The sequence below is a fragment of the Bradyrhizobium sp. LB14.3 genome, assembly GCF_040547985.1.
GTDB lineage: Bacteria > Pseudomonadota > Alphaproteobacteria > Rhizobiales > Xanthobacteraceae > Bradyrhizobium.
The window spans coordinates 1-57,671 of sequence record NZ_JBEPQT010000012.1 but is presented as its reverse complement, the minus strand read 5'-3'; the positions used below and the strand labels follow the sequence as shown (position 1 = coordinate 57,671).

The window sequence follows — 57,671 nt, the reverse complement described above, 5'->3', positions numbered from 1 at the left end:
CCGCCCGCGAAGAAGCTGGCCGTGGCCAGGCTGGCAGTGTCGTTGGTGTTCAGCGTGTTGTAGGCCTCGATGTTGATTACCGCCGCCGAGGTCCGCGGATCGCCGTTGAGGCTCAGGACCGTGCCGGAGCCGATGTTGGTGGTGACGGTCTGGGTGACATGGGAGTCGCTGAGTGCGGCAGCGCCCGAGAACGTGCCGCCAGAGCCCGAACGCGCGCCGCCACCGGCCTGGTTGACGATGTCGTTGGAGATGACGACCATGTTGCCGCCGGCCGAATTGATGATCAGGTGGTTTCCGATCTCGGCAGTGGTGGTCGAGTTGACGTCGTTCTGCGCCTTGCCGGCGGAGACACCGGCCGTGGACGCCTGATAGGCGTCACCGCTGGCGGCATAATTCGTGGTGTGCTTGGCGTTGATGCTGAGGCCGCCGAAATAGACCGTGTCATCCGTCGTGCCACCGTCGAACCGCGCATCGGTCACGGCGGTCGAACTCGTGGTTGCGACCGCAGCGGCGCCGGCGTAAGTGCCGCCCGCGCCGACCGTCGCGTTGGAGACGTTGGTATCCTTGCCGGTGGCCGTGATCTGGAGGATGCCGGTGTAGTCAGTGTGATTCAGATGAGCCGTGTCCATATCCACCGGCGCGCCCAGATAGGCGTAAGTGTGCGCGCTCGACGACGTCTGGGCGACGGTCGCACCCAGCGCCAGGAACCCAGTCGAAAGGCCGGTCGCCTGGGCGTATTGGCTGCTGTCATTTTCGGCCGCAATGACCACGTCGCCGTTGGGAAGCGTAATCCCCGTTCCGCCGTACGCGCTGACCGTCGCGTTCTCGGAAGCCATGGCCAAGCTGCCCTGCGCGCCGATCAGCGAGCCGCCGCCACCTGCGAGCGCCCAGGCATAGGTCGTCGTGCCACTGGTCGGGACCAGCGCCATGGCGGTCACGGCGAGCGCACCGCCCGAGAAGACGGCGTTGTCGCCGACATCGGCCGTGACCGTGGCTCCGACCGTGGACTTGGCGACGGCGACGCCGACCGCGCCGCCGCCGACCGAGACGCCGATCGCGGTGCTCGACAGATTGGGCGTGATCGACGCCGTCACGAGCGTGCCGACGCCGGTCGCGGAGGTCGTGATCGAGGAGCCCGAACCGATCTCCGCAAGCACCGTCGAATTTTCGTGAGCCTCGGCGTCCGCACCGACGCCGGCGACGATACCGCCACCAAGCGCCGTCGACGTCGTGGTCAATTGGCCGGCGCCGGACGCGCCAACCGCTAGGGTCGAGCTATTGACGACGGCGTCGTCAAGAACCTTCGCCGCGACCGAGCTCGATCGTCCCGCGGTGGCGATCGAAGCGCCGACCGCCACGGCACCGCCGGTGACGCCGCCCGTGAAGACGACCTGGGTCGACGAGTCCAGCGCCATGACGGCGACGCCGTCGCCGCCCGTGCCGGTGATTTGGCCGCCGAGCTGCGCGGTCACGGTGTTGGCAACATTGCCGACCGCCACGGCTGCGTCGGCGCCGAAGTAAAGCGCGGCACCGCCGGCGATCGCCTCGGTGTCGATGGTCTTGCCGGCATAAGGTCCGGTGCTGGCGTCCTTGACAACCGCAGCAACAGCCACGGAAGGCGCGGACACGACCGCGCTCAGATTGGCGAGCACGCTGCTGCTGACGCTGGTGTAGCCGATGCCGGCACCGATACCGACGTTCTTCGCAAAGCCGGCGCCGAGCAGATACATCTTGGCCGCGTTGGCGCTGGTGGCGGCGACATTGACCTGCGTGCCCGTGACGTTGCCGCCCGCGATCTGCGCCGTGACGCCGTCATTGCCGCCGGTCAGCACGCTGCTGACGTCGTAGGTCGAGGTCACGTTGGCATTGTTCGGATTCCCGGCGGTGCCGCTCGCGACCGCGTTGCTGCCATGCGAAGAATTCGTGCCGGCGTTCACCGACGCGATGGTACCGTTGCCGCCCTGATTGAGCTGGCCGGTCTGCTCGCCCTGCGTATCCGGATCGGCGGTATTGGTGCCGATGATGATGACGCCGACGGTCGCACCGATGCCGACGCTTCCGCCGATGCCGGCGGTGACCGCGTAGGACAGCACTTCCTTGGTGCTGAGCGCCCCGACATTGATCGCGCCGGACGAATTCAAATTGCTGTTGCGGCTTTCCGCAATGGTCTGGCTCTTGAAGACGATGACGTTCGCCGCGGCACCAACGCCGACGCCGCCTCCGCTGGCCCCGATCGCGAGTGCACCCGCGATCTCCTTGATCGCCACGTCCTCGTTCGCGTTGATGGTGACCGCGCCGGCCGCGCCTCCCGTGGGCGATTGCAGCGTGGTGTCGTAGACGCCGGCGATGGTGGTGTTGTTTGCGATCTCGACGTTCGCCATGCCGGCGATCGCCGCCGTCCCTGTCGAAAGCGCGCCGCCGACTGCATAGGCCTCGAAGCGGTTCTTCGTTTTGGCCTCGACATCGAGCGCGCCGGTCAGATTGACCGCGGTCGTATGCGCCGCGCCGTTGCCCTGGTAGTGGAATTCGTCGCCGACATAGGCCTCGGTCCGGTTCGCCGAGACCTGGACCAGAAACGCCGCGCCGATCGCGGCCTGGCTGCCATAGGCGCCGGAGCCGTTCGCGGAAAAGATGCCGGTGTTGTTGTTGGCGTTCACCGTCAGTGACGCGGCCGTCAGCGCGCCGCCGTCGACATAGGCTTCCGTCGTGGCCTGGAACACGTTCAGCCCGACCGAGCCGGTGTTGAACCCGATCGCGATCGAGGACGCGTCCTGCTCGGCGTTGGCCTTCACGGTGACGGCGCCGACCGTCGGGCTCGGCGACTGGACGCCGCCGACGGTGGCATTGGTGATATAGGCGCGCGTGTCGCGCGACATCGTCGTGCTGATGATCGTGGCGCCGCCGCCGCCGTTGCCGGTGGGCGGAATGATGCCGGCGCCGAGCGTGCCGGAATAGGAGAAGCTCGACGCGGCCACCTCGATCTGCGGCGCCAATGTCGAGGAGGTCAGGCGCGTGTCGATGGCTGCGCTGTCGATATAGGCCCTGGTCGCCCCGCTCATCACATTGGTGATCGGGTTGATCATGATGGCGATGCCGCTGCTCGCGGCGAGCGACGCAACGTTGGCCACGACCGCCTGGTGCGAGCTTGCCACGACGGCGAGGCCGCGCAAAGCGTCCTGGTTTTCAGAGAGGTCGGGCGTGCTGTCGCTCGGCGCATGGGCGGCGCCGAGATCGAAGGCATGGACGAGCGTGCCGTTGTTGACCGACAGCGCATCGGTCGCGCTGGTTCCGCGCGCATCGACCTTGGTATTCGCCCCGCTGATATAGGCCGCGGTGGCCCCGGTGATCTTGTTGGTCACCAGCGAACCGGCGCCGCCGCCCGCGCCCTTGCTGATCGACACGGCGCCCGCGAACACCGCCGCCTTGTCGTTGTTGCCGGCGATCACGGCAACGTTGTTGGCGGCGATCACGTCGGCGCCGTTGATACCGTTGGTGCCGGCAGCGGTGATGTTGGCGGTGACGTTGGTCCCCATCAGATTGGTGGCGACCGAACCGGCCAGGCCGACCTGCGAGGACATCGCGATACCAACGGCGATGGTCGAGATACTGGCGTTCGAGTTCGCGCTGACGGCGACGCTGCCGGAGGCGGTCAGCTTGGAGCCGGTGACGCCGGCGCTGACATTGTTGGCAATGCTGCTGTAGACAAGCGCCAGGCCCGCGGCGCTGCCTTGCGTCGAGGCGCCAGCGATAGCGGCGGCTCCGGTGATGCTGGAATTGTCGCTCGCGCTGACGGAGATGTTGGAGGCCGTCACGGTCGATTGCGTCGGGTCGGACTGGTTGTTGCCGATAGCCGCCGTAACGGTATTGGCGATCGAGCTGATCGTCATGCCGCCGACGCCGGCAAACTGGCTGGTCGCCAGGCCGAATCCGATCGTGACCGACTGGATCTTCGTGGTGTCGAGCGCACTCACACTGACACTGCCGAGGGTCGACATCCGGACGTTGGCGATATAGGCCGAATGCGTCGTCGCGATGGTATCGTACACCATCGAGGCGCCGACATTGTTCTTGCCGGCCTGGATGGTGCCCGCAACGGAGACGATGCTGGCGCCCGGACCGTTACCCGTGCCACCGTTGAGCGCCGCCGCGCTGAAATCGATGCAGTTCTGCGTGCCATTGCCGGCGGCAGCCGTGCACGTGTCCGATGCGAGATGATTGTTGTTCGACTTCTTGACGAGATTTCCGAGCGCCGTATCGAGGTCCGACACAGCGCCGCTGTCCGCCAGCACCGTCACGCGCCCGACGTTGATGTTCACCGTCGAGCTGCTGCTGATATAGGCCGTCGTCGTGGGCGTAATCTCGTCGACGACGATCGCACCGGCAAGCCCGTTGCCCCCTGCCCCGCCCGTGGCCGCGCCGGCGGCAATGACGCTGGCGCTGTCGGCCAGCACCAGCAGACTGTCATAATTCGAGATCGACGTGCTGCGGATATGCGCGTCGGTGGCATTGCCGCCCGCGGGATCGGCAATCGACGCGTAAGTCAGCCCGATGCCGACACCGGCCTTGCCGCCGGACACGTAGAGCGAGCCGCCGCCGATTGCGATGTTCGTGGTCTGGTAGGCATCGACCTCGATCGCGCGATTGGTCCCCGTCGCGTAGCCCGTGATGGTCGAGCTCTCGATATAGGCGTTGGCGCTGTCCGTCATGATGCCGACCGACCCCGACAGCGCGGCCGCATTGGCTGACGTTCCGCCCGCCACGCCGATGGCGACGACGGTTTCCGACCCGCCATTGAGCGCCTGCACCGTCACAGACATCTGGTTCTGCATCGTGGTGCCGTAGATATAGGCGACCGTGGCATTGTTGGACATCGTAGCCGCGATGGCGGCGCCGATCGCGGCTCCCTGAGACGACGACCCGGACATGTTGGCCGCGGCGGAGCCGGAGCCGTTGCTGAGGATCGTGTCGTTGAGTGCCTGCACGATCGTATTCGTGTTCACCGCGGTCGCCGTGGTGAATTTGTTGACCGACGTATTCCTTATATAGGCACTGGTTCCGAGCGAGACGTCGCTCACGGACGAGCTGCCCGCAAGGTCCATGGTGAAGCCGCTCGTGCTCGATCCCGAGCCCGAGCTGATCTTGTTTGCAGCCAGTGCAATCCCCGCCGGCCCGCCGGTCGCGGCGGCACCAGCGGCGCCCGCCTTGTCGGCGAAGCTGGACAATGACGGCTCGGAAATCGAAGCCGCGACGGCCGCTGCCGTGATCCGGCCTGAGGTGGTGGCGCTGATGGTGAGGTTGTCGGCGTTGACCGAGCCGCTTCCGCCGCTGTTGCCGGCAAACGGATCGTCGGTGCTGAACGGCCCGGGCCGGATGTCGGAATGATTGTCGCCGATATAGGCGGACGTATCCATATTCGCGCCCAGATAGGCAACGGACAATCCAACCGCCGAACCGCCGCCGACATTGACCGCGCCGGCGATCGTCACGACCGACAGATCCTGCTGCGCCAGGATGTTGAGGGTCGGAGAAAAGACGCTGGCCTGGCTTGAGATCGAGGCGTGCGTCGTGTTGTTGAGGAAGCCGAGCGAGGTGATGCCGTTCAGCGCCAGCGCGCCGGCGGCCTTTCCGGACGACGGCGCGACCGCAATGAACTGATCCGAGGTGATCGCGTTGATGGCGATGTCGTCCGCCGCCCGCAGCGACGCACCGTCCGAAACGCCGGCGATCGTGCTGGTGTTGAACTGGACGAAATTGAGCGAGCCGCCCACCGAGGAGCCGCCGGACGTGTTGCCGGGCAGGAAGCCGAGTGTACCGACATTGCCGGCGGCGTCGATCGACGCCGTCGTCGTCGTCGCCGCGATCTGGATGCTGGCGTCGTAGGTGTGGACGTCGCCGTTGTTCACCGTCGCGGACCAGCTGCTGCCGCAAGCCGTCGTGCATGTCGCGGTCAGGCTGGCGCTGCTGGCCACCCACGCCGTGGTGTCGTTGTTCACGACGAAATGGTTCATCGAGCCGGCGACGGCGGCAGTGTCGCCCGCGTCGGCCGTGGCGTTGGCATAGCTGGTCAGAATGTTGCCGCCGACGCCGAGATTGCCGTTGAGGTGACTGAGAACCTCGGTCAATCCGTCCCACTTCAGCCAGGTATTGGTGATCGGCATCCACGTGCTGGCGTCGACGGCGATGTTGGCCGCATTGATCACGGTGCCGCCGCCGATATAGGCGTTCGAATTGTGGTTGAAATTGCCCCATGCGACCGCGGCGCTGATCGCGACTCCCTCGCCGCTCGTGGGGTCCGAGGCGATCGCAGAAGCCGTGGCGTTGCTGCGCACGCCGCGGTCGATGAGAGTGCTGACGACTGCGACATTGCCGCTGACATAGAGGCTGGGCGCGCCGCCGCTCGGATTCTGCCCGATCGACGCGGTGGCGTTTTCGGTGCTGTTGGCCAGCGACAGCGCGGCGGCGGCCTTCAGATCGAAATTCACCGGCATCAGCGGGATCATATGCTGGGCGATGATCGAACCCGGGCTGGCCGTGGAGACCATGAAATCCTGGATCGCGCCGATCACGGCCGGCGTACCGACGATGGTCGAGGCCATGGTCGAGTTGCTCGTGGTATTCGACGTCGCCTCGACCATCACGGAGCCGTTCATCCGGGACGACGCGCTGGTGCCCAGTGACGAGCCGAGCTTTGCGGTGGCGGACGTGGTGACGTCGCTGATGGCGAGCGCCCCGCCGATGCCGCCGCTCGCGTTCGGCGTGCTTAGCGCGACCGCCGTGGCACTGGTCGAGAACGAGTTGTTGTTGATCGCACGTACCGTCAGCGAGTTGCCTGATGCAATCACGTTGCCGACGGAAAGGTTCGCACCGGTCGCGACATTGGCCGAGGTCGAGACCGAGCCGGTGGAATAGGCAACGGTCGCGACGAATTGCGCGCTGGACGTCGCCGCGACCGCAGTCACGTTCAGCGTGGCGTCATTGATGGCGTGGATGTTGAGGTTGCCGCCCGCGCTGATCGTGGCGCCGGAGGCCACGTTGGTGGTGACGTTGCCGTCGAGCTTGCCGACGACAGCGGCGGCGCCGATCGGCGAGCCGCCGAGCAAGGTGCTCGCCAGCGCCGGATCCTGCGCCGTTTCCGAGCCGTGCGACGTGATGTCGACGTTGCCGGCGCCGTTGATGTTGGCGTTGCCATTGATGTTGACCACCGCCGTGGCGCTCGCGGCCACATAGCCGCCGTTGAGGCCGAGCAGCGAGGCCGCAAGCGTGGTGCCGACCAGCGTGAAGAGGCCGGGGACCGAGCTCGTGAAGCTCGATGTCGCCGTCGAGGTCGCGCCGATCGAGATGTCGCCGCCAGTGATCTGGCCATCGATCGTGATTCCAGTGGTCGCGGTGGCTTGGCCCGACAGCTTGGTGTCGTTCGCCGTCGCCGTCAGCGTGACACTGCCGCTGGTGTAGGTCGTTCCACCAATATTGATCGCCTGGGCGAGAATCTTCGCTCCGTTGACGATGCTGATGGTCGGCGCGTCGATCTCGACATTGATGGCGTTGCCGACGGAATGAGTCTTGGCGGCGTCGAGGTTGCGGGCATCGATCACCGCATGCGCGGCCAGCGTGACCGAATGGTCGGCCTGAACCAGATAGGTGCCGCCGGCGCTGAGCGCCGCGATGGCGTTGGCGACGGACGTGTTCCCAAGGGTTACGCCAACGTCGCCCTGGCTCATGTCGCCGATCACCACATCGGTCGGGTCGATCAGCAGCGTGCCGGCCTGACCGTTGGGCGCGGCAAGGTTGATGGTAACACCGCTGCCCACGTCGATGACGCCGTTTCCGCTCAGCTCGACCAGACCCGCGTTGCCCGTCTTCGAGCTGGCACTGATCTTGGCGCCGCTCTTGACGGTCACGTCATTGCCGGCCTTGACGAGAACGCCGCCGGCATCCGCAGTCTTGCTCGCCGTGCTCAACCGCGCATTCTTGCCCAGCTCGGCCTTGTTGCCGGCCACAACGGTGACGTTGCTCGGCGTCGCGCTCTTGCTGCGTGCCGTCAACCGCCCGTTCACGGTGGCGTTGTTGACGGCGCCGATGTGAATCGAGCCATTGCGCACGGTAATCGCCGCGGCGCTGCGCAGCCCCTTCGAATTGACCGAGGCGGAAAATTTGGCAGCGTGATCGAGATTGGCGATGTCGCGCTGGCTTGCACCGCCGCCGACGAAGATGTTCTGCCCTGTCAGGCGGACACCGTCCTGGGCGTTGATCCGGCCGTAAATACGGATATTGCCGTCAGGCGAGACCGGGAACGACCCCGCCATCAGATTGCCGACCGCCGAGCCGTTGATCTGGCCTCCCGCGCCGATCAGGCTGTCGGTGAACTCGCGCGTCGGCGTCGAGACGCTGAGGCTGCCGACATTGACCGTGCCGCTGCGGCCGACCACGAAACCCTTGGGATCGGCGAAATAGACGTTACCGCCGATCGCACCGTTCATGTAGGAGTTCAGTGTGCCGTTGACGTAGACCGGAGCGTCGCGAACGATATTGACGAGATTTTGCGTTCCGGTCGGCAGCTGCAAATTGACGGTGTTGCCCTGCCCGACGCTGAACTGCGAGAACGAGTTGAAGGCGTTGTTGCCGGACACTGTCGACGTCGTGACGTTGGTTACGCTGCCGGAGGTTTGAAGGCTGGTCCCGGTGCGGCCGTCCGGCGTGATCACGTTCGCCGGCTGCGCCTGAAGGCGGACGCTGAACACCGGCAGGAAGACCATCTGCATCGCACAGAGCAGTGACATCGAACGGAAACGCGCAAGTCGGCGCAGCGTCAGCTCGTCATTGTCTCGCTTTGCAGATGGTCGGCGCATTTCAGATCCTCTTCATCGGCATTGGCGCCGATCCACAACCGTGTGGGAGAATGTCGTGGAAACGTTCCGGCATCAGAACTGGCCGGGCGGCAGCTTGAAGATGTCAGGGCTCTTGGCATCGGCGACGTAGAACAGCAGCAGGCTGGTCGGCGTCAGCACACGCTGGTTGTTCTCCTTGTTCTCGAACGTGCCCTGGAGAAGCAGGATGACCGAACGATCCTTGGCGTCGCTGCCGCGGAACATCACGATGCCGCCGCTGACGGGCATGTTGACCGCGATGGAGTCGGGCTTGAAGCCCTCGCTGAGGAAATGGGCGCGCAGGATGTTGGCATTGGAGAACAGCTTCTCCGCCGTGATCGCCGCGTCGGTGCCCTTCGACCAGACCGCGCCGATCTGGATCAGCGACTTGGACTTGTAGCCGAACACGTAAGACAGCTCGGCGGTGCCGCCGTTCGGCAGAAGCTCCGGAACGGAGAGCAGGACGCTCCGCGTCAATTCGGACGCGTTGTCCTGAACCTTGATCGCGTCGGACTTGGCATTGAAGTCCTTCGTCATCGCCGCGCGCACGTCGGCCTCGTTCATGCCGAACTTGGCGGAGCGGAAGCCGTCGATCGCCTTGATCTTGTCGTCTGGGGTTGGCGTCTCGGCGGCGGCGGCCGACGTCGCGCCGGCAGCGACCGGCGTACCGGCAGCGGCCCTCGGTGCCGGCGCAGCTTTCTGCTTCGGCACGGCGCCCTGGGCCGCAAGGGGCCCGGTTGCAACAGAGGTGAGCAGGCCAACGAGGGCCGGAACGAGATAGATTTTGCGCATCGAAAACCTTCGAAAAAACTTGAAACAACGCTTTAAAAATCGGCAGCTACGAATCGGCTTCCCCGAACCGTCATCGCAACCGAGACGGAAAATGTTGCAACGCCGCAATGCGTTACAAGGTGTCACGGAGTAGACAGGGTTCGAAACAGCGACTCTTTGGCGGCGTAGGAATACGGTATCGGGCTGCCAAACGCTGCGAATGAACAGTCACAAACGCATTTTTTCATCAATTGTGGATGCCGGCCGTTCGCGCTAAGCATCGGCTTGGGGCAAACCATCATGCAAAGACTTTCATGACCGAACGGCCTTCCGCTCTCGCGGTCGATCGCCGCGGGTTCATTCGCCTTGCGGGCACAACCGCTGCGGGATGGCTGGCGCTCGGCGCAACATCTGATCGCATGCGGGTGGTCGCATCGCTGACCGCATTGCGGCTCGACGACGAATTGACCAGAAGAAGCATGATCGACAGCCCGACCTCTCGCCTGGGTGGCCTCATCGTGGGCTTGAGGCAGCGAGGTTGGGTCGAAGGCGTCAATTTCCGCTTCGAGCTCCGTTCGACTTTCGGCGCACCGGATAGACTGAAGACCGCGGTCCAGGAGTTGCTCGAGCTTAAGCCGGACGTGATCCTGACCGGCTCGACAGTCGAAACCGGGGCCGTCCTCGCAGTCACCAAAACCATCCCGATCGTCTTCGCGACCTCGAATGACCCTGTCGGCAATGGCTTCGTCCAAAGCCTCGCACATCCCGGCGGCAACGTCACAGGCTTCACCAGCAGCACCGCCGAGATGGGCGGCAAATGGCTTCAGCTCGTCCGGGAGGCCGTGCCGGATATCGCGCGCGTTGGTGTCCTGTTCAATCCGGCGACCACGCCCGGCGCCGGACGATTCTACCTCGACTCCCTCGAGCAAGAAGCCGCGGCGTCCGGAGTGGCGGTGGTGCTCGCGCCCGTCAGCACGGCAGCGGACATTGACGGGGCGATCAGCCGCTTTTCCGAACCGCCAAGGGCGGCGATGATCGCGCTCGTCGACAGCTTCCTGGTGGTCAACCGGCAGGCGATCGTCGCGGCAACCGCGAAATACCGCGTGCCCACGATTTACCCGTTCCATTATTTCATGGATGCGGGCGGGCTGATGAGCTATGGGCCGACGCTTGAAGTGCGCTCAGCCGACTATGTCGATCTCATCCTGCGCGGCACCAAGGCCGGCGATCTTCCGGTGCAATCGCCGCGGAAATACGAGCTCCTGATCAACCGCACGGTCGCCCGCGCGCTGGATTTGACGATCCCATTCACGCTGCTCGCACGCGCCGACGAGATCCGCGAGTGAACGAGACGATCGACCACGGACATTTGCGGACAGCTCCCGGCCGGCTGTTCCGAAAATACCTCTACTCGATCGCCGCCCTCGCCTTCGCCGCGCTTGCCATCAACACCGGCTTGGACGTCTGGTTCTCATATCGCGAGCAGAAGCAGCTTCTGGCGGCGACCCAGCGCGAGCAGGCAGCGTCCGCGGCCATTCAGATCGGCCAGTTCATCGGCCAGATCGAAAGCCAGATCAGATGGCTCTCCCGCCTGCCCCCCGAGCTGTCCACGAACGAGGACGATCGTCTGAACGCCATCCGCCTCCTGCGTCTCTCGCCCGCGATCGCGGAAATCGCCGAGCTCGACGCGCAGGGCCGCGAGCAGGTGCGCGTGTCGCGCCGTGTCGCGGACAGGATCGGCAGCAAGGCCGATCTCTCCACCTTGCCCGCCTTTCGCGGCGCCAACGAAAGCCGCGCCTATTACGGACCGGTCTACTTCCTCGGTGACACCGAGCCGTTCATGACGCTTGCCACACGCGGAACGGGCCTCGCGCCGAATGTGATTGTCGCCGAGGTCAATCTTCGCTTCATCTGGGACCTCGTCGCCGGAATCAGGGTGGGCAACACCGGCAAGGCCTACGTGGTCGATCGGATGGGGGTGTTGATCGCACATCCCGATTTGTGGCCGGCACTGCGTCGCAGCGACCTCTCCAGCCATGCGGACGTCCGCGCCGCACTCGATGGCGTGGGGCCGCCCTCGGGCGGCCTGGTCAAGGAGGATCTGTCCGGTCAACGCGTGCTGTCGACCTATGCGACGGTCCCTTCACTGGGCTGGCTGGTGTTCGTCGAGCTCCCGCTCAGCGAAGCCTACGAGCCGATCTATGCATCGATCGGACGTTCGACATTTCTTCTGGTCATTCTGCTGGCCTGTGCGGTGCTCGTCTCTTTGTTTCTCAGCCGGCGCATGACCGTGCCGATCCAGATCCTGACGCAGGGCGCGCGGCGGATCGAGAGCGGCGACCTCGGCCTGCGGCTCGCGATCAAGACCGGCGACGAGCTGGAGGCGCTCGGCGATCAGTTCAACCGGATGGCCGCTCACTTGCGCGAATCCTATGCGACACTCGAACGCAAGGTGATCGAGCGCACCTCGGAGCTGGAGAAGACCCGAGACCAGGCGCTTGCCGAGCACGACGCCGCCGAGCGCGCGCGCAGCGCGGCGGTGGCGGCCAACGAGACAAAATCGCGCTTTCTCGCGGTCGTCAGCCACGAGCTGCGCACGCCGTTGAACGGCGTCATGGGCGTGCTGCAACTGCTCGACGACGGCAGCCTCGGTGAAGCGCAGCGGCGCGGCCTCACGACCGCGGCTGCGTCGGGGGAAACGCTGATCGCGCTGGTCGATGCCATCCTGGAATATGCACGCCTGGAGGCCAGCGCCGAAACTCTGGAAACGCGTGATTTCCGGCTCGACCAGCTCATCGAAACGGCCGTCGATCTGATGCGGCCGCAGGCCTTCGGCAAGGGACTGACCTTCGACCTCGCCTGCGATGCGACAGTCAATACCTCGGTGCACGGCGATCCCGTGCGGCTCAATCGCATCCTGCTCAATTTGATCGGAAACGCGATCAAGTTCACCCCGCGCGGCGGCATCGGCCTGAACGCCGCCGCCGAGCATCATGACGATCGTGCCCTGCTGCGCATCACCGTTCGCGATACCGGCATCGGCATCGCGCCCGACATGCACGAGCGGATTTTCGAGGATTTCGTCCAGGCCGACGACAGCATCGCGCGGCGGTTCGGCGGCACCGGCCTGGGGCTCGCAATCGCACGCCGCCTTACCCGCCTGATGCGCGGCGAGTTGACGGTGGCGAGCACGCCGGGTGCAGGCAGCTCATTCATGCTTGAAGTGCCGCTCGGTATTGCCGCGAGCGGCATCGCACAAGGCGCGGTTCAGCCATCATCGCGGCAGCTTCGCGTGCTGCTGGTCGACGACGATCCCGTCAATTGCGAGGTCGGCGAAGCCATGCTGAAGAGGCTCGGCCATCACCCCACGATCGCCACGAACGGCGCGTCGGCTATCGCACTCGCCCGCGACCGGGCGTTCGACATCATCCTGATGGATCTGCACATGCCCGACATGGACGGCGTGGAGGCGGCGTCACGGATCGGCAGGCTTGGTCTGCCGAGAATGCCGCGCATCATCGCCGTGACGGCCGACGTGTCGCGCCGCGCCCGCGAACGGCTTGCAGGGGCAGGCATCGCCAAGATCGTCAGCAAGCCTATCCTGATCAACGCGCTGCGCGAGGCGATCGAGGACGAACCGCAGGACGAGCCGGCAGCAGTGCGACTTGCCGCGGGCGCGTTGATCGACCGGCATTTCCTCGACGAGCAGAAAGAGCTGCTGGGCGCGACGCAAATCGAAAAGCTCCGCCGGCTTCTGCATCAAACGAGCGAGCAACTGATCGGCGACATCGCCAAGGCCGCCGAGATTGGCGAACACACGCAGTTCGCGCGTTGCGCGCATCAACTCGGCAGCGCCGCGAGCGCGCTCGGCCTCGTCCGCCTGTTCGAGCGCTGCCGCGAGATCGAGCTGGCAGCAGCCACGATGTCACCGTTCGAATGCCAGAGTGCCGCCAGCGAGCTGGTCGCGCTTCGGCAGGCCTCGATGAGCGCGCTGGACGAATTGCTCCGGCCGGCCTAACAGCGTCCGGTCAACTGGCCGCGGCGGGTTTGCGCTCGCCTGCTTCGTCGTCCTCTCGCCCAAAACGTTCGACCAGAAAGTCGATGAACAACCGCACCTTCACCGACAGGTGCCGGGTCGGCGGATACACCGCATAGAGCGCGAGCGGCGGCGCTGAATAGTCGTCCAGCACCGTCCGCAGCTGGCCTTTTCGCAACGCATCGGCGGCGATGAATTCGGGGAGCAGTGCGAGCCCCCTGCCCTTGATCGCGACATCGCGCAGCACTTCGGCATTATTGACGCAGAGCGACCAGGCCGGCTGGATCCAGTGATCGCCATCGGCGCCGGTCAGCTTCCACTGATTGCCGGTGAGCAGGAAGCCGTAGGTCAGCGACGCATGCTCGCGCAGATCCTGCGGATGTTTTGGCGTGCCGTGACGTGCGAGATAATCGGGCGAAGCGCAGATCATGCGCGCCACTGGCATGATTTTTCGCGCGATCAGGCTCGAGGACTCCAATTCCGCGATCCGCAACGTCACGTCGAAGCCGTCCTGGACGGGATCGAGCAGGTCGTCGCTGAGGACCAGTTGGAGCTGCAGCTCCGGATACCGCGCCATGAAATCGGCAAGCACCGGCCCGAGCCGCATCGTGCCGAACGACATCGGCGCGTTGACGCGCAACATGCCGCGCGGCGCCGACTGGGCTTGCGTCACCGCCTGATCGGCGGCCTCGATTTCCGAGAGGATCACGACCGCGCGCTCGAAATAGCGCTGGCCGTTCTCGGTCGGGCTCGCATGCCGCGTGGTCCGATTCAGGAGCTGGACGCCGAGGCTCTCCTCGAGGTCGGCGATGTATTTGCTGATCGCCGAGCGCGACAGCCGCAACTGGCGGCCGGCCTCGGCAAAGCTGCCGCTTTCGACAACTTTCACGAAGGCCCGGAGGCTGACCACCTTATCCAAGGGCAGGCCCCCGGGATTGTTTCCAAATTGTAGACATAGACGTCATATTTGCATGGATTGTCTCCAATCCAAAGCGGCACGATATTGACAGCCAGAGCAAGACCGCTCCCCGAGTTTTGGAGGACGACAATGTCTGGACTGCACCACGTCACCGCGATTGCCGGCGATCCCATCAGGAATTTCGGGTTTTACACCAGGGATCTGGGCCTGCGCTTCGTCAAGAAGACGGTCAATTTCGACGATCCCGGCACCTACCACTTCTATTATGGTGACGAGACCGGCCGCCCCGGCACCATCCTGACCTTCTTCCCGTGGGCCGGCGTGCCGGCCGGGCGCCGCGGCGTCGGCGAAACGCACCAGACCGCCTTCCGGGTGCCGCAACGCTCGCTCGGCTATTGGACGCAGCGCTTCACCGAGAAGGGCGTTGCTTACGAGGCGCTGGAGAAGCGCTTTGGCGAGTCCGTGCTGCCGTTCACCGACCCTGACGGCATGGCACTCGCGCTTGTCGGCGTTCCCGGTGCCGAGAACGAGCCCGGCTGGAGCAACGGCGACGTGCCGGCCGAGCACGCGATCCGCGGCTTCCACGGCGTGACGTTGCTGCTCGACAGCGCGGCGAAGACGGCCGCCGTCCTCACCGACGTGTTCGACTTCAAGGAGACCGGCCGCGAAGGCTCCGTGATCCGCTTCAAGGCGCCAGGTGCTGTCGAAGGCAGCGTCGTCGACATCTACGAGGCCAAGGGATTTTTGCGTGGGCATCAGGGTGGCGGCTCCGTGCACCACATCGCCTTCCGCGCTGTCGACGACGCCGAGCAGGGCAAGATGGCGCAAAAGCTCGTGAGCAATCACGGCCTGCATCCGACCGAGCAGAGGGACCGCAACTACTTCCGCTCGATCTACTTCCGCGAACCCGGCGGCGTGCTGTTCGAGATCGCGACCGATATTCCCGGTTTTGCCGTCGACGAGCCCGTCGCGACGCTGGGCCGTGACCTGAAGCTGCCGAGCTTCCTCGAAGCGCAACGCAAGCAGATCGAGGGTGTCCTGCCGAATTTGGAAGAGAGGGTGTCGTGACCGGGAATTCATTCATCCATCGCTTCGAGCCCGCGACCAGCGCGGGCTCGCCTCCTCTCCTGCTGCTGCACGGCACCGGCGGCGACGAGAACGATCTGCTCGGGCTTGGCAAAATGATCTCGCCCGGCTCGGCCCTGCTCTCGCCGCGCGGACGCGTGCTCGAGCACGGCATGCCGCGCTTCTTCCGCCGCCTCGGCGAAGGTGTATTCGACGAGGAGGACGTCCGCCGCCGCGCGCTCGAACTCGGCGACTTCGTCGCGGATGCACGGCAGCGCCACGGCCTCGCCGCGCCTGTCGCGGTCGGCTTTTCCAACGGTGCCAACATCGCCGCCGCTCTGTTGCTGCTGAAGCCGGATGTGCTGGCAGGAGCGATCCTGCTGCGCGCGATGGTGCCGCTATCCGCGCCGCCGAAGACCGAGCTTGCGGGCAAGCCAGTCCTACTGTTGTCAGGGCAAGGCGACCCGATCGTGCCGGCGAGCAATTCGGCACGGCTCGCCGAGTTGCTGCTGCAAGCTGGCGCGGGCGTGACACACAAGATCCTGCCGGCGGGCCATCAATTGTCGCAAGCCGACGTGACGCTCGCCCGCGACTGGATCGGCAAGTTCGCCGCCGAAGTCGCCTGATCCCGAGAAGCGGCGCATCGTTTTCGAACGGTGCGCCGCTGCTTCACTCGAACCAGCCGCGCCGCTTGAACCAGATCAGCGGCAGCACGCCGCTGGCAATGATGGCGAGCCACGCCAACAGATAGCCGAACGTCCAGTCCAGCTCCGGCATGTGCTTGAAGTTCATGCCCCAGATGCCGACCAGGATCGTGGGCGGCACACCGACGACGGAGACGATCGTCAAAATCTTGAACAGCTCGTTCTGCTGGATGTTGATGAACCCGAGCACGGCATCGAGCAGAAGCTGGATCTTGTCGGTCAGCCGCGTCTCGTAGTCGCCGAGCGAAACGACGTCCTTCGATACGGCGTGAAGCCGCTTCTTCGATGCCTCCGTGATCCATTCGCTTCCGACGTCGCCGGCAAACGACGCAATTCGCCCGACGCCTAGCAGGACGTCGCGCGTCTTGGCGAGACGGTCGGCCAGTTCACCGATGTTTTCCAGCGCCTCGCGCATCCTGCGGCTGGACCGGATCGGCCGCTTGGTGCGAACCAGTCCGCCCCTGAAGACGCTCCGTGACAGCGTATCGACTCTCACGGCGAGATGCTCCAGAGCATCGGCGCCGCGGTCGATCATGGCCTCGAGCAGGCTGGTGAACACGCACATGCCGTTCTCGAGGGTATCATCGGAGCCGACGCGCTTGCTGACCTGGTCGAAGATGGGCAGCTCCGCAAAGCGCACCGTCACCAGCACATGCGGGCCAATGATAAAACCCACCGGCGTAATCTCGGCCTCGTTGTCCTCGTTGAGCCGGACCGCGGGCGAGCCGAGATAGAGCGTGCCGTGATCGAAGATCAGGCGACTCGACGCCTCGATCTCGCTGAGCGACTCCGCGGACGGAATGCGTATCTTCAGCAATCGCTCGACGAATTGCTTTTCCTCCGCGGTCGCGTCCAAAAGATCAGCCCAGATGATCTCGGACGGCATTTCCGCGCCAATGTTCTGCCACTCGTCGGATGGCCACCTGTACAGTTTGAGCAAGAACCGAACTCCGCATACCCTAGCGCCGGATCGCACGGCATGCGGCCATCCTGCGCTGAGCTAACGCATGAGGGTTCCGATCGTTCAAAGCCGGGGGAGCATCAGAGGCGGCGTAATCCAACCAAGAGAGCGCGGCCTCCTCCGACGATGCCATCATGCCGGTGTTTTGCCCGATGGGTCAATGGCATCGCGGAACGCGCAGCGCGCAAACCGGTGAATCACGCAGCGCGCAAGCCATTGAAATGATTATCCCCGGCTACTGTGCATGGGGTTGTTTTTCAGGTTTTTGTTTGGACCGGGTCGTGACGATCTCTTCCGTTGGGAGAGATCGTCACCGAAATCACGCAATCGACCTGCGCGACCTACTCCCACGCCCACGTCGAGAAATCGTTCTCGTACTGCGGCACGTCCTTCCAGACGCCCTTCAGCTTCTTGTTGGTGATGGTGATCAGCTGCGGCTGGTACAAATAGCCGGAGACTGCGTCCGTTGCCAGCATGCGCTGCGCATCGCCGAGAAGCTTTGCGCGGGCGGCTTCATCCGGCGTCGACACGATCTGCTTGTAAAGCGCGTTGAACGCCTCGTTGTTGTAGCCGAGGTAGTAGTCCGGCTCGGTGATCTTGACGAGGTCGATCGGCTCGACATGGCTGACGATGGTGAGATCGAAATTGTGCGGCCCGTTGCCCGCGAACACCTGCGACAGCCACTGCGCCCATTCAACGTTTTCGATCTTGGCGATGATACCGACCTTCGCGAGCTGAGCCGCCAGGATCTCGCCGCCCTGCCGCGCATAGGACGGCGGCGGAAGTTTCAGCGACAGCTCGAGCGGCGTGGTGATGCCGGCTTCCGCCAGCAGCTTCTTCGCCTTCTCGGGGTCGTAGGGGTTGATGCCGGTGGTGTCAACGAAGCCGAGCGCGCCCGGCACGTAGAAGCTGCCGATCGGCGTGCCGAAACCGTCAACCGCACCGTCGATCATCGCCTTGCGGTCGATCGCGGCGACGATGGCACGGCGCACGCGGACGTCGTCGAGTGGTTTCTTGCGCTCGTTGATGCCGACGATGGTCTTGGCGCGGGAGCCGCCGACCATGACGTTGAAGCGCGGATCGGCCTTGAACTGGGCGATGGTGCGCTGGGCCGACACGCGCGGGAACGCATCGACGTCGCCGGAGAGCAGCGCCGCGGTCTGCGCCGCCGGATCGGAAATGAAGCGGATCGTCACCTTCGACAGCTTGATCGCGGCGGCGTTGCGATAATCGGCCCACTTGTTCAGTGTGATCGAAGAGCCCTTGGCCCAGGCCCCGAGCTGATAAGGCCCGGTGCCGACCGGCTGCGTACCGTTGGTGGGTGCGCTCTTCGGCTCGACGATCGAGCCGCTCGCCTGCCCCAGCAGGAACGGCAAGTTCGGCTCGGAATATTTCACCGAGATCACGACCGTATCGGCGTCGGGCGCATCGACCTTCTCGAAGGCCTGGAACAGGCTCTTGTCCTTGTTGGTGCTGGTGGCGACAGCGTTGCGCTCGAACGAGAACTTGACCGCCGCGGAATCGAACGCCTCGCCGTTGTGGAATTTGACGCCCTTGCGCAGCTTGAACGTATAGGTCTTCAGGTCGGGCGAGGCGGTCCAGCTCTCCGCCAGCAACGGCGCGACGGTGCCGTCCTCGTTGATCTTGGTCAGCGTCTCGTAGATGTTGTAGAGCGTGACTTCGGCGATCGCGGCAGCGGCGGCGTTGGTGGGATCGAGGCCGGGTGGCTCCAGCGCCATCGCCATGACGATGCTGTCCTTCTTGCTCTGCGCCAGCACCGGCAAAGGGGCCGCGGCAAGCGCGGCGGCGAATGCGACGATCGATAATTTCCTCAACATGCGTAACTCCCGGCCTTCTCTATTCCCAGCCTACGCTAATCCCGCCGCGGACGCTAACCTTCCACGGGCAATGGCGGCAACGCCATCACGGCCTCCGCCTTGTGGCAGGCGGCGAGATGCGTCTCGCCCACCTTGCGTAGCTCAGGCAGAACCTCGCGGCAATGCTGGTCGGCGAGCGCGCAACGGGTGACATAGGGACATCCGCTCGCGGCCGCCGATTGCGAGGCGATCGCCTGGGCTCCGCGCCGGCGCCGGCCGCCGCCGGCGCGCGCCCGAGGCACGGCATCCAGCAATGCTCGTGTATAGGGATGGGCACAGCGCTCGAACAAATCCTCGGGACGGCCCTGCTCGACGATCCGGCCGAGATACATCACCGCGACCTCGTCGCAGAGATAGTCGACGACGGCAAGGTCGTGGCTGATCAGGACGTAGCTCAGGCCGAACTGCTCCTGGAGATCCTGCATCAGGTTCAAGACCTGCGCCTGCACGGAGACGTCGAGCGCGGAGACCGGCTCGTCGGCGACGATCAGCTTCGGTTGGGTGATCAGCGCGCGCGCAATGGCGATGCGCTGGCGCTGGCCGCCGGAGAACTCGTGCGGATATTTCTCCATGTCGGCGTCGCGTAAACCCACCTGCCGCAGCACCGCAGCGACGCGCGCGCGAAAAGTCCTACGATCGGCGTCTTCCAGCATGGTGAGCGGTTCGGCAACGATGCGCGCGATGGTCTGGCGCGGGTCGAGCGATCCGTAAGGGTCCTGGAACACCATCTGGAAATCGCGGCGGGCGCGGCGCAATTCGTCGGCGGAGATGCGGTTGAGGTCGCGGCCAAGCAGCGCGACCTGGCCCGATGTCGGCCGCTCCAGCGCCATCACCATCCGCGCGAAGGTCGACTTGCCGGAGCCCGACTCGCCGACGATTCCAAGGCTCTTGCCGGCATCGACCCGCACACTGACACCATTGAGCGCGCGCACCTGCCCCGGCGGACGGAACAGGCTCTCGCGCGGCAACGTGTAGCGCTGCTCGAGATCCTTCACGTCGAGAAGAGGCGCCGTGCTCATGCGGACAGCGCTCCGACATTCGCGGCCATGGACACGTCCGTCCGGATGCAGCGCACGAAGTGGCCAGGTCTGACGTCCACCATCGGTGGAAGCGCGGTCCGACACGGCTCGATCACCAGCGGACACCGATCGGCGAAGGTACAGCCGGAAGGCAGATCCGCGAGTTCCGGCACCGTGCCCGAGATCGTCGTCAGCCGCGTCCCCTTGCGTGCGCCGAGCTTCGGCCGGGCGCGGAACAGGCCCTGCGTGTAGGGATGTCCCATCCGCCGGAACACCTCGTCGGTCGGCCCGCTTTCGACGACCGTGCCGCCATACATCACCATCATCCGCTGCACGTTCTCGGCGATGACGCCGAGATCGTGCGAGATCAGGATCATCGACATGCCGCGTTCATCGACGAGGTCGGCGATGAGGTCGAGGATCTGGCCCTGGATGGTGACGTCGAGCGCCGTGGTCGGCTCGTCCGCGATCAGAAGATCCGGCTCGCAGGCGAGCGCCATCGCGATGGTGACGCGCTGGCGTTGGCCGCCGGAGAATTGGTGCGGATAGGCATCGATGCGCCTGGCCGGATCGGGTAGCCCGACGCGGTCGAGCAAGGCGATCGTCTCTTTACGCGCCTGCGCCGCCGAGTATTTCTTGTGACGGCGCAGCGGCTCGGCGACTTGATGGCCGATCGTGTGCATTGGGTTGAGCGCGGTCATCGGCTCCTGGAAGATCATGCTGATGCGGTTGCCGCGCAGGCTGCAATAATCCGCATCCGAAAGCCCGACGAGCTCGCTTCCATCCAGCTTGATGCTGCCGGTGATGACCGCGCTGTCGGGCAGCAGTCCCATCAGCGACAGTGCGGTCACCGACTTGCCGCAGCCGGACTCGCCGACGAGCCCGAGCGTCTCGCCGCGTTTCAGGACGAAGCTGACGCCGCGCACCGCCTGTGCCGGCCCGCGGCTCGTGTTGAGGTGCACGCCGAGATCTTCGACCTCGATGAGCGGCATGGTCGAGCGCTCGCTCATCGTCATCGCTCCCGCGCCAGTCGTGGATCGAGCAGATCGCGCAATCCGTCGCCGAGGAGATTGAGGCCGAGAACGGCGACCGCGATCGCAGCGCCCGGATAGACCGCGAGCATCGGGGACTGGAACAACAATGTCTGTGCGTCGTTCAGCATGCGGCCCCAGGACGGCTGCGGCGGCTGCGTACCGAGCCCGAGATAGGACAGCGCGGCCTCCGCGAGGATCGCGAGCGCGAACTGGATGGTTGCCTGCACGATCAGGATCGACAGGATGTTGGGCAGGACGTGCTCGATGGTGATGCGGAAAGATCCCTTCCCCGCCGCGCGCGCGGCCAGCACGAATTCGCGCGCCCAGATCGCGTTGGCCGAGCCGCGCGTCAGCCGGATCAGCGTCGGAATCTGAAAGATGCCGATGGCGACGATCGAGGTCACCATGCCGGGCCCGACGACCGCAGAGAGCATGATCGCGGACAGCACGGCCGGAAAGGCGAAGGTGAAATCGGAGAAGCGCATGATGATCTCTTCGGTCCAGCCGCGCCGGGCCGACGCCACCAGGCCGAGGCAGACGCCGAAGGTGAGACCGAAGCTCACCGCAATGATGCCGACCATGATGGTGGAGCGGGCGCCCGCGAGCAGCAGCGAGACGATGTCGCGGCCGAAGACGTCGGTGCCGAGCCAGTGCGCGGCCGAGGGCGGCCGGAGCTTCGAGGCGATGTCGATCTCGTAGGGTGACCACGGCGTCCACACCAGCGACAACAGTGCGGAGGCGAGCACCAGCAGGCTCAGCGCACCGCCCAGCACAAAACTGCGATGGCGCAGCGCGCGGCGCCAGAAGGTCCGGGCCGGCAGAGCACGCGTTGCGGCCGGCGCGTCGACGAGGGTGGTCAGCGGCGCGCTCACAGGTCGTGGACTTTGATGCGGGGATCGACGAAAGCATAGAGCACGTCGACCACGAAATTGACGATGACGACCATGGTCGCGAGCAGCATCACGCAGTTGCGCACCACGATCAGATCGCGATTGGCAATCGACTGGAAGATCAGGCGGCCGAGGCCGGGTAGATAGAACACGTTCTCGATCACGATGGTGCCGGCCAGCAGATTGGCGAATTGCAGCCCCATCACCGTCATCACAGGGATCATGGCGTTGCGCAGCACGTGGCGCCACAGCACCTCGCGCTTGCCGAGCCCCTTCGCGCGCGCCGTGCGGACGAAGTCTTCACGCAGCACTTCCAGCACCGCCGAGCGCGTGACACGCGCGAGGATCGCGGCCTGCACCACCGCGAGCGAGACCGCCGGCAGCAGCAGCGACTTGATACCGAGCCAGATGCCGTCCTCCCAGCCGGGAAAGCCGCCCGCGGACAGCCATTGCAGCCGCACCGAGAACAACAGCACCAGCAGGATCGCGAACCAGAAATTCGGCAGCGCGACGCCTACCTGCGTTAGCGACATCACGCCGACATCGCCGAGCTTGTTGTGGTTGGCGGCGGTGTAGATGCCGGCCGAGAGCGCCAGCGTCACCGTGATCAGCATCGCCATGATCGCAAGCGGAATGGTCAGCACCAGCCGCTCCGCGATCAAGCTCGCGACCGGCGTGCCATAGACATAGGAGTTGCCGAGATCGCCGACGAGAAGGCCCTTGATCCACTGCAAATAGCGAACCGCCAGCGGCTGGTCGAGCCCGAGCTTGACGGTGAGCGCGCGCACCGCGTCGGCCGAGGCGTCGGCGCCCATCAGCATCTGCGCGGCATTGCCCGGAAGAGCATCCAGCACCAAAAAAATGATCACGGATGCGCCAACCAGCGTCGCCAGCAAAGTCAGCAGACGGCGGAGGACAAATACGCTCATGCGCGCTCGGATTCAGGGCTCATCCGCGGCACGATCAACACGTCCGGGCGCCGGAGGCAAGTCCTTTGCAAACAAGTCCTTTGCTGCATGCCCATCTGCTCAATCCGGCCAGCGGGACAGAAGGTCGTGCGAAGCCTCGAACAGCGCGCTCACGCGCAGCAAGTCCGCATCGCTGCGGAAGCGGCCGACGAGCTGAAGGCCGATCGGCAGGCCGTCGCGGCCGAAGCCGCTCGGCAGACTGATGGCGGGATGTCCGGTCATGTTGAACGGCATGGTCCAGGGGAACCAGTGCGGCCGGACGCTGTCAAAGTGCTTGCCGTCGATCTCGATGGTGCCGAACAAGTCTTGATCGATCGGCAGCGCGGTGCGCGTGAGGGTCGGCGTCGCCAGCAGGTGCCCGCGCGCAAGCAGGGATTGCACCCGGCGGAACAACGCCGTGCGCGCGAACATCGCTTCCTGATAGGCGACGCCGCTGACGTTGGTCGCAAGCGCGACCTGCTTGACGAAGGCTTCGCTGAGGGCGTCGCCGTGCTCGGCCACGAGCTTTGAAAAGCGCGTGCGCCAGACCGTGTGGTTGATGGCGCGCCAGATCGGTTCGATGTCGAACCCCTCGCCGGAAAATTCCTCGAGCTCGGCACCGAGCCCGGCGAGCCGGTCGAGACTCGCCTTGAAGCCGGCGTCGACATCTGCAGAGACAGGGCGTCCGGGCGGCGACAGGCAGTACAGGATTTTCTGCCCACGCAGATCGCCGCGCGGCAGAGCGATGCCGATGAAGTCAGGCACGGGAACGCCGATCGACCAGGGATCGCAAGAATCCTCGCCGGCCATCGCCTGCATCATCAGCGCGGTGTCGGCGACAGTTCGCGTCATCGGCGTGACATAGGTCTGGTTGCCGAAGGCATCGAGCGCCTGGCTGTGCGGGATGACGCCGTTGCTCTGCTTCAGCCCGACCACGCCGTTGCAGGCGGCGGGAATCCGTGTCGAGCCGCCGCCATCGGTCGCGATCGCAAGCGGCGCGACGCCGCTGGCAACGGCGACCGCCGCGCCGCCGCTGGAGCCGCCCGAGGACCGCTCCGCGCTCCAGGCGTTGCGGGTGCGGCCGAACAGCGGCGAGTCGGTCAGGCACTTGCTCCCGAATTCCGGCGTGGTGGTCTTGCCGATCAGGATCGCGCCTTGCGCACGCAGCCGCGCGACCGCCACGGCATCCTCGTTCGGCACATTGTCCTTGTAGGGAACGGCGCCGAAAGTGGTCTTCACGCCTCTGGTGTTAACGATGTCCTTGACGGTGACGGGGATGCCGTGCAGCAGGCCGAGTGGTTCGCCGGCCATCATTTTGCGCTCGGCCGCGCGCGCCTCTGCCATCGCCTCGCCGCCACAGAGCGTGATGAAGCAGTTCAACTGGGGCTGGAGCGCCTCGGCGCGCGCGAGCACGGCGCTGACAAGTTCGACGGGGGAGACTTCCTTGCGGTCGATGCGCGCGCGTATTTCGGTGGCGGACAGGAAACTGAGATCATCGTTCATAGAAGGACCGCCTCGCGTCAGGATGCGCGGACCTTGCCAGCGTGCACCGATCCTGTCCAATTCGGCTTGCGCATGGCCGCAGTCCACCGAGACAACTCGGAAATGGGGCGAGGCCTGACGCGCTAGCTACTAGCTCCAATTGATCTCGTGGCTCCACGGCGGATCGGCACCGGGACGGGTGCAGGTCAGGCCGGCGCAATTGGCGGCAAAGGACAGCGCACGGCGAAGCTCGTCCGCGCCGATGTCCTTCAACTGTTGTCGGGCGAGACGCCCCTGCTTGTGCAGGGCGAACAACAGCGCCGCCTGAAAACTGTCGCCCGCGCCGATGGTGTCGGCCACCTCGGCCTTGGGTGCAGCGACCTCGATCTGCCCTGCCCCCGCATGCCACGCGATGGCGCCGCTGTTGCCGCGGGTGACGACGACAAGGCTCGCGCCCCGTGTGAGCAGCGTGCCGGCGCGCTGGTGATACGGCTCGTCGCCGAACAGGTAGGCGAAATCGACGTCGGACATCTTGATGAGATCTGCGCTGTCGGCGAACTCCGCCATGCGCGCGAGATAGGCGGGCTTGTCCTTGACGAGGTTGGGCCGGCAGTTCGGATCAAAAGAGATTGTCGACAACGCCCGTGCGTCCGCGATCAGGGCCTTGGTCTCGGCGGCACCCTGGTCATTGACAAGCGTGGTCGAGCCGACATGGACGGCTTCGACGGTCGCGAATGGAATGGTGCCGCGCCGATAGGTCCAGTTCCGCGTCGCAGTCTCGGCATCGTAGAACGCGTAGTGCGACTCGCCCGCGACGATGCGAACGAAGGCGAGCGTGGTCTGGTGATCGCTGCTTGTAGCGAGAGCGAGTTCGACATTCGACACTGTCGCGTGATCGGCGATCATCTGCCCGAACAGGTCGGTCGAGATGCCGCCGACGAAGCCTGTCGGCGCGCCCAGCCGCGCCATGCCGATCGCGACGTTGAGGCAGGAGCCGCCGACGGCCGGCATTACCGCTTCGCGCCCGTCGGTGTTTCGCGTCGGGACGAAATCGATCAGCGCATCGCCGCAGGTAATCAGCATTCGCTTCGACCTCTGGCCATCGCGGCACGGCTGCCGCAATCGACCTCGCGCAGCAGCTTGTAGACCTCGCGCTTGCGGGCGTGAAAGGCCGCGATGTCGGGCGCGGTCGGCTCGCTCTTCCGTCCCAGAGCCGACATTTTGGCCATGGTCTCGCCGATCGAGGCATAGGCGCCGCCGGCGACCGCGCCGAGCATCGCGGCGCCGAGCAGCACCGGTTCTTTGGTCTGCGGCAGCGCGACCGTGAGGCCGGTGGTGTCCGCCATGATCTGCCGCACCAGCGGGCTACGGCTCGCTCCTCCGCCCATGATCATGATGCTGGAGCGAACGTCATGCGCGGCAAAGGCCTCGATCACCTCGGCAAGTCCATAGGCGAGCCCGCACAGGCCGGCGACGAACAGCCGTTCCATCGAGGCGATATCGGTGTCGAGATCGAGGCCTGCGATCACCGCGCGCGTGTCAGGATCGGCGTAGGGCGAGCGGTTGCCGATGAACTCGGGAAGGACATGGACGTCGGAGGCCAGCAGCGCGGCGCGGCTGGCGCCGCCTGCGCGTGCGATGATGCGGCGCTCGAGGAACTCGATGAGATCGACGCCCTCACTGCGCGCCGCCGCGCTCGCTTCGGCAAAGCCGGGATGCGATTTGAGGAGATGATCGATCGCCGCGCCCGCAGCCGACTGACCGCCTTCGTTGAGCCAGAAGTTCGGCACCATGCCGGAGTAATAAGGACCCCAGACGCCAGGCACGAAGCACGGCTCCTTGGTCGTCGCCATGATGCAGGCCGACGTTCCCATGATATAGGCGAGCCGGTCGCTGACATCGGTCGCGCCGTCCGAGTCATCACGACCGCCAATCGCGCCGATGCCGCCGGCATGGGCATCGATCAGGGACGCACCGACCGGTGTGCCCACAGCCAGGCCGAGGTCTGCCGCGGCAGTGCGGGTGAGACCTGCATCCAGGCGCGTACCGGGGGCGACGATCTCGGTGCCAATCCGGGCATATTTCTCAGCGACGAAATCCGAGAGGCCGATGCGCTGAAAGAACGGCGCGCTCCAGCCGCCGCCATCATGCGCGAGGTAGTTCCATTTGCAGGTGACGGTGCAGGTCGAGCGCTGCAGCGAGCCGGTCGCGCGCCAGGTCAGGTAATCCGCCAGATCGAAGAAGTGCCCTGCAGCGTCGAAGCTCGCGCGCATGTGCCGCTTCAACCACAGCAGTTTCGGCATCTCCATCTCGGGCGAGATCGAGCCGCCGACGTAGCGCAGCACGGCGTCACCGGTTTCGTTGATCAGCCGCGCCTCAGCCGTGGCGCGATGGTCCATCCAGACTATGACGTTGCGTTGCTTGTCGCCGGAGGCACTGACCGTGACCGGCTCGCCTTGCCGGTCGAGCACCACGAGGGAACAGGTCGCGTCGAAGCCAATGCCGCCGACGCTGTCGGGCGCGATGCCAGCCTCCGCCATAGCGGCTCGCACTGATCTCACGCAAGCGTCCCAGATATCCTGGGACGACTGTTCGACGATGTCGCCGGCCTCGTGCCAGGTCCTGATCGGATGCCGTGCGATCGCCAGCAAGGTGCCGGCGTCGTCAAACACCCCTGCCCGCGTGCTCGTGGTCCCTACGTCGACGCCGATATACGCTCGCGGCATTGTCGCTCCCGGTCGCTCTCGTCAGTTTTGACGCAAGCCTACCAGCAAGTGTAGCCGCCATCCACCAGCACAATGCTGCCGGTCATCAGGCTCGCCGCCTCTGAGGCAAGGAATAGTACGACGGAGGCGATCTCATCGACCTGCCCCATCCGCGCCATCGGGGTTCCACCAATCCAGGCATCGTACATTCTCGGATTGCTCTTCACGAAGGCGTTGAGGGGCGTCTCGATATAGGTCGGCGCCACCGCGTTGACGCGGACGCCGCGCGCGCCCCACTCAGCGGCCAGCGATTTGGTGAGATGGTGCACCCCTGCCTTGGAGGCATTGTAGAAGCACTGCTCCTGCGGCTTGTTGACGATGAAACCCGACATCGAGCCGACATTGACGATGGCGCCGCGCTTGGCGTTGAGCATGTGCTTGCCGAACTCTCGGCAGCACCAGAAGGTGCCGTTGAGATTGACGTCGATCACATTGAGCCAGTGCTCGTCGGTCACGGTCTCCGCCGGCGTCTCGCTACGGGCAATGCCGGCATTGTTGACGAGGATGTCGACGTTGCCATAGCGGGCGACGAGATCGCTCGCGACCTCCGCGACGCGCCTGGTGTCGGTCACGTCCATGATCGCCGTCTCGGCGTCGTAGCCCTTCGCCTTCAGGCTCTCTTTCGCGCCGTCGGCGACCTTGCTGTCGCGATCGCCGATGACGACCCTGGCGCCGGCTTCAGCCAGCGCCTCGGCGCAGGCGAACCCGATGCCCTGCCCGCCACCCGTGATGAACGCGGTCTTGCCAGTCAGCTTGAATTTTTCCAGGTACATGGTGGTATTTCCGTTTCTTTGCCGTTTCTTTGCCGTTTCTTGCGGTCTCTTGTCAGCCTCGAATGGCGTTGCCGCTCGCGTCGAAGCGATGGATCCGTGCGGGGTCCGGCACCAGCGACACGTGGTCGCCGGCGTGCAGGCTCAATTCACCGATGTAGCGCGCCGTCAGCATCCCGAGCTCACCGGCATCGACATAGAGGAAGGTGTCGCTGCCGAGATGCTCGGCGACCGCGATCGTGCCCTGCCAGCCGCCAGTGCCGTCGCGTTCGATCTTGAGATGCTCCGGCCGTACGCCGATCGTTGCTGCGCTCTTCTGCAAGGCGTGCCCGCCGGTGACGAAGTTCATCTTGGGCGAGCCGATGAAGCCGGCGACGAAGAGGTTGGCCGGCTTCTCGTAGAGATCCAGCGGCGAGCCATATTGCTCGATCTTGCCGCCGTTGAGCACCACGATCTTGTCGGCCATGGTCATGGCTTCGACCTGGTCGTGGGTGACATAGATCGCGGTGGTGCCGAGCTGCTTCTGAAGCCGCGTCACCTCGATGCGCATCTGCACGCGCAGAGCCGCGTCGAGGTTGGAGAGCGGCTCGTCGAACAGAAATGCCTTTGGTTCGCGGACAATGGCACGCCCGATCGCGACGCGCTGGCGCTGACCGCCGGAGAGCTCGCGCGGCTTGCGGTCGAGATAAGGCGTGAGGTTCAGCGTCGCGGCGGCAGCCTCGACCTTGCGGTTGGTCTCGTCCTTGGAAAGGCCGGCCATCTTCAGGCCGAAGCCGATATTGCCGCGCACGCTCATATGCGGATAGAGCGCGTAGGACTGGAACACCATCGAGAGCCCACGCTTCGCGGGGGGCGTATCGACCACGTTCTTGCCGTCGATCAGGATCTTGCCGCCGGAGACGTCCTCGAGCCCGGCGATTAGCCGCAGCAGCGTGGTCTTGCCGCAGCCTGATGGTCCGACGAACACCACGAAGGAGCCGTCCGCGATCTCGAGATCGGCGCCCTTGATGATGTGCACGGGGCCGAAGGATTTCTGCACGTCCTGAAGTGTGATCTGACCCATGATCCGGCAGCCCTTCTTACTTTACCGCGCCGAAGGTGAGCCCGCGCACGAGCTGCTTCTGGCTGAACCAACCAAGGACGATGATGGGCGCGATCGCCAGCGTGGAAGCCGCCGACAGCTTGGCCCAAAACAATCCTTCCGGACTCGAATAGGACGCGATGAACACCGTGAGCGGCGCGGCGTTCGAGGTCGACAGATTGAGCGTCCAGAACGCCTCGTTCCAGGCCAGGATCAGATTGAGCAGCATGGTCGATGCGAGCCCCGGGATCGCCATCGGCGTCAGGACATAGACCAGCTCGCGGCCGATGGTGGCGCCGTCCATGCGCGCGGCTTCCAGGATGTCGCGCGGGATCTCCTTGAAATAGGTGAAGAGCATCCAGATTACGATCGGCAGGTTTCCGAGGCACAGGATGAAGACGAGGCCGATGCGGGAATCGAGCAGGCCGAAGGACTTGTAGATCAGGTAGATCGGCACCAGCACGCCGACCGGCGGCATCATCTTGGTCGAGAGCATCCAGAGCAGGATGTCCTTGGTGCGCTTGGTCGGCGAGAACGCCATCGACCAGGCGGCGGGAATGGCGATCAAAAGCGCAATGAGCGTCGAGCCGCCGGCGATGATGATCGAGTTCAGCGCGTGGTGAAAATAGTCGCTGCGCTCCTGCACGGTCGCGTAGTTCTCGGTGGTCCAGTGGAAGAACAGGAAGGATGGTGGAATCGCGAAGGCCTCAAGTTCGGTCTTGAAGCTCGCCAGCACCATCCAGAGGATCGGGAAGAAGATCAGGAAGCCGAAAAACCACGCCCCGATCGTCGAGACCACGACCCGCCGCCTCGTCGCCATACGCGCCATGTCTCATGCCTCCAGATTGCGGCCGACGATGCGGACCAGGAAGAAGGCAACGACGTTGGCGATCACGACAGCGACGAGGCCGCCCGCCGAGGCGGTGCCGACATCGTACTGGATCAGTGCCTGCGAATAGATCAGGAAGGCGATGTTGGTGGTCGACAGTCCCGGGCCGCCGCCCGTGGTGACGTAAATTTCAGCAAAGACGGTGAGCAGGAAGATCGTCTCGATCAGGATCACCACCGTGATGGGACGCGCGAGGTGCGGCAACGTGATGTAGATGAAGGTCGAGACCGCGCTGGCGCCGTCCATTTCGGCGGCTTCCTTCTGCTCCTCGTCGAGCGACTGCATCGCAGTGAGCAAAATCAGCGTCGCGAACGGCAGCCATTGCCAGGACACGATCAGGATCACCGCAAACAGCGGCGCGTCGGTAAACCAGTCGATCGGCGTCAACCCGAACATCGAGGCGATCCAGGCAAACAGCCCGGATACCGGATGCATCAGCAGGTTCTTCCAGACCAGCGCGCTCACCGTCGGCATCACGAAGAACGGCGCGATCACCATCAGCCGCACGATGTTAAGGCCGATCACGGGCTGGTCGAGCAGCAGCGCCAGCGGAATTCCGAGCAGGACGGTCAGCGCCAGCACCGAGCCGACCAGCACCAGCGTATTCTGGAGCGACGCGAGGAACGCGGGATCGGTGAGGAAGTAGCGGAAGTTTTCCAGCCCGACGAATGATTCCGAGCCGGGATCGAGCAGACTGTAGTGCAGCGTCGAGAAATAGAGCGTCAGCGCAAGCGGGACGATCATCCAGATGAACAGCAGCCCGACCGCAGGCGTCAGGAGCGTCCGTGCGAGAAGCTGCGTCTGCCGGGTTGCCATTCTTGGCTTCTCCGCTTGCGGGAAGAAGGCGGCCATCCATCCCTAGCGGGTGGATGGCCGCAAGTCTGAGCTCAGGAGGGAGAGCTCGGGTTCACTTGATGTAACCGGCCCGCTTCATCTCGCGCTCGGTTGCGGACTGCGCGGCGGCGAGCGCGGCATCGACCGTCATCGAGCCCGCAAGCGCGGCCGAGAACTGCTGGCCGACCTGCGTGCCGATGCCCTGGAATTCGGGGATCGCCGCATATTGCACGCCGACGTAAGGCACCGGCTTCACGGTCGGCTTGTTCGGATCGGCCGCATCGATCGAGGCCAGCGTCAGCTTGGCGAATGGGGCGACCTTCAGATAATCCGGGTTCTGGTAGAGCGAGGTCCGCGTGCCCGGCGGCACATTTGCCCAGCCTTCCTTCGCGGCGACGGTCTTGGTATAGTCCTTGCTCGTCGCCCAGGCGATAAACTTCTCGGCCGCTTCCGTCTTCTTGGAGCCCGCGGGGATCGCGAGATTCCAGGCCCACAGCCAGTTGGCGTTCTTGCCCAGGCCCGTGTTGGGCGCGAGCGCGAAGCCGACCTTGTCGGCGACCTTGGAGTCCTTCGGGTTGGTGACGAAGGACGCCGCGACCGTGGCGTCGATCCACATCGCGCACTTGCCGGCATTGAACAGCGCGAGGTTCTCGTTGAAGCCGTTCGAGCTCGCACCGGGAGGGCCGGCCTGCTTCATCAGGTCGACATAGGTCGACAGCGTCGCCTTCCATTCCGGGGTGTTGAACTGCGGCTGCCACTTCTCGTCGAACCAGCGCGCGCCGTAGGAATTGGCCATGGCGGAGAGGAACGCCATGTTCTCGCCCCAGCCGGCCTTGCCGCGCAGGCAGATGCCATAGACGCCGGCGCTCTTGTCACTGAGCTTCTTGGCGGCGTCGATGACGAAATCCCAGGTCGGCTTTTCCGGCATCTTCAGGCCGGCCTTGTCGAACAGGTCGGTGCGGTACATCACCATCGAGCTCTCGCCGTAGAACGGTGCGGCATAGAGCTTGCCATCGACGGAGACGGCATCCTTGATCTTGGGCAGGAGGTCGGCGACGTCGTAATCGGCGCCGAGATTGGCGAGCGGCACCAGCCAGCCCTTCTTGGCCCAAATCGGCACCTCATAAGTGCCGATGGTGAGCACGTCGAACTGGCCGCCCTTGGTGGCGATGTCGGTGGTGACGCGCTGGCGCAGCACGTTCTCCTCAAGCGTCACCCATTTCACGGTGATGTCGGGGTTCTTCTTGGTGAATTCAGCCGTCAAACCCTGCATGCGGATCATGTCGCCGTTGTTCACGGTGGCGATCGTCAGGGTCGTTTCGGCCATCGCGGGGACGGCCAGCAACAGGCAAGACGCGCCGCAGACGGCGCCGAGGACGTGTTTCACGGGTGACCTCCCTAAGATCGCGCTTTTGAGCATATGCCCACGCGTTGGGCGTATGTTCAACTGAGGACGGACCGTTGTCAAGCAGGCGCGAGGGCGTTCGCGCAACTTATGAGTGCTGCGGTGCGGGAGATGGTGTCGTTTGCCGCGAGTGGGGTGGCCGTTGCTCGAGCCGAGCGCACGCAACTTGCTCCACGTTCCCCGCTTCCGGGAGAAGTCGTATCGCATCGAAGATGCGATACGGGTGAAGGCTTTCTCCTCTTGGGCAGTCTTGTCAGCGGAGAGACCCTCTCCCCGGCCCTCTCCCGCAAACGGGAGAGGGAGAGCAGCGGCGCTGTCGCGCTAGCTCTGCCTCAGCGTTCCAGAATCGCCCTTGCGGTCGTCTCGTCGGTAATGAGCCCGTTGATCAACCGCCCGTTCAGCGCCGCCGCGATCGCCGCCACCTTGGCCGCACCGACCGCGGCGCCGATCGTCGTGGTCTTCGCCGGCACTTCCGGCGGAATGCTGGTCAAGCGTTTGTTGGTGCCGGCTTTGAGCAGGCGGCCCTTGGAATCATAGGCCCAGCCGGTGATTTCGCCGATCGCTCCTTGCCGCATCATCTCGAACAATTCATCGCGGGTGACGAAGCCGTCGACGTGGACCTGCGCCTTCTGGTCCATCTGGCCGATGCCGACGAGGCGCAAATCCGCCTTGCTCGCAACCGCCTTTACCTTGGCGATGGGCTCGATCCGCACCATCTTGTTGCGCTCGTCCTCGGACGACATCAGGAACGGCAGCGGCATCGGATAGTGCCGCGCGCCGGTGCGATCGGCGAGCCGGCCGACGGTATCGTAGAAGCTCGCAGAACCGTCGGCGGAGATGTTGCCGACCAGCGAGACGATCTGGTGGTTGGGCCGGTCGATCGGCGTGACGCGCTCGACCGCGGCGCGCACCGCCCGGCCCGTGCCGAGCGCGACAATGACGGGCGTCTCCGAACGCAGCGTGGCATCGAGCAGATTGGCGCAGCGTTCGGCAATGCCCGCTGTGGCCTGCGGCGCCGCCGGATCGGCCGGCACCACCTCGCAATGGACGAGATCAAACCGTTCCTTCAGCCGCGCCGCAAGTTCCATGCAGGCTGCGATGGGGTGTTCGAGCCGGAAGGTAATGAGCCGCTCGGCGAGACACAGCGAGACCAGCCGCTGCGCCGAGGCGCGCGAGACCTGGAGCATTTTAGCGATTTCGTCCTGGGTGTGACCGGCAATGAAATAGAGCCAACCGGCACGTGCGGCGTCATCGAGCCTGGACTTTTCGTTCTCAGCGGCCATGGCGGGCGTCAGGCGTCCTTCCAGAGATCGATCATGCGCGCGAACACCCGGTCGGCCCCCGCACCCGACAATATAGCCTGCCCGTCGCGGCCGCGATAATGGCTGCCGCCGACAAATCCCCAGACGGTCATGCCGGCCGCCTTTCCCGCCTGCACGCCGCTGGCGCTGTCCTCGATCACCAGCGTGCGCGCGGGCTCCGCACCCATCTTCGCCGCCGCGTGGAGAAACAGATCGGGCGCTGGCTTGCCGTGCCTGACCATCTGCGCGGTGTAGACCCGATCGCCGAAATGCGCCCGCAGGCCGGTGACGTCAAGAGACAACGAGACGCGGTCGATGTCGCTGGACGACGCCACGCAAAACGGCGCGCGCAAATCGGAGATCACATCGGCGACGCCGGGAATTGGTTGAAGCGCACCCGCGAATGTCGTCAGTACATGCGACTTCAAGCGTGGCAGAAAGCCCTCCGGCACGACCTGTCCGAGATCCCGATAATGCTGCACGACCGCCTTGGTGCTGCGCCCGAGGAAGAGTTCGAGCGCCTGCTCTACGCTGAGCGCGATGCCGCATTCGGCCAGCACGTCGGACAAGCAGCGACAGCTCAACAGCTCACTATCGACCAGCACGCCGTCGCAGTCGAAGATGATCAGATCGGGTTTTGGCCGGCCCTGGTCCATCCGGCCATTCGATCATATACCCAACTCATGGGCAATAGCTCAGCATACGGCGACCCGGCAATGCCGCGGCAGGAAACCGTAGCCCGGGCTCCATCCCGGCTGCGCGGCGTCACCTGCGCTGATTATACACGTCGATGCACACCGCCCCGAGCAGCACCAGTCCCTTGATGACCTGCTGGTAGTCGATGCCAATGCCGAGGATGGACATGCCGTTGTTCATCACGCCCATGATCATGGCGCCAACCACGGCGCCGCCGACGCGGCCGACACCGCCATAGGCCGACGCGCCGCCGATGAAGCAGGCGGCGATGACGTCGAGCTCGAAGCCGAGACCGGCCTTGGGCGTTGCGGTGTTGAGGCGCGCGGCGAAGACGAGGCCGGCGAGCGCGGCGAGCACGCCCATGTTGACGAAGGTGAGGAAGGTCAACCGTTCCGTCTTGATGCCCGACAGCTTTGCGGCTTTCGCATTGCCGCCGACCGCGTAGACCTGCCGGCCAATCACGGTGCGGCGGGTGACGAAGCCGTAGAGCGCGATCAACGCGGTCATGATGACCAGCACGTTCGGCAGGCCGCGATGCGAGGCGATCAGATAGGTGAAGTAGAGCACGGCGCAGGCCAGAAGAATGCTCTTGCCGAGGAAGAACGCGTAAGGCTCGACCTCGATGCCGTGCAACTGCTCGCGCGAGCGACCCTTGGCGCCGGCATAGACGAGGCCGAGCGCGAGCACGGCACCGATCAGCATGGACGTCGGATGCAGCGTGCCGGCCTCGGGCAGCATCTCCGGAATGAAGCCCGACGACAATTTCTGGAAGGTCGCCGGAAACGGTCCGAGCGACTGGCCCTGCAACACCGCGAGCGCAAGTCCCTTGAACACCAACATGCCGGCCAGCGTCACGATGAAGGACGGGATCTTGAAATAGGCCACCCAATAGCCCTGCGCGGCGCCGATCGCCGCGCCCAACAGCAGGCAGGCGATGAAGGCGAGCGTGTAGTCGATCTTGTACGTCACCATCAGCACGGCGGCCACCGCGCCGACGAAGCCGGCGACCGAGCCGACCGAGAGGTCGATATGGCCGGTGACGATCACCAGCAGCATGCCCAGCGCCATGATGACGATGTAGCTGTTCTGGAGCACCAGATTGGTCAGGTTGAGCGGCTGCAGCAGCGTGCCGCCAGTCATGACCTGGAAGAACAGCATGATCGCGATCAGCGACATCAGCATGCCGTAATTGCGCAAATTGTTCTTGATGAAGCTGCCGTGCCGGCGCTCCTCGGGCAGCGATACCGTCTTGTCGGTCATGGCTGCGATCCTCCCATCTCCGCGCCCGCAAGGGCGCTGCTTCCATAATTTCTATCGTTGCGCATGATGGCGCGCATGATCTTTTCCTGCGTCGCTTCAGTGCCCGGGAACTCGCCGACGAAGGCGCCGTCGTTCATGACACAGATGCGGTCGCAGATGCCGAGGAGCTCGGGCATCTCCGAGGAGATCACCACCACGCCGCGGCCGGCTTCCGCAAGCTCGTTGATGATACAGTAGATCTCGTATTTGGCACCGACGTCGATGCCCCGCGTCGGCTCGTCCAGGATCAAGACCTTGGGGTCTGTCATCAGCCATTTCGACAGCACGACCTTCTGCTGGTTGCCGCCGGAGAGCTGGCCGGTCTCCTGGTAGACGTCGGAGCAGCGGATGCGCATGCGGTTGCGATAGTCGCTGGCGACCTTCAGCTCGGCGATGTCGTCGATCACCCGGCGAGGCGCGACCTGGTCGAGGCTTGCGAGCGTGATGTTCTTGCGAACGTCGTCGGCGAGGATCAGCCCGAGCTGCTTGCGGTCCTCGGTGACATAGGCAAGACCCGCGTCGATCGCGGCCGCGACGTTCGGCAGCACGATCTCATGGCCCTCGAGCCGGATGCGACCGCTGATGGCGGTGCCCCAGGACCGACCGAACAGACTCATGGCGAATTCAGTGCGCCCGGCGCCCATCAATCCGGCAATGCCGACGACCTCGCCGCGCTTCACGCCGAAATCGATGTTCTTGATCACCTGCCGCTCGGGATGGATGGGGTGATAGACCGACCAGTTCTCGACGGTGAGGACGGGCTCGCCGATCTCTGCGCTACGCTCCGGGAAACGGTGGGCGAGATCGCGGTTGACCATGCTGCGGATGATGCGGTCTTCCTGGATCGGCTCGGCGCGGCAGTCGATGCCGTCGACGGTGCGGCCGTCGCGCAGCACGGTGATGTGGTCGGCGACGCGGGCGACCTCGTTCAGCTTGTGCGAGATCAGGATCGAGCCGATGCCCTGCTCGCGGAAGGCCACGAGACGTTCGAGCAGCGCGGCACTGTCAGCCTCGTTGAGGCTGGCGGTGGGCTCGTCCAGGATCAGCATCCGCACCCGCTTGGACAGGGCCTTCGCGATTTCGACGAGTTGCTGCTTGCCGACGCCGAGATCGGTGATCAGCGTATCCGGCGATTCCTTGAGGCCAACCTGCGCGAGGAGTTCCCGCGTGCGCCGATACACCTCGTCGCGATCGACGACGCCGAGTCTTGAAGGCGGATGCGACAGGAAGATGTTTTCGGCAATCGACATCAGCGGGATCAGCGCCAACTCCTGGTGGATGATGATGATGCCGAGCGCCTCGGAATCGTTGATGTCGCGAAAGCGCCGCTCCTCGCCATCAAAGATGATGGTGCCCTCGTAACTGCCGGCCGGATACACGCCGCTGAGCACCTTCATCAACGTCGACTTGCCGGCACCATTCTCGCCGACGAGGGCGTGGATCTGTCCGGCGTCAACCGAGAAGTTGACGTCGCGCAGCGCCTGCACGCCGGAAAAGCTCTTGCTGACGTTGCGCATCTCCAGCATTGCGGCCATCGTTTTTGTCCCTTGTTCAACCTCTCCCCATGTTGCGGGGATGATATCGCGGCATCCACATCGTCATTGCGAGCGCAGCGAAGCAATCCAGACTCTCTCCGCGGCGGAAGACTGGATTGCTTCGCTGCGCTCGCAATGACGGAGTGCATAGCAATCACTGCCCGTAGGGAGATGGCCCCTCACTCCGCCCTCTCCCCGCGAGAGCGGGGCGAGGGCGAAGGAGACAAGTCTTACTGGAATTGTGACTTCTTGTAGTAGCCGCTGTCGATCAGGACCTTCTCCCAATTGTCCTTGTAGACCACGACCGGCTTGAGCAGGTAGGACGGCACGGTCTTGGCGCCGTTCTCGTAGGTCTTGGTGTCGTTGACGGTGACCTGCTTGCCGGCAAGCGCGGCGTCGACCATGTCGGCGGTCACCTTGGCGAGATCGCGGGTGTCCTTGAAGATGGTCGAATACTGGTCGCCGCGCAGCATCGCCTTGATCGATGGCACCTCGGCATCCTGGCCCGAAATGACAGGCATCGGCTGGCCGGCGCTGCCATAACCGACGCCCTTCAGCGAGGAGATGATGCCGATCGACAGGCCGTCATACGGCGACAACACCGCGTTGACCTTCTTGTTGCCGTAGTAGGCGCTGAGCAGATTGTCCATGCGAGCCTGCGCGGTGGCGCCGTCCCAGCGCAAGGTCGCGACCTTGTCCATGCCCATCTGGCCCGAAGCCACGACGAGCTTGCCACTGTCGATGTACGGCTTCAGCACGCTCATCGCGCCGTTGTAGAAGAAGTAGGCATTGTTGTCGTCGGGCGAGCCGCCGAACAGCTCGATGTTGAACGGACCCTTGCCATCCTTGAGGCCGAGGCCCTGCACGATCGACTCGGCCTGGAGCACGCCGACCTGGAAATTGTCGAAGGTCGCGTAATAGTCGACGTTCGGCGTGCCGCGGATCAGGCGGTCATAGGCGATCACGGTGATGCCCTTGGCCTTGGCCTGCTTGAGCACGTCGGAGAGCGTGGTGCCGTCGATCGCGGCGATCACCAGCGCTTTCGCGCCCTTGGTCACCATGTTCTCGACCTGCGAGAGCTGGTTCGGAATGTCGTCCTCGGCATATTGCAGGTCGGTGTTGTAGCCGCGTTCCTTCAGCACCTTGACCATGTTGTTGCCGTCGTCGATCCAGCGCGCCGACGATTTGGTCGGCATGGCGATGCCGACCGTTGCTTTGTCCTGGGCTGAGGCGGTGACGCCCGCGGCCATCGTCGCGGCGCCGGCCAGCGCCAGCGCGAGGAATGTCGTCTTCAGTTTCAGCATGTTTCACTCCCTTATGGTGTCAGACTGTTTCTTGGCTTCGTCGAGAACGTGGCGGTGAGCTGCTTCAGGCCTCCTATGCGAGCTTGACGTCCGGCTCCGCGCGACCATGTGCGGAGGCCTCCAACAGAAAGGTGCAGCCGGCCTGCGGATCGGCGGCGCGCGCCGCCGCGTCCATGTCCTGCCACGCCGAGGTGACGAGAATGCGCGATAAATCAGGGCCGACGAAAGCGGGGCAGCTTGCCTGCTTGGCCGGCACGCTGATCGAGCGCAGGCGCTCGCCCTGCGGCGAGTAGACATCGATGCGGCTTGCGCCCCAGCACGCGTTCCAGATCTGGCCATCTGCGTCGCACACCGAGCCGTCGAGGCCGCCGATGCCGGTATGGCGCAGCAGCACCTCGGGCTCGCCGCGCGGCAGGCCGGTCGCGGGATTGAGCGGCACGGAATAGAGCACGGCGCGTGCGGTGTCGGTGAAGTAGCCTGTGGCGCCATCGGGCGAGAAGCAGATCGAGTTGGGAATGCTGATACCGGGAAACAGCGTCGATATCTTGCCGCGATGGAACGCATAGATCGCGCCAGCCCCTCGCTCGGCCTTGCGGCCCATGGTGCCGATCCAGAACGTGCCGGATTGGTGCACGCGGCAATCATTGGAGCGCGTCGCGGGATTGTCGGCTTCGAGCGGGCAGAGCAGCGCCATCGCACCGTCGGCGAGCTTGCGGATGTAGAGTCCATCTTCCGCAACGATCAGCTGGCGCGCGGCATCGATGCGCCCGAGCGCGCTCGCCATCCGGCCGAGCGCATGGACGCGAATGCTGCCACGGCCGAGCTGCGCCTCGAACAGCCGCCCCTCGCGGATGTCGAACCACCAGGCCGTGTCGGTGGTCGCGTCATAGGTCGGTCCCTCGCCGAGATGGCAGGGATCGTCCGAGAGGACAGACGTCGGCACCTGCTCCATCATGGCGACCTCACCGCAAAGCGATAGACGGTATGATGGCGATAGACCCCGCCTGGATCGAGGCGCGGGCTTGGAAAATCCGGCCGGTTTGGTGAATTGGGCCACATGTGCGGCTCCAGGCACATCGCGTCCGACTGCCGATACAGCTTGCCGCCCTTGCCCGAGATCGTGCCGTCGAGATAGTTGCCGGAATAGACCTGAAGGCCGGGCTGATCGGTGAGCAGCTCCATGATCCGCCCCGAGCGCGGCGCCTCCAGCCGCGCCGCGAGCGCAAGTTTGCCGTCGCGGCCGAGACAGTAGGTATGATCGTAGCCCTTGCCGTTCTGTAATTGCCGATCGCTCTCGCGGATGCGCGCGCCGACGGGCTGGGCGTCGCGGAAGTCGAACGGCGTGCCGGCAACGCTGCGCGGCGGCTCAGGAAGCGGAATGGCGGTGGGATCGATCGCCAGGAAATGTTCGGCGGCAACCGTCAGCTTGTGATCGAGAACGGGTGTGCCTGACGTCGCGCCTTCCAGATTGAAGAAACTGTGGTTGGTCAGATTGACGATGGTCGGCCGGTCGGTCCGCGCCTCCATGGTGAGCGACAGCTCGCTCGGGCCGGTGACGCGATAGGTCAGGCGCACGTCGAGCCGGCCGGGATAGTTTTCCTCGCCATGCGGGCTCGTGTAGGTCAGCGTCACCGCCGACTCGGAGCCGTCGTCGATCTCTGCAATCTCCCAGAGCTTGCGGTCGAATCCGTCGAGGCCGCCATGCAGTGCGTTCGGACCGTTGTTGACGGGAAGCTGCACCGTCTCGCCGTCCAGCGAAAATTGTCCGTTGGCGATGCGGTTGGCATAGCGGCCCACGGTGGCGCCAAAAAACTTCCGCTCGGCGAGATAGCCGGCGAACGCATCGTGACCCAGCACGACATCGTCATAGCCGCCCCTCGCGTCCGGCGCGATCAGAGCCTGAATCACCGCGCCGTGGGTGATGATGCGCGCTTCGAACCCACTCTCCCCGCGCAGCACGATGCGCTCCACGCTGCGGCCGTCCGGCAGTGTTCCGAAGACGTCTTTTTCTATTTTTGCGCCAGCCATGTCTAATCCACAAATGGTTCGACGATATTGCGCCTGCCGAGCAGGAAGGCATCGGCGACGAGACGAAGCGGCGCCAGATCGACGTCGCGGGCACCTGTTGCGGCAAGCGTGACGAAGCGCCGGTACAGCTCCCGATATTCCTCATCGGGCGCCTCGGCAACGGTCTTGCCGTCGATCGCCATGATCCGGCCGCCGCGGGATAGCGTCATCCGGCCCTGGTCGGTTTCGACGAGGATATCCCAGCTCTGCGGCCCGGTCTGGCGGAAATCGAACTCGGCGGTAACTCGCAGGCCATCAATATCGGCCAGCGTCAGGTTCGCGGCGATCGGCGCCTGGCAATTGGCGGGGAAGGCGAGCTCGGCCGCGGTGACGAACACCGGCTTCGGCAGGATCCTGGTCAGGATCGACAGCGCATTGATGCCGGGATCGAACACTCCGAGCCCGCCGGGCTCCCAGATCCAGGCCTGCCCGGGATGCCAGACGCGGACGTCCTCTTTCCAGTTGATGTGCACGGAGGTGATCCGCCGCGCGGCGAGCCATTGCCGCGCCGGCTCGACGGCCGGTGCATGGCGCGAATGCCAGGTCGCAAACAGCGTGCGCTTCGCATCCGCCGCCATCGCGATCAAGGGATCGAGTTCGGCAACGCCGGTGCCGGGCGGCTTCTCCAGCATGACATGCTTGCCGGCGGCGAGTGCCAAGGCAGCCTGGGTGCGGCGCACCTGCGGCGGCGTGCACAGCGACACCGCATCGATCGGCGGCCCCCTCTCCAGCAATTCCTCGATGGTGGCAAAGTGCGGCAGCCCCGGCAGCGAGGCGTTGCGGCTGGCAACCGCCGCGAGCGTCGCACCCGGCACCGCGGCGATCGCGCCGACATGCTGGTCCCGCGCGATCTTGCCGAAGCCGACGATGGCGATGCGAAGTTCAGTCACGATCTCTCTCCAGTGTCCGCGGACGGCAGCGCCTCGGCCGGTACAGTCTCGGTCACTGTACCTTCATGGCGGCGCATGCCGTTGTGAATGACGTAGACCATCGCCTCCGAGGCAGTCGCGGCATCACCCGACGCGATGGCATCGACGATCTTCTGATGCCAGAGCAGCACGGTGTCGCGGTCCTCGGGTTCGACAGGTGCGCTGAGCAGGAACGAGGCGCGCAAGGCGGCCTCGATGACGTGCCCGATCGAGCGCATGAACAGATTACCGGACGCCCGCGCCACGGCGACATGAAGCGCGAGGTCGGCATCAGCAAAGCCGACGGAATCGGAAGCCTCATCCCGCATCCGCTCCATGCAGCGACGCAGCTCGACCAAGTCCTGCTCCGACCGCTGCGCCGCTGCCAGTACGGCCGCGCGCGGCTCGACCGCAAGGCGGATCTCGGCGAGGTCGTTGAGGAAGCGCTTGTCGATGCCGGCGTCCAGATGCCAGGCCAGCACGTCGGCGTCGAACATGTTCCAGGCGACGCGCTCGCGCACGACGGTGCCGACCCGCGCCTTGGTGGTGAGCAGGCCCTTGGCAACCAGCGTCTTCACGCTCTCGCGCAGCACCGGCCGCGACACGCCGAACATCGCGATCATCTCGGCATCGCCCGGAAGCCTTGTCCCCTCCGCGTAACGCCCGGCGATGATGTCGACGCCGATCGAGCGCGCCACCTCCGCGTGATTGGAGTGCGCCCGCCGCGTCGGGATGACGACGATGCGCGAGGTCATGAGACGGCTCCCGCGCGCTTCGTCACCGGCCGCCGCGCGAGCGCGACCAGCCCCTGTTGCAAGGCGATGAAGGCGAACAGCAGCACGCCGGTCGCGATCTTGGTCCACCAGCTCGACAGCGTCCCGTCGAAATTGATGTAGGTCTGGATCATGCCCTGGATCAGCACACCGAGGAAGGTGCCGATCACAGAGCCCTGCCCGCCGGTGAGCAGCGTGCCGCCGATCACGACCGCCGCAATGCTGTCGAGCTCGACGCCGACGGCGGAGAGCGAGTATCCCGCGCTGGTGTAGAAGGAGAAGACGATGCCCGCGATGCCTGCCAGCAGGCTCGACAGCATGTAAATCTTCACCGTCATCCTGCCGACGGCAACGCCCATCAGGCTCGCGGCCTGCCGGCTGCCGCCGAGCGCATAGACGTTGGCGCCGAACCGGGTAAGACGCAGCAGCAATGCGCCGCCGATCACGATCGTAAGCATGATGATCGCGACCGCGGTCAGCCGCCCGCCGCCGGGTAGCCGCAGTGCGAAGTCCGACACGGTGGAATAGACCGGCGCGGTGATCGGCACCGATTCCGTCGAGAGCAGGAAGCTGGCGCCACGGGCCAGGAACATGCCGGCGAGCGTCACGATAAAAGGCGGCAGATCGAAGACGTGGATCATCGCGCCCATCGCCGCACCAAAGGCTCCCGAAAGCGCGAGGATGGCGACGAAGGCGACCAGGGGCGGAATGCCCCAGCGCTCGATCGCCAGCGCGACGAACACAGTGGTAAAGCCGATCACCGAGCCGACCGAGAGATCGATGCCGCCGGAGATGATGACGAAGGTCATGCCGGTCGCGACAATGCCGAGGAAGGCGTTATCGGTGAGGAGATTGCCGACCACACGGGTCGAGGCGATGTTGGGGAATTGCACCGCGCAGAGCGCGAATCCCGCGACGAGCACCATGGTGGTGATGAGGACGGGCGGCAGGCCTTTCACGCTTTGGCCCTCCGCAGCCGCGCCACGACACCGGCAACACCGGACAGTTTCGGGGATTGCAGCAACAGCACGGCGATCACCGCCACTGCCTTGACCAGCAAATTGAACTCCGGCGGATATCCCGACAGCAAAATGCCGGTGTTCATGGTCTGGATAATCAGCGCGCCTAACACAGCAAGAATCAGGCTGAAGCGGCCGCCGAACAGCGAGGTGCCGCCGATCACAACGGCGAGGATCGCGTCGAGCTCGAGCCAGAGGCCGGCATTGTTGGCATCGGCGCCCATGATGTCGGCAGCCGCGATCACGCCGGCGAGCGCAGCACAGACACCGCACCAGACATAGACCGCCAAAATCATGGCGCGCGTGCCGACGCCGGCGAGTTCGCTCGCCCGCGCATTGCCGCCGGTGGCCTCGATCAGCAGTCCGAGCGCCGAGCCGCGCACCACCGCGCCGGTGAGGATCAGCATGCCCAACGCGATCGCGACTGGCACCGGCACGCCGAGAATGGCGCCGTTACCGAGCCAGACCAGATCGGGCGAGGAGAAGGTCACGATGCGACCCTCGGTGATGAGCTGCGCGATGCCGCGTCCCGCCACCATCAGGATCAACGTCGCGACGATCGGCTGCATGCCGAGCACCGCGACGAGAAATCCGTTCCACAAGCCGCAGATCAGGCCCGCGCCGAGCGCGGCTGCCAGCACCACGGCCAGACTATGGCTGTCGGCGAGGCTCGCCGCGATCGCGCCAGAGATCGCCATGATCGCGCCGACCGAGAGATCAATGCCGCGCGTCGCAATCACCAGCACCATGCCGAGCGAGAGCAGCGCCACCGGCGTGCCGCGGTTGAGCACGTCGATCAGGCTGCCGAACAGACGGCCGTCCTGGAGACGCAGGTCGAAGAATTGCGGCGACACCACACGATCGACCGCCAGGATAACGATTAACGCAAGGATCTGGGCAAGGCCGCGGCGCGGCAACAGCGCTGTCATGCCCGGCCCTCATGCGCGACACTGCCGCCATCGGCGGCGATGGCGGCGAGAATGCTGCCGACGTCGATGGCCTCGCCGGCGAGCTCCTCGACATGGGCGCGATCGCGCAGCACCATCACACGATCGGAATAGGTCACGATCTCGTCGAGCTCGGAGGAGATCACCAGCAGCGCAAGCCCGTCGTCGCAGAGCTCGCGTATCAGGCGAATGATCTCGGCGTGCGCGCCGACGTCGATGCCGCGGGTCGGCTCGTCCAGCACGAGCAGCCGCGGCGAGGTCGCAAGCCAGCGAGCCAGCAGCACCTTTTGCTGATTGCCGCCGGACAACAGGCCGACGGGACGCTCCGGATCGGGCGGGCGGATGTCGAGCATCTTGACGTAACGGTTTGCGATCTCGTCCTGCTCGCGTCGCGACAGCGGCCGATGCAGACCGCGCTTGGCCTGGAGCGCGAGCACGATGTTCTCGCGCACGGTAAGCTCGGCGACGATGCCGTCGGTCTTGCGCTCCTCCGGGCAATAGCCAAAGCCATGGCGCACGCCGTCGCGCGGCGACTGAAGCCGGACAGGCGCGCCTTCCACCCTCGCCTGCCCGCGATCGGCGCGCTCGGCGCCGAACACCAGCCGCGCCGTCTCGGTTCGGCCGGAGCCAAGCAGACCGGCGAGGCCGACGACCTCGCCGTGGCGCAGCTCGAGATTGAACGGCGCGACGTAGCCGGCCTTGCCGTAATTCTCGAAGCTCGCACAGACGTCACGCGTCTTCTGCGCGCCTGCCGATGCCCGGGTGCTGGTGGTCTCCGCAAGCTCGCGGCCGAGCATCATCCGGATCAGCTCGAGCCGCGACAGAGACGCGGTCTCGCGCTCGCCGACCAGGCGGCCGTTGCGCAAGACTGTGATGCGATCGGATATCTCGTAGACCTGGTCGAGGAAATGGCTGACGAAAACGATCCCGATACCGCGCCTGGCGAGCTGGCGCATGATGCGAAAGAGGATCTCGACCTCGTGGCGGTCGAGGCTCGCGGTCGGCTCGTCCAGGATCAGCACGCGCGCCGAGAGATCGACGGCGCGCGCGATCGCGGTGACGTGCTGCACGGCGACGGAATAACTGCCGAGCGGCGCCGATACATCGATATCGAGACCGAAATCCGCGAGCAATGTCTTCGCGCGGCGTCGCATCTCGCCTTCGCGCACGACGCCAAAGCGCATCGGCTGACGATCGAGGAACAGGTTCTGCGCCACCGAGAGGTTCGGCAGCAAGTTGACCTCCTGGTAGACGGTGGCAATGCCGGCCTGAACTGCGGCCTTGGCCGAACGCGGCGCGACCTCTTCGCCACTGATCATGACAATGCCGCCATCGCGCGGGAACACGCCGGTGATCACCTTGATCAGCGTGGATTTGCCGGCGCCATTCTCGCCGAGCAGCGCATGGATCTCGCCGGCGCGGAGCGTGAAGTCGACCTCCTGCAACGCATGCACAGCACCAAAACTTTTGCTGATCCCGCGCACTTCCAGCAGGAACGCAGCAGGATCCGAGCTGTTCTCCATCGTGACGTCACTCCCACCGGCGCCCGCTGATGATGCGGACACCCGGCCCATCCGTTCGCGCAGCAGTTTCGAAGGGGGCCGCCGGACTGCCGAAACGCGGCCGTCCGGCGACGCACTCGCCTCAGTAACCGAGGCCCTTCTTGCTGTCGTAGATCTTCTGCGGATCGTCGGTGGGCGTGTAGAGCTTCGAGTCGGTCTGGATCCATTTCGGCGGAACCGTGCCCTTGTCCTTGAAGGCAGCGATGGCATCGAGGGCGGGGCCCGCCATGTTCGGCGTCAGCTCGACCGTGGCATTGGCTTCGCCTGCGACCATCGCCTTGAAGATGTCGGGGACCGCGTCGATCGAGACGGTGAGGATGTCCTTGCCGGGCTTGAGGCCAGCTTCCTTCATCGCCTGGATGGCGCCGACCATCATATCGTCGTTGTGCGCATAGACCGCGCAGATCGACTTGCCGCCGCCTTCGGCCTTGATGAAGCTTTCCATCACTTCCTTGCCCTTGGCGCGGGTGAAGTCACCGGTCTGGCTGCGCACCACCTTCAGGTTCGCATGCTTGGCGATGGCGGTGTCAAAACCCTTCTTGCGGTTGGCGGCCACGCTGGCGCCGACGGTGCCCTGCAATTCGACGATGTTGCAGGCCTTGGCCCCGACGGTTTTCGCCAGCCAGTCGCCGGCGACCTCGCCTTCATGCACGCTGTCGGAGGTCACGGCGGTGAGATAGAGCTCCTTGCCGGAGGGATCGATGTCGCGGTCGAGCAGCACGACCGGGATCTTGGCCTCCTTGGCTTCCTTCAGCACCGAGTCCCAGCCGGTCGAGACGACAGGCGCGAGGAAGATCGCATCAACGTTCTGCGCGATGAAGGAGCGGATCGCCTTGATCTGGTTCTCCTGCTTCTGCTGCGCGTCGGCGATCTTGAGATTGACCTTGCGCTTGGTAGCCTCCTGCTTGGAGACCGACGTCTCGGCCGCGCGCCAGCCGGATTCCGATCCGATCTGCGAGAAGCCGATGGTGAGTTCGGCGGCGTTGGCCGGCAGCGCGAGCAGCAACGCGGCGGTCGCGCTGGCCGCAAAGAGGGCTTTGAAGGTCATCAGGCGTGTCTCCCAAAATGTTATCCGGGCGCGCCGATTGGTAGCATGGCACCCGCAGACCGCCCTTGGAGGCGGCGGGAGGGACTATTTCACGGAAGCTTGGTTCCGACTAGTCATATTATCTGACTATTTGCGCTGAACACGGCAGTCGGCGGGAGGGCCATCGTATGACACGCCCAGCGCGATTTTGTTCCGCGGATGCAACGGAAAGATGAAAAGAATGTGTGCGGCCCATCCTTAGAGACGCCCGCTGTTTGCGGGCTCCTCAGGATAAGGTTCATGTTGGCAGCTAAATCCTGAACCTCATGGTGAGGAGCGCCGCTTACGGCGCGTCTCGAACCAAGAGGCCCCGCCAGTGAGGCGAGGTGAAACGAAGCCGGCGCTAGATCAGCTTCCGCTGCGCCAGGTTCTTCATCAGCGCACCGATGCCAAAGGTCCAGGGCTCGCACTCGTCGCTGGTCCGCATGCGGTTGACGAGCTTGCCGAGCTGGGGCGCCGCGATCGTGACGATGTCATCGCGCTTGTGGGTGAACCCCTGCCCCGGTGCATCGCGATCCTTGACCGGCGCGAACATGGTGCCGAGGAACAGTACGAAGCCATCAGGGTATTGATGCACCTTGCCGATCGTTTGCTCGACCAGGTCGGTGGGATCGCGGCTGATCATGCTGATCGAGGAGTGGCCGTCGAGGACAAATCCGTCCGCCCCTTTCACGTTCAGGCTGATCTCCAGCTTGCGCGCGTCGTCGAGCGAAAAACTGTCGTCGAACAGACGCAGCAGCGGGCCGATCGCGCAGGAGGCGTTGTTGTCCTTGGCCTTAGACAACAGCAGCGCCGAGCGGCCCTCGAAGTCGCGCAGATTGACGTCGTTGCCGAGCGCGCCGCCGACGATCTTGCCGCGGCTGGAGACGAACAGCACCAGCTCCGGCTCCGGATTGTTCCAGGTCGATTTCGGATGCAGCCCGGCATCCATGCCGGTGCCAACCGAGGACAAGGTCGGCGCCTTGGTGAAAACCTCTGCATCGGGGCCGATGCCGACTTCGAGGTATTGGCTCCAGGCGTTCTGGTCGATCAGCACCTGCTTCAGGTGTATCGCCTGATCCGAGCCCGGCTTGAGTTTTGACAGATCATCGCCGATCAGCCGCGTCACTTCTTTGCGGATCGCTTCCGCCGAGGCCGGATTGCCTTTCGCCCGCTCCTCGATCACGCGCTCCAGCATCGAGATGGCGAAGGTGACGCCGGCCGCCTTCAGGGTCTGGAGATCGACCGGCGCGAGCAGCCACGGCTTTTTCGAATCGCGCTGATCCGGCGCCGTGTTGGCGACGATGGCATCGAGATCGCCGATGCGCTCACCCCTGGTCGCGGCAAGCGCCTTGGCCGGCTCGTCCTCTTCGCAGAGGGCGCTGATGGTCGGGAATTTCGCGGTGACGTCGAAGACACCGTCGCCGCGCACGGCGACCACGGCCGGGCCATTCGCCTGCGGCAGCCAGACGCGGCCGACAAGCGTTCCCCGCGTGCCGTCCTCGGGGAGAAGGTCCTTAACCGTCAATGTCGTCATGGGCGTGTCCTCGCTCTTTTCGGATCGGCCGCACTCGAAGAGGCCGATCACGTTGGCGAAGACCAATAAACGTCTGGGACGGGAAGTCCAGAGCGGCAGCCTGCCGCGCTTCTATGCCCCCGCCCGCGCCTTTCGGGCCGCGATCTGCTGGAGCGCCCAGCGCGCGTTCTTGCGCACGTCGGGATCGGCATCATCGGCGATGACGGCGAGGAACGCTTCGCCGTCGGGATGGGCGATCTCGCCGAGAGCCGCGGCCGCCTCCTTCCGCAAGTTCGCTTGCTCGTGATTGACGCAATTGCCGATCGGGCGCACCGCGCGCTCGATCTTCATTCGGCCAAGACTGCGGATCGCCTTCAGCCGCACCTGCCAGAATTCGTCGCCGAGCGAAGCGACCAGTTGATCGGCGGCGATCGAACCGTTGACGTTGAGACCCAGCGTCTCCGCCGCCATCTCGCGTACCATCCAGTCCGAATCCTTCAGCGCACGCGTGATCGTCTCGGCCGCCGGCTTCAGCTGCGAGAAGGCGAGCGCGCTGACGGCGGCACGGCGCACATGCGCGTCGGGATCGTTGATCAGCGCGGTCAGCGCCGGAATTGATTCCTCCAGTTTGAGGAAACCGATCACACCGATCGCCTGCACGCGCACGGCGGCGTCCGCATCCTGGAGAGCTCCCAGCGCGGGCTTCAGCGTGTCCTTGCAGCGCAGCTCCTTGAGCGCACGCAACGCGCCCATGCGGACGAAGGCGTGGGCATGCTTGACCAGCGGCAGGATGATGTCGGCGCAGGCTGGATCCTTGAACTCGGCCATGCTGTCGGCCGCAGCGACGGCGACGATCCTTTCGGGATCGACCAGCAGCTTCACCAGCGCACTGGCGGCCTCCGGCCCGTCGAACTCGCCGAGCGCCATCGCCACCTGCTGGCGCACGCCGGCATCGGGATCGGCGACCATGCTGGCGAGATGGCCGACCGCTGCGGGATCGCCGGAATGGCCGAGCGCGATGATCGCGACGCGGCGCTCGGCGGGATCTGCGGCCTGCAAACGCTCGTCGGCGTCTTCGAGATCGTCGTAGGATTCGAACGGGCTCGACATGATCACCTCAACAGATACGGAATGTTGACGGTGACGGCGCCGGTCGGGCAATCCGCCTCGCAGGGCATGCAGTACCAGCATTCGTCATAGGCCATGTAGGCCTTGCCGGTCATGTCGCTGATGCGCAGCACGTCGAGCGGGCAGACGTCGACGCACACGGTGCAGCCCTTGTCGGCGATGCATTTGGCGTCGTCAACGACCACCGGAACCGATGTCTGATAGGAAGCGAGAGGCATCGTATGTCTCCTGTTACTCGTGCGGGGGGTCAGGCTGTCGCGCGAATGCGTTGCTTGTCGTAGAGATCCTTCTCATCGTCGGCGATCGGCACGACGTAGGGCTCCACGGCACGCTTCTCGCTGGTCATCTTGTCGTTCTGCTTGGACAGCAGCGTGTGGCAGAACCAGTTCTCGTTGTCCTTCTCCGGGAAATCCGTGCGCCAATGATAGAGGCCCCAGCGACTTTCCTCGCGGTAGAGCGAGGCATGCACAGCCATGTCGGCACAGTCCATGATTGATTGCACTTCGAGGGCGCGGAGCAGCTCATGCGCGTTGCGCGCAATCATGTGCTCCTGCATGTCCTCGCGGGCCTCGGCGAGGCGGCGCATGCCGAGCTCGTATTTGCGCGTGACTTTTGGCGGCTGGAGATAGTCGTTGACCAGGCGCCGGGTCTTGTACTCGATCTGGTTCGGCGGAATGCCATCCTCGCGCTTGGTCGGCGCCATCACGCGGTCGCGCTCCCTGGCGACATCGGCCGCATCGAACTCCGCAAAGTCGTGGTTCTCGGCAAACTCCATCGCGTCGATGCCGGCAACCGCCCCGTTGGTGAAGGCGCCCAGCATGTAGTTGTGCGGCACGCTCGCCATGTCGCCCGCGGCATAAAGGCCGGGCACAGTGGTGCGCGCGTTGTCGTCGACGAACACGCCGGAGGCGCTGTGACCCGAGCAAAAACCGATCTCGGAGATGTGCATCTCGATCGACTCTTTGCGGTAGTCGATGCCGCGCCCCTGTTGGAACAGGCCGCGCGTCGGCCGCTCCACCTTGTGCAGCGTGGTTTCGATCTCCTCGATTGTGTTCGGATGCAGATGCTTGAGCTGGAGGAACACCGGACCCTTGCCCGACAGGAGTTCATTGTAGAACTCCAGCATCATCTGCCCCGACCAGTAGTCGCATTCGATGAAGCGCGATCCCTCGTTATTGGCGGTGAAGGCGCCGAAAGGACCGGCGACGTAGGCGCAGGCCGGGCCGTTATAGTCCTTGATCAGCGGATTGATCTGGTAGCATTCGAGGTTCGCGAGCGCGGCGCCGGCATGATAGGCCATCGCATAACCGTCGCCGGAATTGGCGGCGTTCTCGTAAGTGCCGAACATGTAACCGGAGGTCGGAAGACCGAGGCGACCGGCTGCGCCCATGCAGAGGATCACGGACTTGGCCTTGATCACCAGGATTTCAGCCGTGCGGGTGTTGACGCTGATCGCGCCGGCGATGCGGCCGTCGGCGGATTTGAGCAGCCGCGTCGCCATGTAGCGGTTGGAGATCAGGATGCGGGCACGGCGGAGCTGGCGATAGAGCGCCTTCTTCACGGTCTCGCCGTTCGGCATCGGCAGAACGTAGCTGCCGATATGATGCACCTTCTTGACGGCGTAATCGCCGTTCTCGTTCTTCAGGAAGCGAATGCCGAAACTGTCGAGCTCCTCGACGATCTTGTAACAGTTCTGCGCGTATTTATAGACCGCCTTTTGATCGACGATGCCGTCATTGGCGATGGTGATTTCCTTGGTGTACTGCTCGGGCGTCGCATAGCCCGGGATGACCGCGTTGTTCAGCCCGTCCATGCCCATCGAGATGGCGCCGGAACGCTTGACGTTGGCCTTTTCGAGCAGGACGACATTGGCCTTCGGGTTCTTCAGCTTCGCCTTCAGCGCCGCCATCGGGCCGGCGGTGCCGCCGCCGATCACCAGCACATCGCAGGAAACCTCCGAAAGTCCGTCCACGATCTGATCTAGTGCCATCGCTTGCTCCTGGTTCACCGGCAGGTCCGGCGCCTTTGCATCAGATTTGTTCAGTGGCTCGTCCGGCGATAGCAATTAGTTGTCGCCGGGATGCGATTTGCGCATCAGCGCTCGACGAAGGCTTTTTCGATCACGAAATGGCCGGGCCGGCTGTGATTGCCCTCGACAAACCCGCGCGCGGAAAGCATCGCGGGAAGTTCCTCCAACATCGCCGGGCTGCCGCACAGCATGACGCGGTCGGTCTCGATATCGAGACCCGACTGCCCGATATCGTCGAAGAGTTGATTCGAGGCGATCAGGTCGCTGATGCGGCCCCGATTCCTGAACGGCTCGCGGGTGACGGTCGGGTAGTAGACGAGCTTGTCGCGGATCAGCGGCCCGAAAAACTCGTGATCGCGCAGGCCTTCGACGAGGTGCTCGCCATAGGAGAGTTCGGAGACCTGGCGGCAGCCATGGGCGAGCACGATGGTCTCGTAGTTCTCGTAGACCTCGGGGTCCTTGATCAGGCTGGCGAACGGCGCAAGCCCCGTTCCGGTCGAGAGCAGCAACAGGCGCTTGCCGGGAATGAGATTGCCCGTGATCAGCGTGCCCGTCGCCTTACGGCCGACCAGGATGATGTCGCCTTCCCTGATCTTTTGGAGCCGCGAGGTCAACGGGCCGTCCTGCACCTTGATCGAGAAGAATTCGAGCGCCTCCTCGTGATTGGCGCTGGCCATGCTGTAGGCCCGCAGCAACGGCTTGCCCTCGACTTCCAGCCCGATCATCGCGAACTGGCCGTTCTGAAAGCGGAAGCCGGGATCACGCGTCGCGGTGAAGCTGAACAGGGAATCGGTCCAGTGCCTGACCGACAAAACCGTTTCCTTCTGAAATGCGCTCATTGTCTCTCCTGACCTCGATTGCGCACAAGGTTTCGGAGAGACGGGAATCGGGCAACGCCGAACTGAAATTCCCGGTCGATTAGTTTCACATTTCGCGGGCGATGATTGAAGTACAGGCGACCAAGAACAGCGCCGCGCGCCTGCGCGGGCAATTAGTTGCTATCGCGGTGGCGTCACGACGACATAGAGAGAGGTTAGAGATACGTCATGACCTTGGTGGCACCGACCGTGGCAGATTACGAAGCAAGCGCCGACCTCGCCACGCTCCGCGTTCGCACCGCTGAGGACGACGCACTGAACTTGCCCGCGGAAACACTCCGTCTCTCCTGCAAATGCGCCCACTGCACCCGCGCCCGCTTCGATGGACGCTTCCCCGAGCGGTTTCCGGGCATCGCGATCACCGAAATCGGCGATCTCGGTTATGGGCTGAACATCTCGTTTTCGGATGGGCACAACCGGGGGATTTACCCCAAGCCGTATCTGTTGAGCCTGGCGGGGCGGTAGGACGGCTTGATCGTTCCTCTTGCTCCGCTGTCATTCCCCGCGCAAGCGGGGAATCCAGTACGCCGTGGCCTATCGGTATCCCACTGACGCCTCTGGAATACTGGATCGCCCGGTCTTCGCCGGGCGATGACGGCGGAGTGAGGGGCACCGCCTCCCCACAAACGCGCTTCCGATCACCCCATCTGGCACGGACATTGCTCCTCTTTAGAACGGTTTCAACGTTCCGGAGGCAGATGATGTTGCAGGCGGCGAATGCGGTTCGGGGGGCTGGTCCCCCGGCAGTCCGGCCTGCCGGCAGTTCCTCGCTGCTGCTCACCGAAAACCAGCAATGGATCGGCGGACCGCCGCCGTTGATGGACAAGCTAAGCCAGCGCGAGCGGGAGCTGGTGCTGAGACAGGGCCGCCGAAAAGTGCTCAACCGCGGCCAGACGCTGTTCAGCCAGGGCGGCAAGCATGACGGCATCTGGCTGATCGAGAGCGGCCGTATCCGGGTGTTCTACACCTCCCCGCTCGGCCGCGAGATCACGCTGGCTTACTGGCATGTCGGCAATTTCGTCGGCGGGCCCGAAGTGTTCGAGGGCACCGTGCATCAATGGTCCGGCGTTGCATCCAGCAATTGCAGCGTGGTGCATCTGCCCGGAAAGGAGCTACGGTCCCTTGCCGTAGAGATCCCGAGCCTCGCAATCGGCCTGATCGAAGGCCTGACCTTCAAGGGCAAGTGCTATTCGGCGCTGGCCCAGATGCTGGGAACGCGCTCGATCACGCAGCGCCTTGCGCATCTGTTGCTGCATCTCGTCGATCTCTACGGCGTCGAGGACGCCGACGGCCGGGTGATCGCGGCCGCCTTCACCCACGCCGATATCGCCCACATGGTCGGTGCCACCAGGCAATGGGTCACGATCAGCCTGAAGCGCATGCAGGAGAAGGGAATCGTGCTGACCAAGCGCTCGCAGATCGTGGTCTGCCGGCCCGACGTGCTGGAAGAGATGCGGGGGCAAGGATCTGACTAGGGCCGATGCCCAGGCAAGCGGCTTTATAGTGCAGGACTGCTCAAGGAGTATGCAATCAGCTTTTCCCGGCAACTAATCGACTGCGGCGGACATTCCGGATTTGCCCTGTCGGCGCCCTCACCCAATCATGGCAACCACAGCACATCCAACCGAATGAGGATGAGAATGGTCCGCCATCTTTCCACGCACTCGATCGCCATGTCGGTGACGTCGCTGGCGCTTCTCCTCGCGCAGCCGGCCTTGGCCGAAACCGTCACGCTTGGCATCGGAACGCAGGATACCACCACCAACACGGTGACCGCCGGCGTCGTCATCCGCCAGCTGCATCTCCTCGAAAAATATCTCCCGAAAGACGGCAAATACGCCAACATCAAGTTCGAGCTGGAGTGGCAGAACTTCACCTCCGGCCCACCCGTCACCAACGCGATGATGGCGAACAAGCTCCAGATCGGCATGATGGGCGACTATCCGCTGATCGTGAACGGCTTCACCTTCGACAGCAATCCGGAGAGCAAGAGCCGGCTGATCGGCATCGCCGCCTACAGCCTGTCCGGCTCAGGCAACGGCATCGTCGTTCACAAGGATTCGCCCTACTACGATCTCGCCGATCTCAAGGGCAAGCTCGTCAGCGTGCCGTTCGGCTCCGCCGCGCACGGCATGGTGCTGAAGGCGATGCAGGACCGCGGCTACACCTCCGATTTCTTCCAGCTCGTCAGCCAGAGCCCGGAGGTCGGCTCGACCAATCTCCAGGAGAAGAAGATCGACGCGCATGCCGACTTCGTCCCCTTCGCCGAGCTGCTGCCGTTTCGCGGCTTTGCGCGAAAGATCTTTGACGGCGTCGAGACCAATCTGCCGACCTTCCACGGCATTGTGGTCCGCACCGACTTCGCGGAGAAATATCCAGAGGTCGTCGTCGCATATTTCAAGGCTCTGATCGCCGCCAACCAGTGGCTGCGCGACGATCCCAAGCTTGCTGCCGAAAAAATCCAGGAATGGACCGGCATCAACAAGGAAGTCGTCTACATCTTCCTCGGCCCCGGCGGCAACATGACCACCGATCCCACCGTCAAGCCGGCGCTGATCGATGCGGCCACCGCCGACGTCAAGGTGCTGCAGAACCTCGGTCGCATGAAGGAGTTCGATCCCAAAAAATGGGTCGACGACAGCTACATCCGCAGGGCCTATGCCGAGATGAAGCTCGACTATGACGCGCAGCTCGCCAGCACCAAAAATTACGAGATCGCCGGCGACGACGCTTTCTGCAAGAAACCGATCGCCGATCCGCGCAAGGCCGGCGAGATATGGGTCGACGATTCAGGCATTCTGCCCTTCGCGTCGGCCACCTGCACGCTCGGCGCCTATGCCGACTTCAAGGCCAAGGGCAAGAGGATCAACGTCGCCTACGTCTTCGATACCGCCCGCGGCATCAAGCTGTTCGCCGACCAGGCCTTCTTCGCAGTCGGCAATGGCGAGGTTGCGCCGTTCCTGCTGAAGAAGGACGCCGAAGCCTATGCCGCCAAGATCGGCGGCAAGGTGCTCGGCTTCGACGATGCCGTGAAGGTGGCGATCGGCGGAGGCAAGACGTGAGCAGTCCCGCCCTCCGCAGACATCCCGAGGACAGCATGCCGGCAAGTGCAACCGCGGAAACGACTTCCGTGCCCGCCACCACTCCACCCGCGGCACCGCCCTCGTTCGGCACGCTGGCGCTGCGTTGGTGCCGGCTCAACCGGGACGGGCTGCGTGCAACCGCGATCGGCATCATCTCGCTGCTGGCTTTCCTGCTGGTCTGGCACCTGCTCACGACCTATCGCGTCGTGTTCTTCGTGCGCTTCACCAACGTGCCCTCGCCGCTCGCGGTCTATGCCAGCTTTGCCAAGGCGATCCACGATCCGAAATTCCTGCTGCACGTGCTCTTGAGCTGCCGTCGCATCTTCTTCGGCTTTTCGCTCGCAGCGATCGTCGCCGTGCCGCTCGGCCTGATCATGGGCCGCTTCAAGCTTGTCCATGAGATCATCTTCCCCGTGGCGGAGGTGCTGCGGCCGATCCCGGCGATCGCCTGGGTGCCGATGGCGATCATGCTGTGGCCGACCAACGAGCAAAGCATCGTCTACATCACCTTCCTCGGCTCATTCTTCCCGATCCTGGTCAACACACTGCACGGCATGTCCCTGGTCGATCCCGTGCTGGTGCGCGCCGCGCAATGTCTCGGCGCGCGGGAGCGCTCGATCTTTCGCGATGTGTATTTTCCGGCCTCGCTCCCGCACATCTTCACCGGCCTCACCGTGGGCATGGGCGTGGCATGGGTGTCGCTGATCGCCGCCGAGATGATCTCGGGGCAATACGGCATCGGTTACTTCACCTGGGAGGCCTATTCGCTGGTCCAGTATGCCGACATCGCACTCGGCATGATCGCGATCGGCGTGCTCGGCCTCGGATCGAGCATGTTGATCCGGGGGGCCGGACAATTGGTAATGCCGTGGAGATCAAGATGAGCGAGATCGTCGTCAAAGCACCGCAAGGCCATATCGAGGTCAGGAACTTCTCCCTCAGCTACGATAGTATCGAGGGGCCGGTCGAAGCCGTCACCGACACGCAGATCCATGTGAAGCCTGGCGAGTTCGTCTCGATCGTCGGGCCCTCCGGTTGTGGAAAGTCGACGCTGCTCAACGCGGTCGCGGGGTTCCTCAAGCCGACCACGGGCATCGTTACCGTCGACGGCGAGAAGGTGAACGGCCCCAGCGCCGAGCGCGGCATGGTGTTCCAGCAATATTCGCTGTTTCCCTGGAAAACCGTGCGGGAGAATGTCGAGTTCGGCCTGAAGATGCGCGGCATGCCGCGTTCGCAGCGCGAGCGCGCCGCGCGGACGTTGCTCGGGCTTGCGGGCCTCGAAGCCTTCGAGAAGCATTATCCGGAAAAGCTTTCCGGCGGAATGAAGCAGCGTGTCGGCATTGTCCGCGCGCTCGCGACGGGACCAAAGGTGCTGCTGCTGGACGAGCCCTTCGGCGCGCTCGACGCGCAGACGCGCGTCATCATGCAGCAAATCCTCACCAACATGTGGCAGCGGCTGAAGATCTCGGTGCTGTTCGTCACCCACGATATCGACGAAGCGATCTTCCTGTCCGACCGCGTCTATTGCATGACCGCGCGTCCCGGGTCGATCAAGGCGGAGATTCCGATTCCGCTGGAGCGGCCGCGGCAGCAGTCGATGATGATGTCGTCGGAATTCCTGGCGCTACGCCGCGGGCTGATGTCGCTGATCCGCGAGGAAAGCATCAAGGCAATGGGCGGCGAGCTCAACGATATGGGCATGCAGGGGCTCAACATCGAGCTGCACGGGCATTCGCTCGCGGATGTGATTTAGCTCTTCGACACTCGCGAGCAGCCTTCCCTTCTCCCCTTGCGGGAGAAGGTGGCGCGATGTCCAGACCGGATAGATAGGTAACAAAGTAGACCGGATGGGTGGGTGACAGTTCTCTGTCGGCTGGGAGGATCAGCCGATGCCTTGGCGAGAGAGCTGCGCAATGGGCCAACGGGTTAGCTTCATCGCGGATCAGCGAAGCGGAATGTGGACGATGACGGAGCTTTGCGAACGCTACGAGATTAGCCGCAAGACCGGTTACAAATGGTTGGATCGCTATCAGCTGGAAGGGCCTGGAGGGCTTACGGATCGCTCGCACGCGGCGCGGGTGCATGGGCGAGCGACGCCGCAGCACCTCGTGGATGCGATTGTGGGGCTGCGGCTTGAGCGGCCGAGCTGGGGACCGCGCAAGATCGTAAGCAAGCTTGAGGCTCGCCAAGGGGATATCGATTGGCCGTCGGCCTCGACGGCAGGCGAGATTCTCAAACGAGCGGGAC

Annotated in this window: 45 protein-coding genes (1 of these 45 running past the window's edge); 10 read left to right on the top strand and 35 right to left on the bottom strand. The window is 64.6% G+C overall.

Annotated elements, in window-relative coordinates:
• Positions 1–8,846, bottom strand: the 5' portion of a protein-coding gene (locus tag ABIB00_RS21890) for a leukotoxin LktA family filamentous adhesin (protein ID WP_354105817.1). The gene continues 7,510 nt to the left of window position 1, outside the view; the window shows 8,846 of its 16,356 coding nt (coding positions 1–8,846); the start codon lies at positions 8,844–8,846; its stop codon lies off the left edge, out of view.
• 72 nt (positions 8,847–8,918) lie between these two features.
• Entirely contained in the window at positions 8,919–9,656 is a 738-nt protein-coding gene (locus ABIB00_RS21885; protein ID WP_247350140.1) for a hypothetical protein, read from the bottom strand.
• Positions 9,657–9,949: 293 nt separating this feature from the next.
• Between ABIB00_RS21885 and ABIB00_RS21880 the strand changes: the two genes are divergently transcribed.
• Both ABIB00_RS21880 and ABIB00_RS21875 read left to right on the top strand, forming a co-directional pair.
• On the top strand, positions 9,950–10,981 hold the full coding sequence (locus tag ABIB00_RS21880; RefSeq protein ID WP_247350138.1) for an ABC transporter substrate-binding protein: 1,032 nt from the start codon (positions 9,950–9,952) through the stop codon (positions 10,979–10,981).
• Positions 10,978–13,653, top strand: a complete 2,676-nt coding sequence (locus ABIB00_RS21875; protein WP_354105816.1) for a hybrid sensor histidine kinase/response regulator — start codon at positions 10,978–10,980, stop codon at positions 13,651–13,653. The genes ABIB00_RS21880 and ABIB00_RS21875 overlap by 4 nt, the downstream gene beginning before the upstream one ends.
• A gap of 10 nt (positions 13,654–13,663) precedes the next feature.
• Here ABIB00_RS21875 and ABIB00_RS21870 read toward each other — a convergent pair whose 3' ends face one another.
• The gene (locus ABIB00_RS21870; RefSeq protein WP_354105815.1) at positions 13,664–14,590 is read right to left on the bottom strand and encodes a LysR family transcriptional regulator; all 927 of its coding nucleotides are present in this window, start codon (positions 14,588–14,590) and stop codon (positions 13,664–13,666) included.
• A 129-nt stretch (positions 14,591–14,719) separates the two neighbouring features.
• Between ABIB00_RS21870 and ABIB00_RS21865 the strand changes: the two genes are divergently transcribed.
• Together ABIB00_RS21865 and ABIB00_RS21860 are read left to right on the top strand one after the other, a co-directional pair.
• A complete protein-coding gene (locus ABIB00_RS21865; protein ID WP_354105814.1) occupies positions 14,720–15,658 on the top strand; it encodes a ring-cleaving dioxygenase in 939 nt (312 codons plus the stop codon).
• Complete coding sequence (locus ABIB00_RS21860; protein ID WP_354105813.1) at positions 15,655–16,281, top strand: alpha/beta hydrolase; 627 nt, start codon at positions 15,655–15,657, stop codon at positions 16,279–16,281. The genes ABIB00_RS21865 and ABIB00_RS21860 overlap by 4 nt, the downstream gene beginning before the upstream one ends.
• Before the next feature lie 43 nt (positions 16,282–16,324).
• Here the strand turns inward: ABIB00_RS21860 and ABIB00_RS21855 are convergent, their stop codons facing one another.
• The 32 genes from ABIB00_RS21855 to ABIB00_RS21700 form a co-directional block, all read right to left on the bottom strand.
• Positions 16,325–17,299 (bottom strand): magnesium transporter CorA family protein, encoded by a 975-nt coding sequence (locus tag ABIB00_RS21855; protein ID WP_354105812.1) that lies wholly within the window; start codon positions 17,297–17,299, stop codon positions 16,325–16,327.
• Between the two features lie 362 nt (positions 17,300–17,661).
• Positions 17,662–19,158: an ABC transporter substrate-binding protein gene (locus ABIB00_RS21850; protein WP_354105811.1), complete on the bottom strand. Its 1,497-nt coding sequence runs from the start codon at positions 19,156–19,158 to the stop codon at positions 17,662–17,664.
• A gap of 53 nt (positions 19,159–19,211) precedes the next feature.
• On the bottom strand, positions 19,212–20,216 hold the full coding sequence (locus ABIB00_RS21845) for an ABC transporter ATP-binding protein (RefSeq protein WP_354105810.1): 1,005 nt from the start codon (positions 20,214–20,216) through the stop codon (positions 19,212–19,214).
• Complete coding sequence (locus ABIB00_RS21840; RefSeq protein ID WP_354105809.1) at positions 20,213–21,226, bottom strand: ABC transporter ATP-binding protein; 1,014 nt, start codon at positions 21,224–21,226, stop codon at positions 20,213–20,215. Before ABIB00_RS21840 ends, ABIB00_RS21845 begins: the two co-directional genes overlap by 4 nt.
• 2 nt (positions 21,227–21,228) lie before the next feature.
• Positions 21,229–22,122 (bottom strand): ABC transporter permease, encoded by an 894-nt coding sequence (locus tag ABIB00_RS21835; protein WP_247444932.1) that lies wholly within the window; start codon positions 22,120–22,122, stop codon positions 21,229–21,231.
• The gene (locus ABIB00_RS21830; RefSeq protein WP_247444934.1) at positions 22,119–23,069 is read right to left on the bottom strand and encodes an ABC transporter permease; all 951 of its coding nucleotides are present in this window, start codon (positions 23,067–23,069) and stop codon (positions 22,119–22,121) included. Before ABIB00_RS21830 ends, ABIB00_RS21835 begins: the two co-directional genes overlap by 4 nt.
• Before the next feature lie 99 nt (positions 23,070–23,168).
• Positions 23,169–24,590, bottom strand: a complete 1,422-nt coding sequence (locus ABIB00_RS21825) for an amidase (RefSeq protein WP_354105808.1) — start codon at positions 24,588–24,590, stop codon at positions 23,169–23,171.
• A 129-nt stretch (positions 24,591–24,719) separates the two neighbouring features.
• Positions 24,720–25,652 (bottom strand): carbohydrate kinase family protein, encoded by a 933-nt coding sequence (locus ABIB00_RS21820; RefSeq protein WP_354105807.1) that lies wholly within the window; start codon positions 25,650–25,652, stop codon positions 24,720–24,722.
• Positions 25,646–27,295, bottom strand: a complete 1,650-nt coding sequence (locus tag ABIB00_RS21815; protein WP_354105806.1) for an FGGY-family carbohydrate kinase — start codon at positions 27,293–27,295, stop codon at positions 25,646–25,648. Before ABIB00_RS21815 ends, ABIB00_RS21820 begins: the two co-directional genes overlap by 7 nt.
• A gap of 38 nt (positions 27,296–27,333) precedes the next feature.
• Positions 27,334–28,107, bottom strand: coding sequence for an SDR family NAD(P)-dependent oxidoreductase (locus ABIB00_RS21810; RefSeq protein ID WP_354044313.1), 774 nt, complete (start codon positions 28,105–28,107; stop codon positions 27,334–27,336).
• 52 nt (positions 28,108–28,159) lie between these two features.
• Positions 28,160–29,167, bottom strand: a complete 1,008-nt coding sequence (locus ABIB00_RS21805) for an ABC transporter ATP-binding protein (RefSeq protein WP_354044316.1) — start codon at positions 29,165–29,167, stop codon at positions 28,160–28,162.
• 16 nt (positions 29,168–29,183) lie between these two features.
• On the bottom strand, positions 29,184–30,014 hold the full coding sequence (locus tag ABIB00_RS21800) for a carbohydrate ABC transporter permease (RefSeq protein WP_354044320.1): 831 nt from the start codon (positions 30,012–30,014) through the stop codon (positions 29,184–29,186).
• Between the two features lie 3 nt (positions 30,015–30,017).
• The gene (locus ABIB00_RS21795; RefSeq protein WP_354044324.1) at positions 30,018–30,890 is read right to left on the bottom strand and encodes a carbohydrate ABC transporter permease; all 873 of its coding nucleotides are present in this window, start codon (positions 30,888–30,890) and stop codon (positions 30,018–30,020) included.
• 91 nt (positions 30,891–30,981) lie between these two features.
• The gene (locus ABIB00_RS21790) at positions 30,982–32,295 is read right to left on the bottom strand and encodes an ABC transporter substrate-binding protein (RefSeq protein ID WP_354044327.1); all 1,314 of its coding nucleotides are present in this window, start codon (positions 32,293–32,295) and stop codon (positions 30,982–30,984) included.
• A gap of 350 nt (positions 32,296–32,645) precedes the next feature.
• Entirely contained in the window at positions 32,646–33,596 is a 951-nt protein-coding gene (locus tag ABIB00_RS21785; RefSeq protein ID WP_247444942.1) for a sugar-binding transcriptional regulator, read from the bottom strand.
• Positions 33,597–33,604: 8 nt separating this feature from the next.
• Positions 33,605–34,270, bottom strand: coding sequence for an HAD family hydrolase (locus ABIB00_RS21780; protein ID WP_354105805.1), 666 nt, complete (start codon positions 34,268–34,270; stop codon positions 33,605–33,607).
• A 109-nt stretch (positions 34,271–34,379) separates the two neighbouring features.
• The gene (gene mmsB / locus ABIB00_RS21775) at positions 34,380–35,570 is read right to left on the bottom strand and encodes a multiple monosaccharide ABC transporter permease (RefSeq protein WP_354105804.1); all 1,191 of its coding nucleotides are present in this window, start codon (positions 35,568–35,570) and stop codon (positions 34,380–34,382) included.
• Positions 35,567–37,144, bottom strand: coding sequence for a multiple monosaccharide ABC transporter ATP-binding protein (gene mmsA, locus ABIB00_RS21770; RefSeq protein WP_354105803.1), 1,578 nt, complete (start codon positions 37,142–37,144; stop codon positions 35,567–35,569). The genes mmsB and mmsA overlap by 4 nt, the downstream gene beginning before the upstream one ends.
• Positions 37,145–37,374: 230 nt before the next feature.
• Complete coding sequence (gene chvE / locus ABIB00_RS21765; protein ID WP_247350094.1) at positions 37,375–38,448, bottom strand: multiple monosaccharide ABC transporter substrate-binding protein; 1,074 nt, start codon at positions 38,446–38,448, stop codon at positions 37,375–37,377.
• A gap of 73 nt (positions 38,449–38,521) precedes the next feature.
• Positions 38,522–39,400: an SMP-30/gluconolactonase/LRE family protein gene (locus tag ABIB00_RS21760; RefSeq protein WP_354105905.1), complete on the bottom strand. Its 879-nt coding sequence runs from the start codon at positions 39,398–39,400 to the stop codon at positions 38,522–38,524.
• The gene (locus ABIB00_RS21755) at positions 39,400–40,476 is read right to left on the bottom strand and encodes an aldose epimerase family protein (RefSeq protein ID WP_354105802.1); all 1,077 of its coding nucleotides are present in this window, start codon (positions 40,474–40,476) and stop codon (positions 39,400–39,402) included. The genes ABIB00_RS21760 and ABIB00_RS21755 overlap by 1 nt, the downstream gene beginning before the upstream one ends.
• 2 nt (positions 40,477–40,478) lie before the next feature.
• Positions 40,479–41,405 (bottom strand): Gfo/Idh/MocA family protein, encoded by a 927-nt coding sequence (locus ABIB00_RS21750; RefSeq protein ID WP_354105801.1) that lies wholly within the window; start codon positions 41,403–41,405, stop codon positions 40,479–40,481.
• Entirely contained in the window at positions 41,402–42,178 is a 777-nt protein-coding gene (locus tag ABIB00_RS21745; RefSeq protein ID WP_354105800.1) for a FadR/GntR family transcriptional regulator, read from the bottom strand. Before ABIB00_RS21745 ends, ABIB00_RS21750 begins: the two co-directional genes overlap by 4 nt.
• A complete protein-coding gene (gene yjfF, locus ABIB00_RS21740; RefSeq protein WP_354105799.1) occupies positions 42,175–43,155 on the bottom strand; it encodes a galactofuranose ABC transporter, permease protein YjfF in 981 nt (326 codons plus the stop codon). The genes ABIB00_RS21745 and yjfF overlap by 4 nt, the downstream gene beginning before the upstream one ends.
• A complete protein-coding gene (locus tag ABIB00_RS21735) occupies positions 43,152–44,144 on the bottom strand; it encodes an ABC transporter permease (RefSeq protein WP_354105798.1) in 993 nt (330 codons plus the stop codon). The genes yjfF and ABIB00_RS21735 overlap by 4 nt, the downstream gene beginning before the upstream one ends.
• Positions 44,141–45,685, bottom strand: coding sequence for a sugar ABC transporter ATP-binding protein (locus tag ABIB00_RS21730; protein WP_354105797.1), 1,545 nt, complete (start codon positions 45,683–45,685; stop codon positions 44,141–44,143). The genes ABIB00_RS21735 and ABIB00_RS21730 overlap by 4 nt, the downstream gene beginning before the upstream one ends.
• 121 nt (positions 45,686–45,806) lie before the next feature.
• A complete protein-coding gene (gene ytfQ / locus ABIB00_RS21725; protein ID WP_354105796.1) occupies positions 45,807–46,772 on the bottom strand; it encodes a galactofuranose ABC transporter, galactofuranose-binding protein YtfQ in 966 nt (321 codons plus the stop codon).
• Between the two features lie 382 nt (positions 46,773–47,154).
• On the bottom strand, positions 47,155–48,327 hold the full coding sequence (locus ABIB00_RS21720; protein ID WP_354105795.1) for a fumarylacetoacetate hydrolase family protein: 1,173 nt from the start codon (positions 48,325–48,327) through the stop codon (positions 47,155–47,157).
• 111 nt (positions 48,328–48,438) lie between these two features.
• Complete coding sequence (locus ABIB00_RS21715) at positions 48,439–49,416, bottom strand: HEAT repeat domain-containing protein (RefSeq protein ID WP_354105794.1); 978 nt, start codon at positions 49,414–49,416, stop codon at positions 48,439–48,441.
• Between the two features lie 2 nt (positions 49,417–49,418).
• Complete coding sequence (locus ABIB00_RS21710) at positions 49,419–49,652, bottom strand: 4Fe-4S dicluster domain-containing protein (RefSeq protein WP_008141081.1); 234 nt, start codon at positions 49,650–49,652, stop codon at positions 49,419–49,421.
• Between the two features lie 29 nt (positions 49,653–49,681).
• Positions 49,682–51,424, bottom strand: a complete 1,743-nt coding sequence (locus tag ABIB00_RS21705; protein ID WP_247350080.1) for a fumarate reductase/succinate dehydrogenase flavoprotein subunit — start codon at positions 51,422–51,424, stop codon at positions 49,682–49,684.
• Positions 51,425–51,528: 104 nt separating this feature from the next.
• Positions 51,529–52,302, bottom strand: coding sequence for a ferredoxin--NADP reductase (locus tag ABIB00_RS21700; RefSeq protein ID WP_247444957.1), 774 nt, complete (start codon positions 52,300–52,302; stop codon positions 51,529–51,531).
• A 207-nt stretch (positions 52,303–52,509) separates the two neighbouring features.
• Here ABIB00_RS21700 and ABIB00_RS21695 point away from each other — a divergent pair, with 207 nt between their 5' ends.
• The 6 genes from ABIB00_RS21695 to ABIB00_RS21670 all read left to right on the top strand — a co-directional run.
• Positions 52,510–52,806 carry a gamma-butyrobetaine hydroxylase-like domain-containing protein gene (locus ABIB00_RS21695; RefSeq protein WP_354105793.1) on the top strand — a complete coding sequence of 99 codons (297 nt, stop codon included), beginning with the start codon at positions 52,510–52,512 and terminating at the stop codon, positions 52,804–52,806.
• 233 nt (positions 52,807–53,039) lie between these two features.
• Entirely contained in the window at positions 53,040–53,816 is a 777-nt protein-coding gene (locus tag ABIB00_RS21690; RefSeq protein WP_354105792.1) for a Crp/Fnr family transcriptional regulator, read from the top strand.
• Positions 53,817–53,981: 165 nt separating this feature from the next.
• Positions 53,982–55,403, top strand: a complete 1,422-nt coding sequence (locus ABIB00_RS21685) for an ABC transporter substrate-binding protein (RefSeq protein WP_354105791.1) — start codon at positions 53,982–53,984, stop codon at positions 55,401–55,403.
• Positions 55,400–56,308: an ABC transporter permease gene (locus ABIB00_RS21680; protein ID WP_502917857.1), complete on the top strand. Its 909-nt coding sequence runs from the start codon at positions 55,400–55,402 to the stop codon at positions 56,306–56,308. Before ABIB00_RS21685 ends, ABIB00_RS21680 begins: the two co-directional genes overlap by 4 nt.
• Positions 56,305–57,177 (top strand): ABC transporter ATP-binding protein, encoded by an 873-nt coding sequence (locus ABIB00_RS21675; protein ID WP_247350070.1) that lies wholly within the window; start codon positions 56,305–56,307, stop codon positions 57,175–57,177. The genes ABIB00_RS21680 and ABIB00_RS21675 overlap by 4 nt, the downstream gene beginning before the upstream one ends.
• Positions 57,178–57,337: 160 nt before the next feature.
• A partial coding sequence (locus tag ABIB00_RS21670) for a helix-turn-helix domain-containing protein (RefSeq protein WP_354105790.1) occupies positions 57,338–57,671 on the top strand: 334 nt, incomplete at its 3' end.

Coding starts and splice junctions, on each gene's coding strand:
- mmsA (WP_354105803.1), bottom strand. CDS start 37,144: ATGGCCGCAATGCTGGAGATGCGCAACGTCAGCAAGAGCTTTTCCGGC.
- mmsB (WP_354105804.1), bottom strand. CDS start 35,570: ATGACCGACAAGACGGTATCGCTGCCCGAGGAGCGCCGGCACGGCAGC.
- ABIB00_RS21865 (WP_354105814.1), top strand. CDS start 14,720: ATGTCTGGACTGCACCACGTCACCGCGATTGCCGGCGATCCCATCAGG.
- ABIB00_RS21735 (WP_354105798.1), bottom strand. CDS start 44,144: ATGACAGCGCTGTTGCCGCGCCGCGGCCTTGCCCAGATCCTTGCGTTA.
- ABIB00_RS21785 (WP_247444942.1), bottom strand. CDS start 33,596: ATGGCCGCTGAGAACGAAAAGTCCAGGCTCGATGACGCCGCACGTGCC.
- ABIB00_RS21820 (WP_354105807.1), bottom strand. CDS start 25,652: ATGCTGATTACCTGCGGCGATGCGCTGATCGATTTCGTCCCGACGCGA.
- ABIB00_RS21810 (WP_354044313.1), bottom strand. CDS start 28,107: ATGTACCTGGAAAAATTCAAGCTGACTGGCAAGACCGCGTTCATCACG.
- ABIB00_RS21705 (WP_247350080.1), bottom strand. CDS start 51,424: ATGGCACTAGATCAGATCGTGGACGGACTTTCGGAGGTTTCCTGCGAT.
- ABIB00_RS21710 (WP_008141081.1), bottom strand. CDS start 49,652: ATGCCTCTCGCTTCCTATCAGACATCGGTTCCGGTGGTCGTTGACGAC.
- ABIB00_RS21825 (WP_354105808.1), bottom strand. CDS start 24,590: ATGAACGATGATCTCAGTTTCCTGTCCGCCACCGAAATACGCGCGCGC.
- ABIB00_RS21685 (WP_354105791.1), top strand. CDS start 53,982: ATGGTCCGCCATCTTTCCACGCACTCGATCGCCATGTCGGTGACGTCG.
- ABIB00_RS21795 (WP_354044324.1), bottom strand. CDS start 30,890: ATGGCAACCCGGCAGACGCAGCTTCTCGCACGGACGCTCCTGACGCCT.
- ABIB00_RS21720 (WP_354105795.1), bottom strand. CDS start 48,327: ATGACGACATTGACGGTTAAGGACCTTCTCCCCGAGGACGGCACGCGG.
- chvE (WP_247350094.1), bottom strand. CDS start 38,448: ATGCTGAAACTGAAGACGACATTCCTCGCGCTGGCGCTGGCCGGCGCC.
- ABIB00_RS21695 (WP_354105793.1), top strand. CDS start 52,510: ATGACCTTGGTGGCACCGACCGTGGCAGATTACGAAGCAAGCGCCGAC.
- ABIB00_RS21805 (WP_354044316.1), bottom strand. CDS start 29,167: ATGGGTCAGATCACACTTCAGGACGTGCAGAAATCCTTCGGCCCCGTG.
- ABIB00_RS21730 (WP_354105797.1), bottom strand. CDS start 45,685: ATGGAGAACAGCTCGGATCCTGCTGCGTTCCTGCTGGAAGTGCGCGGG.
- ABIB00_RS21800 (WP_354044320.1), bottom strand. CDS start 30,014: ATGGCGCGTATGGCGACGAGGCGGCGGGTCGTGGTCTCGACGATCGGG.
- ABIB00_RS21845 (WP_354105810.1), bottom strand. CDS start 20,216: ATGAGCACGGCGCCTCTTCTCGACGTGAAGGATCTCGAGCAGCGCTAC.
- ABIB00_RS21840 (WP_354105809.1), bottom strand. CDS start 21,226: ATGAGCGAGCGCTCGACCATGCCGCTCATCGAGGTCGAAGATCTCGGC.
- ytfQ (WP_354105796.1), bottom strand. CDS start 46,772: ATGACCTTCAAAGCCCTCTTTGCGGCCAGCGCGACCGCCGCGTTGCTG.
- ABIB00_RS21675 (WP_247350070.1), top strand. CDS start 56,305: ATGAGCGAGATCGTCGTCAAAGCACCGCAAGGCCATATCGAGGTCAGG.
- ABIB00_RS21690 (WP_354105792.1), top strand. CDS start 53,040: ATGATGTTGCAGGCGGCGAATGCGGTTCGGGGGGCTGGTCCCCCGGCA.
- ABIB00_RS21780 (WP_354105805.1), bottom strand. CDS start 34,270: ATGGACCAGGGCCGGCCAAAACCCGATCTGATCATCTTCGACTGCGAC.
- ABIB00_RS21815 (WP_354105806.1), bottom strand. CDS start 27,295: ATGCCGCGAGCGTATATCGGCGTCGACGTAGGGACCACGAGCACGCGG.
- ABIB00_RS21885 (WP_247350140.1), bottom strand. CDS start 9,656: ATGCGCAAAATCTATCTCGTTCCGGCCCTCGTTGGCCTGCTCACCTCT.
- ABIB00_RS21745 (WP_354105800.1), bottom strand. CDS start 42,178: ATGACCTCGCGCATCGTCGTCATCCCGACGCGGCGGGCGCACTCCAAT.
- ABIB00_RS21880 (WP_247350138.1), top strand. CDS start 9,950: ATGACCGAACGGCCTTCCGCTCTCGCGGTCGATCGCCGCGGGTTCATT.
- ABIB00_RS21755 (WP_354105802.1), bottom strand. CDS start 40,476: ATGGCTGGCGCAAAAATAGAAAAAGACGTCTTCGGAACACTGCCGGAC.
- ABIB00_RS21830 (WP_247444934.1), bottom strand. CDS start 23,069: ATGAGCGTATTTGTCCTCCGCCGTCTGCTGACTTTGCTGGCGACGCTG.
- ABIB00_RS21715 (WP_354105794.1), bottom strand. CDS start 49,416: ATGTCGAGCCCGTTCGAATCCTACGACGATCTCGAAGACGCCGACGAG.
- ABIB00_RS21850 (WP_354105811.1), bottom strand. CDS start 19,158: ATGTTGAGGAAATTATCGATCGTCGCATTCGCCGCCGCGCTTGCCGCG.
- ABIB00_RS21760 (WP_354105905.1), bottom strand. CDS start 39,400: ATGGAGCAGGTGCCGACGTCTGTCCTCTCGGACGATCCCTGCCATCTC.
- ABIB00_RS21700 (WP_247444957.1), bottom strand. CDS start 52,302: ATGAGCGCATTTCAGAAGGAAACGGTTTTGTCGGTCAGGCACTGGACC.